The organism is Rivularia sp. UHCC 0363, assembly GCF_034931125.1.
Taxonomy (GTDB): domain Bacteria; phylum Cyanobacteriota; class Cyanobacteriia; order Cyanobacteriales; family Nostocaceae; genus Rivularia.
In genome coordinates, this window is record NZ_JAYGHM010000039.1 from 1 (window position 1) to 57,442 (window position 57,442).

Here is a 57,442-nt window from a genome sequence, read left to right on the forward strand (position 1 = left end):
AAGTTTAATTATGCAGTTACATTCAAACATTTAGGGAGAAGTTTCTTCCTAAAAATTAAGAATCCTTAAAGATAAAAACTTATAGACAAGATATAATGACGATTGTTGATATAAAGTTCAAAAAAGTTAAGCTAAATAAACATTGTGGATAATTGGAATATTTTAGTAGAAAATACAGACGATGGTTTTACGGTAGCGACTGTCTTAGAAGTTCCTGATTGTCAAATTACTGATAAAACAAAACAAGGTGCTGTTGAAAAAGTTATTTCTAAGTTGCAAAAACGCCTAGCTAATGCCGAAATTGTTAAGATTCCAATATCAACGCAACCACTTGTCTCAGAAAGCTCTTTAATGAAATTTGCTGGAATATTTCAGGATGACCCAGATTTTCTTGAAATTATGCAACAAATGAGAGCAGAGCGCGAATTAGATAGCGACCAATGAGTTTCTGGATTCTTGATACCGATCACGCCTCACTATTTCTAGCTGGAAATAAGTCAATCATAGCTCAAGTTGCAAAGCATTCTAATGATGTAGCCATTACCGTAATTACTGTTCAAGAACTATTTAATGGTTGGGCTGGAAAATTAAATGACCCTGCACAACAGGGCAATCTTGTTCATCTTTATACTACATTATGGAAAACCACAGAATTTTTTAAGGTAATAACTGTCTTGAACTTTGAAGAAGATGCTGAAAATACTTATCAAGCCTTACGGCAAAATAAGGCTTTAGCAAAAAAGAGAATTGAAAAAGATTTACGAATAGCATCTATTGCTCTGGCTCAAAATGCAACAATCGTTACACGTAATTACAAAGATTTTTCCCAAATTCCAAACCTAAATATTGAAAATGGGCAAGATTAATACTTTTGTACAAGTCTCTACGAGAATTAGTATCATCAAAATGCTTTTTTACATTTTTGTCTTATGAAATAAATAAGTAAGTGTTATTGCCCTTATACAAAAAACCAGACAGATATGTCCGGGATGAAGGATTCTTATCCTTCGATTGGTAGATTTAATTAATGCACCTTTTCGCGACCAAAAAAGTAGATAGCACCAAATTTATAACAACACAAACTTTATCTATGCTTTAAATTGCACATTGTTAAATTCATACTAACTTAAAAATATAAAAGCTTCAAAATGTTATGATATTTAATTAAATTATTCTTAAAAAGTAAAATAATTGTTCTCAACATTGAGATATTTTCTCTACACAAATCGATCTATTTTTTAGATATATACACGTAAGTTTCATATAGGAAACGTGCATTAAATAGCCTGTTATTAGCTAGCTTTAATGCTTAGATTCTCAAAACAATACTCTTATGAATAAATATTGGTATTGATATCATCCATGCCTTTATTGCTGGTACACAGATATCAGTATTCTTTGTTTGATTGCACTAAGAAATGCTGAGTTATTTTTATAACTCGTTACACTGAACTTTGAAAAAACAGATAAATTTCATCTTAGATGCAGCAATTATGATGTTAATAGGATTGTTGTTGCTGATTATATTCGGAAACATCAATTGCGTTTGCGTTGGGTAAAATTTTTCTTATCGACACGATTCTTTTTTCTGGCAATGCAACAACCACATTGGGTAAAGTTTTGAGAAACTCTGACGGTAATGGTGCATTTTCATTATCGAGAGTGAGATAAAGCGTTCTATGGTTATGAGGTGCATTTTTTACCATAATCTTGAGTGCATCTATTGGAGAAGAATTTAAAACTGCTGTTTCTATCAATCCACGATTTGAACCACCCACGCTTAAATGAAACCAACCACTTGAGCGTCTACTACCCGTACATAAGCTAAATTCATGTTCGCTGTTTTTCAAGGAATACAAATAAGCTCCCGTTGTTCTCCCATCAAGATTACGAGCGATAAATACTGCATTACCGTTCGTCGAAGCATACAATAAACCCCGCTGTTGCAGGGATTTTAAAAGCTTTTGTGGAATAGAGTGCTTTTGGTTTAAGTAATCTTCGACAACTAAAAGATGGTTGTGTGAAGGTATGGGTGGCACAAATATAGATTCTTGTGTTTGTCGTGCAATAGTTAAAGCGCTTTTGGAAACTGCGTGTGTCATACTAGTTTCACCAAATCTGTCCCGCAACCAAACTACAGCATCATCAAAATTACACTTGTTAACGCTCATCACTAAAGACAGCGGATTACCTAAATGCTCATATTGATTCAGCCCTAGTTCGTAAGCAACTTCGGATAATTTTAAGTCTAGTCGTTCGTGGTTTGCTCTGAGCAGCCTTACTTCATTTTCTAAAGAGTATCGTAATTGTTCGCTCACAGATGCGGTTTGCTTTAACTCGGTGAGTTGTTGAAGAATGCGATCGCGCTCTCTCAATTGATAATTAATCACCTCCAATTGCGGATTTAATAACTCAATCACCCTTTGTCTGTATGCAACACTTCCTTCTCGTGGTTGGGGTTGGGGAATATAACGCTCTAAGTCGAGTAATTGAGAATCTTGATTTACTGCTGCATAGTACTTTTTGATTTTAGTGTGAGTCGCAACACTCCCTTTTACACCTCGCACTATTCCCAAATGTTCAACAGCATTTGCAAAACTATCTTGTAACTGATACATTTTCACCCTCGTACCAAATAATGCTTTGCAATTCAGTTTTCCCCGCTCATCCAACGGTACAAGATAAGCGTGGATATGCGGTGTTATTTCATCGAGATGTAATGATGCTTTGACTATGCGATCACCCCAAGAATTATCTAACCACTCAACAACTGCCTCTACGAAATCATCCAAGCGCTGTTTGTCATAATTTCCACCTTCGTGTGCTGCATAGGGACGGAAGTATTCTGCGCTTGCACTCAGCAACATCTCGACTGTTAGAACGGCATCAGAGCGATATTTTTGAGAACCGATTTTGTTTCTTACCTTCAAAACTAAATCAAGATTGTCACAATTTTCTACGACTTCTAAATTCTTGATCTGCGGGTTTGCCGACGGTGTATTTACCTCTCTTGCAGTGTGTGCTTCACTCCGAGCCAAAGCACCCCAGGATTTTATTTTCTGAATTCTACAAATTGTAAAAGCCATCTTTTTTTATCCGAGAAAATAATAAGAATTAATTTTAATTACTGTTATCGCATTTATTAGGAAGAGTACAGAATTGACTTCTAAAAATATCTAAAAATAGCCAAAATATATACCTAATTAATTACGTAAACAAGAAATAATATGAGTATTTTTTGAATCATATATGTTGTGTATAAAGACTGATAAGTTCGATTCTTCCCACTATTTATGGTTAATATACAAAACACTAAATATTATCAAAACTAGTAATTATACAGAAGCATTATTTCAAGATGATGTTCTTAAGATAAAAGCATAGAGACAAATACAGCACCATAACAATATTAATTGATATAAGTTCAACTATCGCTGCTTTTATACTGATATTTTTCGGCACTTCTTGCCTAAGTATCTTATCTGTCTTTAGTTATATTGCAGTAATTAGGATTAGTTTGCTAACAAGGTAAGTAAGATTTTATTTTATGAGAAGGGAGAGGAAATTAAATAGTGAATGTATTAGCCTTACTAATCAGATGTACCTTGCCAGAAAAACCATTATTCGGAAATCAAGAACTATGACCAATTTAATTTTTGACGTGATTAGGCTGAATTATTTGCCAGCCATTATTCAAAACAAAGGTGTAGTGTGTTTCACCTTTATAACTGAGAAGAAGCTGAAATATTTTATGCCCTATTTTTAACGCTGCATTTAATATTTTCTAAAATCACTGTTGAATTTAGTCATTTAATACTGTGTTTTATTCCTCAATTTCTCTCTCCGTAGCAGTTAGACAGTTTTCATTAATCAAAATAATCATAAGGTGGTTGCTAGAACTTCCGGACAGAATGCTTCACAACTAGCTCCTGCTGTGGTGGCTGCTGGTAGCGATATTTCTACTACTCCTCTAACAAAGTTGTTGAAAAGTACCAGTAACATTAATAAACGCCATGAATTGATCCAAGTACAGAAGGCTATAAAGGTTGCTAGGAGGGAATATGCGGCAGTACTCACAAGTTGGTTAGACCAAGTAGTTTCACGTTCGCTGGTTTCAGAAATCTTATTTTGCGGTGGAACTGCGGATTACATGAGGAGAGAGTTAAATTCACATTATTCAGGGACAGTTTGTTTATGGGGAGTTGGTGCAGACATTCCATCACAAGTTGATAGCTTTGGATTGGGAAGTCGGTTGGCTGATGTTTACAGCGTATTTTTGTATTTCTTAAAACAAATAGATGTGTAATAAACAAATCGATTTTCGTTGGCGTTATCAGCCATGTCAATCAATGGATGGATGTCCAATTAATGAATTATATTCAATCCAATCGGATTACGGGTAAAACACAAATGATGCTTGTAGCAGTGCGTTCATTTTGGCTGACTCATGCTCTTGCTAATTATTCAGATGATGAAAAAGAAGTACAGCGCATAGCTCAAATTTGTGTAAAATCTCTCAGAAAACAGGCACAAGAAATTGTTGAATTAGCAGGATTGGAAGATGCTTCTCTAACATTTTTAACACAGAATTCTATACAGTCTCGTTCAAATAATCATTCTTGCGATCGCCTCGATAATCAAAGCGAAAATAATGTTTACGATGATACGGGTTTAAGTAATTTTATGTAAGTTATCTAACATAGGTTTTGTATGAGTTTTCAACCAGTTAAAAGGAAAAGAGGCAGACCCAAAAAAACGGTTTTGACCCTTCGAGAAGATATACAAACAGAAAAATTAACTATGGATAAGAATAAATTACCAACGAATGAAAAAGTAGAAGATTGGGATAAAGAAATTGATGGCTCGGAAATAAATGAAGAAATTACAGAACCTCCAATCAATGAAATATTAAAGGGAGAAACTACTCAGGGCAATCATAATAGCGAGGAACAACAACAAACATCAACTAATGGTTTTGTTCGAGTAGAGAAAGAAAATAGTTTCAAACAACCAACAATTATTCACATTATTGACGGAGAAAAAGGGGGGTGCGGTAAATCATTTTTTTGTAGAACCTTTATTGAATACTGCAATTCCATCGCTTACGATGTGGCAATTGTTGACGCTGATACAAGTAATAAAGATATAGCTAAAATTTATCCGTCGGTTGAAGTTGCTTTTTTTAGTGATGATGAAAAGCTGGCATCGGAAGCTGATAAAATATTTGATTTGGCTTTTGAAAAATCCGTACTTGTCAATCTACCCGCTCAAGTTTATTCCAATGTTACTGACTGGATAGAACGTAATGATTTAGTTAATTTAGGTAAAGATAATTCAATTAAGTTTATTAAATGGTTTGTTTGTATGGGAGGTGTTGACTCGGTAAATTTCTTTCTTAAATCCTTAGATGATTTAGGAGATGACATTATTCATGTATTTGTAAGAAATCAAGGATTATGCGATGACTGGCAGTATATAAACCAGATGCCAGAATTTCAATCGGCTGTCAGTGACTACAACTTTGTCATCATGGATTTCCCCAAATTTCCATTTTGGGAAAGAAACATGATTGACCGTTTAGGGATAACTTTCGATATGGCGATCGCACATCCCGAATTAAAGGTTGTTCCCAAGCAACGAGTAAAGAATTTTCTAAAATTGGCTTATGCTTCTTTAGCTGCAACGGAGTTAATTCAATGAGTGCAGTTGATGCTTCCAAAAGTATAGAAGAAAAACCCAAAACCCCGGATGATTTACTTGCTGAAGCTCTCAAGGGTAAGAGCGAATCGTTTAAAACACGAGTATTGCATTTTGCTCATAGCTGTGGATTATCTCAAGATGACCCATTGTTTCTAATAATGATTGCTACGGGGCAACTAGAAGTAATGTTGGAAGATGCACCCGAAACATTACAAGTACTTTTTAAAACTTGGAATCGGGATTTAGCTTCTAATTTAGAGAAGGTGGAGCAAGTTGCAGTTGAAAGACAAAAGGTAGCAATTAACCGTGCTGCACAAGCTTTGATTCATGAATCTTTGGTACGTGAAGGTCGGAATATTATCAATTCTATTTATCCTGCTGTTATTGTATTTTTTCTGATATTTGCAGCAGGTTTTATCGGTGGAGTCTCTATTCCACCTTGGATTGTAGGTGTGTTGGGAAAGGGATACACCTTGGTGAAGTCGAATAATTTAACTTGGGAGGAATTAGATGCAATGAAATGGGCAATGTCGAATGAAGGTCGATTTGCGAGGAATTTAATTGATTGGAATCGCGGTTATTTGGAGAATGGTGAATGTATCAAGGATACTCAGAAATTGGGTGTAGTTTTATCGCAATACAACCGCAAAGCCAAGTCAGGATTTTGCACTATTTGGGTAGTTCCGGCAGATAAACGTAAGTTTGGTTCTTAGCGCTTAAATCATTACATAAAGACCAAGATGAAAAATCTTCCACAAGCACAAGCGTCTACACATAATCTAAATTAAGATTAAATCTCTATGTAATCATCATCAGATAACTTACTTTCTCTCGCTATTTTTTCCATTTTATTTACCTCTCTTTTCCATTCTTCTTCGTTCGGGTCGTAGAAATAATCAACATCTACGTAACCTTCACTAATAAGTTCTTCTGGAGTCATCCCACAAGAAAGCTGACTGATATTTGTTTGTGGAATATGTGTCCCTTTTTTATCTTTCATAAAATTTACCGGCTCAAGTGTAATTATATTGTTGTTTAACCTTTTTGAAAGAAGTAATTATTAACTCAAGATAATGATTTGGATATGGCTTTAAAGCTCAATCAATTTGATACAAAAACTAAACAAAATACAGGTATCGAACAAAAGCTAACGAATTCGCTTGCACAATATTTATTTCCTAACACTAATTTTAGCATCGGCATTGCTTATCCTAATGCCACAATACCAGAAGACCTGGAAGAAAATTTAGATGGAATGAGTTTACAATTTTCGTCTGGTACAAGGATGTTCTTCGCCGATAACAAGAATGTTCGCTCTTCATTGTATCCTAACCCTTCTGATGGTGCAGCTTATCCTTTACCTTTCACACCTTGTCAAAGCTTTCATGAATTAAAGGAGGTGAGAGTTTTAATTGTTGATGATGTAACTGGAGAAAACGGTGGTGTTATAGCTAAAAATGATGCTCGAAAGTTAGTTGGTGATTGTAAAGGTTTAATAGACAGGGATTTCGCAATTTCTAACAATATACAACCGCGTGCTTTTCAGTTTCGACTTGGTATCAAACCTCAAAAAGAGTGTCCAGTTATGCGAATCGCAAAGGGTACGCTCGCACCTACAAAACTCAGTAGGCTGGGGGAATCTTCTTTTAGCATGAGTGGTAAGCTAACAGACGGTACTCTCCGTTCTAAGATTGGTTACGATATGGTACTAGCGACATCTTCTTTCAAAGGAAGGAAAGGAGAAGATGCGATTAAACCTGGAGAATATATACTTTCCCTGCACAGCGATATATTGATACCTGCTCTCGACGTAAAGAACTTGCTGGAAAAAATTTGGATTCGGATACAGATTCTAAACAAGATATAGATGAAAAACTCTTTCTGTTTGATTTAGTTTCTGACTCGGAAATTCAAGAAGCTCAAGAATGTTCAAACTGTATCAAAGAACAAAAATATTTATTACTTTACTCTCTATTAAAAGCCGATACAGAAAATTTTTATCAACTTCTCGAACATCCGAAAATTATTTCTGACCTGAAAGACTTTGCTCGAAAACAATGGGTAGAGATAGCGACTGGACGTTCTATCAAGTTTACATCCGGTTTAGCTCAACCTAGTTTAGATTTACAGCCAAATGAAATTTGTATTCCTTACTTGAAAGAAGGAGAAGAAATAATAGTTACTCGCTCTCCTTTAATCAATTCCAATGGTGTAATTACTTTAAAAAATAAGCATCTTTCACAAACGCTATCAGGATGCGTCTACATAAACCCAAAAACAGCTATGGATAATATGCAATGCGATTTTGATGGTGATTTACTAGCTTTTGCACCTAGCAAAGAATTTCCGATATTAGCAGAAGAAGTAAAACAAAAGAATTTACCCCAGAATAGATACCCCGATATTGTCAAAAAAACAAAAGTACCTTATCAAGGAACCTTTGCAGAAATTGCTGTTTCTGCTATGGATAATAAAATTGGGGTTATCGCCTCGGAAATTCAGAAAAATATTGCGTTGCAATGTGAAGTTGGTGCAATGCCTCAATCAGAAAAATCTAACTATATAAAAGGTAAAAAACTCGGCACTATTGATGCTTCTTCTCCTCATTTACTCGCTGGATGCGAAGCGGTTGCTACTATCATATCCCCTACCAGCACCAGTGTTGTTGTTAGCAGTTTAAAAAAACCCGATCATAAATTGCAAATTGATAACGTAAATAAATATGCTTTTAAATCTCATCAATGGCAGGGTGAAACAGCCAATATTACTTTAGTTGTAGAAAAAAATACACCAACTGTTTTTGCGAAGATAGATAATCAAGTGCTAGGAAATGTTAACAAAAAATCAGTAATCTTTTTACAAGAAAAACTTACTGCTGTTGGTAAATCGATTCAAGGATTTAGCTTTTCAGGTACTTTAAAAAATGCGAGAGCTAGCTATGCGGATATTGTAATTGACCCGAACAGCGTCAAGTTTCCACAAATAGAAATTACTTTACAACAGCATGGTGAAACTTCTGTTGAAAGCAATAAAAATGTTTGCACCGTTTTATTTTTTGAAGCATCTGTTGATAGTGCGCTTGAACAGAAGACTCAACAAATGATGTGCAATATGCTCAAACGCGCAGTTGAACGTGCGGTGGAATCAGGTTACGACACGGTACAGTTTGTTGATGTTTCGGCAAACCCAGATAAATCTTCAGCTTCGGTAAGAGCTATTAATCAGCTAGCAGCAGAGTATGAAAATATAAACGTTGATTTTATTGGTAGCGCTTCGGTAGAAGATGCAATGCAGATGATGAAGCAGCCATCAGATATTGTGATTGGGGTCAAGAGCGCTCAAACTGTTGGCATTATTGATTTTTTGGCTAACCAAGGTTCGGTGATCGCAGCATATATTCCGCAAACTCAAGAGTTTGATAGACGGAATTTACCACTCCCGAAGAAGACTATAGAAGTCGCGAGAAACAATGCACTCGAAGAACGTTGATTTCCACTAATAACAAGATTAAAAAAAATGACGATGCTTTTTGATATCGAGCAATACCGTCAACCTAATAGACACAGTTATGAATATGACTGGGATTCTACGGTACACGATCCATCTTGGGATGAACTAGATGATTTTCCCGAAATTTCACAAAACACTGAGCTACTTGAAAATAGTAATGAAAAAGTTTCCACAGTTGTGGAAGTTTTAGACAAAGATGGAGAAGAAATACCACTTAAAATTGATCAAGCTTTTAATGATAATAGTTTTAGGCAGCCTTGGCACGAGCGCAAAGTTCTCTGGATAGAGGATTATGTCCGGCAACCTTTACAAATTTACATGAATCCCTTTTACTCTTGTCCCCCTAGCACTGAGAAACCCTGCGGAGAGAAGCGGGGACATATATCACCTTCGATTTCCCTTAGCACCCGATTACAAAGCGAGAACCAAACAAAGTTAAATAATAGTTTGTTATTCTCAACTACTTTAAATATTCAAGTAAGTAATGATGACAATGTGCTAGGGGTAAATACATCACCTTCAACTTCCCCTAGCACCCGATTACAAAATGATAGCCAAACCCAGCAAGACGGTTCATTTTTATCAACTACTCCAAACATCCAAGTAAGTAATGATGACCAGATGCTAGGGGTAAATATATCACCTTCAACTTCCCCTAGCACCCGATTTTACTGTGAGAGTCAAACTAAGTTGGATGATAGTTTATTATTCTCAATTACTCCAAACTTCCAAGTAAGTAATGATGACGAGGAGAAGCGGGGACATATATTACTTTCAATTTCCCCTAGCACCCGATTACAAAATGATAGCCAAACTCAGCAAGACGGTTCATTTTTATCAACTACTCCAAACATCCAAGTAAGTAATGATGACCAGATGCTAGGGATAAATATATTACCTTCAGCTTCCCCTAGCACCCACCGTAAACCTGGAGAAGGTAGCGGTAATCTTTCTTGGGGTTACGCGAATGCTAATAGCACCAAGAAGAAGCCAATCAAACAGCTTTATTTCGAGTGGGAATATGGAGGGAAGAGAGGAAAAACTTATGTGCGATCGCACTTACGAGAGAAAGTTATTTCAATGAATGAAGCGAAGGTTCCAGTTATAGAAATATTGAAATTATTAACTTATAACCCGAAGGTGGCGCGTATTTTAGGTGTTAATTAAGTGGTATGATATTAGGTTTCAAAAAAGAGGATTACACTTTAAGCAATAAGAGCTTCAATTGAGTATATCGTTCCTGAGATTTTCTAGAACGAACGCACATTCCTATAGCTTTCTTACTCCCAATAATAATCGCCAACTTTTTCGCACGAGTTAAGCCAGTATAAAGCAAATTCCGGTTCAACATTACGAATTTTCTTGCCCACAATGTCCACAACGATTGCATCTCAAGGCTTTCACTGTTGTGAATATACAAACAACAAACAAGTTTAACAAAGTGCCCCAACCTGCTGTAACTTAAAATTGATAATATTAAGTCTGTGATTGCGATTCCATTTCCATCATTTTTTTGGCTTGAAGCCAAGACATCAGACTGTAAGGCAGTCCTGATGAAGTGGGGCGATTTACCTTGACTAGTAACTCTCCTTTCATATTTTTAGGTAACTCAGTTGGTGATTCATTCAGGATAAAGAGAGCATCAATCGCTTGAATGTACCATTCCTCAAATCCTTTTGGAAAAACCAACTCTTCATTTTGTGTTTCTTGCGTGTGTGTTTCTGATTTCTTCCAGCGATTCTTTATGCCTTCTGCTAACCATCCAGCAGGATTTTTTATCACTTGAGTAGACAACGCATATTTTAATGCTTCAATAGCTTCCAATGTAATTTCTTCGGGGTTCTGACGAATTAATTTTCTCAAAGTGCTATTTATCGATATACCAAGATTCGCAAGCTCCATCTTTACCGAATTTGGTACAGGAATATGTGGACGCTTTTGCTTGGTATGACTTGAAGTAACTTTTTTAATAGCACCTAAATTTAAAGTAGCTAATTTATTTTTTAGTTGACTATTTTCTTCTGATAACTTTTCTATTTGTGTACTAAGTTTTTGATTGTGTTCTCTAAACCTTTTAACTGTATTTTCGTATTCTTCTAATTCAAATACTCTTCCAGCAAGGGACTGGTTTGCTTGTCTTAACTGAGTTATTTGTTGTTCCAATTCTTTGATTCGCTTTTTTAAATGACCTATAATACGATTTTTAGAATTATCAGAAGCTACAGGTATTTTCCGACCGCTACGCTTTTGTTCTTCTCTGAGTTTTGCAATTTTATTCTTTAACTCAGGATATTTATAAAGATAGCTAGTAGATACCTCAGCTTCACGGGCAACAGCATTAAAGCTAATGACTTTGCCTTGTTGTTGTAATTTACGAATAGCCTTTTGGGTGGCATTCAAAGCATCTTGTTTTTTCTGTTCTGATGCAGCAGATAACCTGGCTATTCTCTCTTCTCTAATATGCTTGGTCATTACTCGGATTTCTCCAACGTAGCAATAATAAGTTCTAGATTTTGTTTAATTGGCTCATTTTTTTTAATTGGTAATTGCCAATTGTATTTATAGGCTTTAGCTAAGACTTCATTTATTCTTTCTAATTGGTCTTTATGCACAGAAATAAAAGCTTTGTTTGTACAAAAATGAGGACACAGATAACATCCTACATCGCCAGCAATATCACAATTTCCTTCTATTTTCGGTCTACCACAATAGCCGTTAGGTAAAGCTATTGCACAAATTTTTCTAGTAAACCACTCTAAATTTTCTGGATTACCTTCAAGTTCTAATGAAACAATTTGACCAGTAATATCAATTGTTCTATTTTGCTGAAACTTAGCTAACTCTTCAATTATTGTTTTATCATGAATATGAGCATAAACCATAGTCATTTCAGGAGATTTATGACCAAGCAACTTTTGTACTATATGTTGAGGTACACCATTATTGATAGCCTCTGTAGCAAAAGTATGTCTAAATTGATGACTGGAAAATTTCCATATTTTTCCATTATCGTCTTTAATCTTAGACCTTACAGCCAATTTATTAAGGTAATAAAGATAGCTGCCTAGTTTAACTGGTTCGTTCTTTTGAGGTACATAATTATCTTCTCTTGAGCCTAAATCTCTTGAAGCAAATAAATACTCATTGTCCGAAAAATATTGTTTTATGAAAGATTGTTGCTCTTTTATTTCTTTTGCAAGTGCGGTAGAAATAGGAGATTTAAACCCATCTGGAATTTTTACTCGGTCTCGATAAATCCACCATTTATGATTATAATCGAGTTCTAAACAATCTAAAGGAATAGTAGCCAAAGTACTATATCTAAACCCGGTTTCAAGAAATAAAGAAACCATTATTTCTATAGTTCTTGGTAATAAGTGTTTATATTGTTTTAGTTGGTCAAGAACTGTTTTTGGTATATAGCGAGGTTTTGTTTCAATTTTTGAATGGTCTTCAGAGCCAATTAAATACTGGTCTATATTAAACCAATTGTTTCTAGAACCTATTTCAAAAAATGACTTTAATTTTGAAACATAATCATTGATTGCATTAGGTTTCAGTTCAGAATTCAGATAAATAACATAATCAACTATTAGCTCTCTATTTATATCTAACATACCATTCACTTCTGGATAGAATTCATTTAGATATCGAGAAAATTTTCTTAAAGCTTTTAAACAACCTGAAATTGTATTGTACTTACTATTTACTGCTTTGAATCTAATAAATTTTTTTGCCAATGCTTTTAACCAAGGCTGACTAATAGGGCTAAAATTTAGTTTTCTTGTACCTAAAGTCTTTGGCGCTTTTAGACCAAGAGTAAGTGCATCCCACACGTCTTCAGATAAAGATAATCTTGGTGATTTATCTGCCTTCGCATCAGGGTCAAATTTCCTGCCGCAATCTTTGCAAATATATCCTTGTTTGCTACATGACTTAAGAAACCCACCTTTGACACAATTTTCACTATGACAAAATCTACATTTAATGCCAGCTATTTTTTTAATTTTACGGAGTTTTGGGTCAATAAAAATCCTTTGACAGTTTTTCTTTTTACATTGATATTGTTGTTCTTTATCAGCGTAAATTCCACGCTTTCTGACCTCTGTAGTTCCACATTCAGGACAACAAAGAATGTTGGGATTGAAATATTTATCTCTGCTTGTTTTTGGACTAATTCGTCTACATCGTTCTCTTGATTTTGGATCTATAAAATCAGTCTTGCATTTTTTACAGCGGTAATTTTGTTTTTTTTTGACTCTAGATTTTCCTGCTTTGATGAAATCTTTATCACCGCAATAAGGACAACACAAAATATTAGAGTCAAAACAACTTAAATCTTTATGACTATTTATTTCTCGGTTGTCTGTGTCAGAGTTAGAAATAACTACTTCTTTAGAATAGTCGGTTAAATCTAATTCTATAGATTGTTTATCTTGTCTCAACATTCTTTTTATTTTCAATATATTTGTCAAAAGCTTCTCTTATATCTTCATCTATAAGATGAACATAAGTATCAATTGTGGTTTGAATATGTTTATGTCCTAATCTTTCTTTGACATAAGACATATCCCATTTAGACCTGATTAATTCTGTGGCATGAGTATGTCTGAACAAATGAGGAGTTATTTTCTGTATTCGAGTTCTTTTTTCTAAACTACGACATAAACTATAAACTCCGTTATAGGTCATTGGTGAACCTATTTTAACTTCACTCGAATAAAGATTTACAAAGACGTAATCACAGTCAATTTCTGGATAGTCATAAACATAATAGTCGTAGTAAAGTTTAAGAATACTCACTGGTACATCTACAGTTCTTTGAGCGTAATTTTTAACGCTGGCATCTTCATGATTATTTGCACGGGCTACAATGCTAATTCGGTTTAACTTCCCATTACTTAAAATATCTTCGTGTCTTAACCCTAACGCTTCTCCAACTCTAATGCCACTTTCATAAAGTAGAGATATAAAAAATCTATCTCTTCGGTTGTTGCAAGCATTGATTATTTTTTGAACTTGTTGAGGGTTAAAACAACCAGGAAAAGGTTTACTTTCTTTAACTCGTAAAAGGTTTCCATAGAAATCTTTTGATTGATTAATGTGATGAAGTAGCCCCTTGAATTTACGAGCAGATGCCGGTCTTTCAATAGTCGTATCAACACAAGAGTATATATTATTTAAGCGTTGATGATACTTAATAAACTGACATACTACAGTTATTATGTTGTTGATAGTTGATTCTGCACGTTTAGATGTTTTAGATTCTATGGATATAACTAACGGGTCGTATTCTGGACGACGCAACCAATGAATAAATCCTGATAATTGTTCTAAAGTGATTGATTTCCACTCTATTGAATATCTGTCTAGATACTCCCAATAAAGTTTCAGGTTGTAGGCATAAGTTTTGAGACTTTTAGATGAACGATTTAAGCCAGCAAGATGGCTGATGTAACTAAGAATTGGCTTAATTGGTTTGTAGTTTCTATCTAGGACAAACCAAACTATCTTACCTGTACTTGGTAATTGACCTTTCTGTACTTTCATGGATATTTATTGTTATCACTATTATATAGCTATATGTCCACATCAAGTTGAAAACATTTATTAAGCTACCTGTCGTGGCTGTTGTTGTTAAAAGTTGTTGTTGTAAAGAAAATACGAAATGTTGCGAATATAGTGGCAACAATACAACCGGATATTCCGAACCTTGCGACTTATGTATGCTGACGCTCCAAGCCAAAGCCAGTTCATTTAAGTCAGCGTAATCGTAAGTAACGTCCCGTGCGGTGTAGTTTACAATTACTTCCTGTTCTTCGGTGTCAATATTTGTAATAAACCCCATATCAAAATAATTCGTAGTTCGTAATTCGTAATTCGTAATTATTTTTGTTTAAGTTTTTTAGTGGAAGAAACTAATATTTTGCCAATTCCATTAGCTTCTTGAAGTAAAGAATCAAACTTAGATTTCTCTACTAACTCAGATTCAATTATAATTTCCAACCAGTATTGAGTTTCTCTTGCTTCTTTCAACGCAATTTCTAATTTACTAAGAAAATCTTTATCAGACTGTGCCGATTGTGCCTCTCGAACATTGGCTCCAATAGATGTTCCAGAACGAAGTAATTGGCTTGATATTATTCGATTAACTCCTGGTTTTTCATCTAGGAAGCAACAAGCTTTTATGATTCTAACTGCAAACTTTTTCGTTCTGTCAGTTATGCTAATATTATTAATCATTTTTATAATGTCACTTAATTATTAATAATTATCTCATATTCAGTTTTTAAATGTAATCTTAATTAATTACGAATTACGAATTACGAATTACGAATTATTTAGACCAACTCCTTTAATTAAGCCACTACCTAAATACTTCTCGATTCCTGTAATTGTGGCTGGCTTGGTTTCTTTGTAGTTAGTAACTTGAAATTGCAAACCATATTGCGGATGTTCGCGCCAAAAACCGTTAAGTTGAAGCGTTTGTCCCGGTTGAATACCTGCGAAACTGCCCGTAATCGTAGTTAATTCCGATACCCTTGGACGTTGCAATCGCGCCACAGTGTAACCCGACTCTTCGGAGTGATAAGTCAAGCGTTCAACCACTCCCATGATTGATTCTTGCGATTGAGTGGCGTTTATTTGTTGTGGGTTAACTTGGTATGCGCTGGACATTGTTTTTTCGATTTAGGCGCAAATATTATACTAAATACTAGCTGTTGTGTGAAAAAATAAAATCACCAATTAATAGTAATTTTGTATTAACAAGTTAATTAAGGTGCGTCGGGAGTCATAATTCTAAAAGTTCTCCATCCTTGGCTTTGAGCAACACGCGCTTCCGATTCACTTTGCACGGAAGCCATTAAATATTGTTTCCAAATTGGCTTACAATTTTTCCAATTGTGGGTGTACCCTGTATGACTTCCTGATTCTAAAATAATTGGTTCCCAGACATCAAATGGTACTGCTGTTGGGTCGCCATAGGAACCAATTCTGATAGGATAACGATATCTTTTGAGAACTTCAATTTCGTTTTTGCTGAATTTAGAGTAGGTACCTGTTACATATTTTCGGTAGATATTATTTATTGGTGCGAGATTTACGTAGCAGCTTCCTATTTTACTCAATTTTAAACTACAAGAGCCACAAATACCTTCATCTAAACCTTGCTTTGCAGCAAAAGTAGGAACGAATTCTTGTTGCAAAATCCAGCTTTGTATCAACCTTCCGGTTTTACGATTCGTACTAGGAGAAACAAAGCCTGTCAAGATAAGAACTATAGGAGAACCGTCAATCAAAGATGCTCCTTCCCAAACAATGTAACTGTTATTCAACATATCAATAACGAAAAATGATTTTGATTTTTACGAAGCTAAAAGTGTTTTAAGTGATGATAAGTTTGAAATAATTTCTGACAGCAAAAAGGAGGAATAAAATCTTCTTTATCCCCCCTTTCATATTGCTGATAATACTAGTATTAATTCTCGGCTTCTACTTGAGGATTAACGCGCTTCTTTTACACGCTCGGCATATTCTCGTCTGCGCTGCCAAGATAATTGATTTAGTACTACCAAATCTTCAAGTGTTTTACCGAACTTACGATTAGCAAATTCAAGTAGTTGCTCTAGAGAGAATCGCTGTTCTTCAACTTTTCCAAAATCCGAGGCGAAGCGTTCCTTAAATAGATCCCAATTAAAATCTTGAAAACTACGTTTGGCAAGGATTCCACACAAAGAACGAATAGAATAGTAGACTTTTGAGTACAAGCGTTCTGAGTAATTGCTAACTGCATATTCACCAAGAACAGAATCATCAATTGCTTGAAAGTTGGGTGTAGAGGATTTACGTGCAGCCATAAGACAAATATTCCTAATTACTTCATTGTTCTCTGAGCGTAAGCTCTCTTTGTTTCTGGTGTTTCAGTATTTTAGGCAGTTGTGATTTGTAATTTGACTTTGCCAAGATGGCAAGGTAATGGTACAAAAAGTTAGTGGCAAAGTTATGGTGTAGAACTTATTAACGTCCTATTTATTTTCAACAATTGGATAGTGACCTTTCTGGTTAAAGTCGAAGCAGGCTAAAATCACCGTTACTGCTTGTTTCAATTTTTATTGATGATAAATGCCGCAATATTTAAATTACGGCAATTTCAAAGTCCAAAATCCAATCTCGGCACAGTTAAAGTAAAATAGGCTTTTTTGAACACGGACATATACCTTGTTGTTTGGAGGTTTGCACCGGCTTATGGGGCAGAGTCAAAGTAAAAATTCGGCAAAGTCAGATTACAAATCATAGCAGTCGAATTACCACCAAGAGGAATCATGATAATCTGTCATTAAATCTTTGATTTCGCAGCTTTGTTGATAATCATTTTCTAATTGCTGCAAGTCTGTATCTAACACCAAATTTTTCAATTCCTGCATCATCTCTCGGACATGATTTTCGTCGCTGACACCTGAGTAGTAAATTTTGATAAATTTGTCAGCAGACTTCATGAATTGTTCTAAGTTTGTGACGAATACTTGTTCTGAGCCAATTGCCTGAATCATGATTTTTTTCTAATTTTTAAAACTGTGTGATGCGCGTTAGTATTCGTTTGTCAGCATGAGGACTTTTTCAACCAAATAAAGTTTGATATGGCTCAATGGAAAATCTGTATATTCGATTTCTTGCCGCAATACTTCTTGATTGGTGTCCCATTCGCATATCAAAATGCCGGAACTGTCTTTGATTTGTAAATGCCAGATTTGAAATTCTCTTAGCTTTGGATTGGACAGTAAATTCTTCGTTTGATGTGAGGCAATAGCATCCAATAACCAGTAACAATTGGCTTCGTGAGCTAAGTATTTTATACCATCTGTGTATTTCAAGCCCAGCCAGTGTTTGTAGAGAGTAGCTGAACCATAAAATTGGTTTAGCTCGTTGACTATTTGTTGTGGAGTCTTCATATTTTTCAAATCATTGATTTTATCGACTTCACAACTCCATCGGCGTGAGCCGTAAAACGAAAACTGTTGATATATAAATACCAGTAGTCGAATAATTTTTTTAGCTTAGATTGTTTTGTTATCGAACGGAAAAAATTTATTATCGTACAGTTACAGGAAATTACGATATTCCCCTTCTTTTTTGTTTAATATTCTTTCAAATCATTCTTTTTCTCTTGAGCTAGCTTCTTTTCTTGCTCCAGACACCATACTGCAATTAATTCGCGAGCCACAGCACTCATATCCGTTTCAGCCTGCACGCACAAGGACTTGAAACGGATTTTTAATTCTTTGCCAATTATTAACTTAACTGTATCTTCGCTTTTTGCCATGCTGTCCATTTTGCCATGATATTAGGGGAATTGAATCAATATTCCCATATAGTCTTATTCCCCTATTCCCATAATTACCACTAAAATATATAATTTTTGCATTATTAAAAAGTAAACACGCATTAACTAGTGCTAGAGAATTGAGGATAATTGTCTTGCTGACATCCTCACCTTCTCCTGATAGTTGTTGCCGTAAATCGTAAGCTATTACTTATGATTTATGGCAGTATATAGGCGATTGGAGGTGATGAATTTGAACCAAAAGTAACGATATTAATGTTTGAGCCTTTAGAACCAACGGAGTTTTGTGAAAAATGGATTCCTATAAAACGAAACAAAAAGCCAGGAGAATACGGTTACAGAAAACAGTGTCGTCAACTTTTGGCTGAACTTACTGGCTATGGAGAAACGACTTGCAATAACTGGTTATCAACTCCCAAAGAAGTTCCGCAGTTAGTTAGACCTTACCTGCGCTTAGTAGATATTCTTTGGCAAGTTCAACAAATACTTCCTTTAGAGGTAAATAATTTTAAAGAATAAGTTTTTAGCGTAACTTATGAGTTATTATTTTATATGAGTTCACTCAGAACAAAAAGCCAAAACCCCCCGCTTCGACTACCAATCAGCACGGAGGGTATGGTTTCCCAATAAAATCAAAGGGATACTTTTATTATGCATACCATAGCCTTAAACGACAATACCCAAAACGTCTACCTCCCATTTGTATTCACTGCAAACTTTGATTATTCTCAATTCGAGAATCCCGAACTGCAAAGCCAAGCTAAAACTACACTCAACCAATTCATCGGCTTCGTCCGCCAAACCTTCGACGGCTTACTAGAAAACGGACGAGCATTAAATTCGATTTATCAAGACTGTATTGCCAATTCTCCTTCATGTAAGAAAGTATTTGACAATTGGCTAGCATCCGATGATTTCGGAGCATCCCGATATATAGCGTATAGCGCAATGAAAATTTACAATTGGTTTTCAAAACTACCTCTTCGGCTACAACGTCTAGTACGCGCTAACGTCCAAAAATGGAGTGTATCAGCGCTGCGACAACTAACCAAAGTTAGCCATGATTTGGTAAAGGAACTTGTGCGATCGCCAAAGAGAACAGCTGCACAAGTGAAAGAGGAGCGGGAGAAAGAGCGACAGGGAGTGGGGAAATCGAACAATATTCCCCCACTTTCTCACCCTTCCATTCCTCCACTCCTCAACCCCGGAATGCGAATCGTAATCAAAAGTGATGACAGGGGTTGGACTGGTTATGCGGGCATAATTATGTCCGAGTGGAATAATGATTTTTGGGTATTGCTCGACCATACCGTTTCTCAGGGTATGGATGTTAAGCAATTATTTAAACCCCACCAAATTCAACCAGAATCCCTTCGTAGTGATATAAAACCAGCTTCTCCAAAAGAAATGTTTACACCAGCCCAAGTGGAACAGAAAATCACCGAAGCTTTAGCACAACGAAAAAAAGAAAAAGCTGAGGAAGAACTGGGACGCTTTGTAGAAATCCGAGACGAAGCGTTAAAAGCAGCTAAAGAAGAAATAATTGCTGCCCAGAAACACGCTCAAAAGATGGAACAAGGCAAACACGAATTAATTGAGCAATTAATAGCCAAAGAGAACGAATTGCAGTCCGTGCGCGGTTTGGTTTCGGAAAATCAACAACTCGAACAACGAGTAAAAGACTTAGAAAAAGCTCTGGAAGATTCCAATAGAGATAGCTGGGGTTATACTTTTAACAAGCAAGCTGAGAAGGTGGTTAACAAGAATTTAGAGAAAACTATTGAGCCATTGATGTCGGAAGTTGAGCGCTTAAATAACGTGCTTTCTCAAAGAGAGCAGGAATTAACTCAGCTTCAAGCAACGAGCAGGAAACAACAGGAAGAATTGCAGCAGAAGTCAAAATCTAATTCAGTGATTGCTGAGTTTGGCAAAATTGGGGAGCATTTTGGCTGGAATGGGTGGAGTAGTAAAGGATATCGAACACAAAGTGGAACTTTGTACACGGGAATTCATGCTCTAACTGCTTTTATCTCGGATTTGAAAATATCTCATCCAAGCTATCAAGAGCAAGAAATTCCTTTTTAGATTGAAATTTACGTTTGTTACAAATATTTCGCCTTTAATCAATAATTAATGGCATTTCAGTTGGCATGACTAAATAAAACAACCATTCATAAATAAGTAATATGCAATGTCGTCAAGAACCGCAAACGAACACCAAGAAAATTCCTCGTTGGTTCGCAAAATTTATATTGCTACGAACGCAAAATAAACCCGATAGCCAACAGACATTATTTGCACTTATAGAACCCATGACACCGCAGGAATGGTGCTTATTTTGGATACCAATTATTCATCCAGGAGTTGAGATTCCTTACAATGGAGAACGGAATCCTCATGGTTACATTATCAGCATTAACTGGTTATAATCCAAAAACGGTTGAAGGTTGGTTCTATGGCAAGTCTTATCATTATTCGGTAGGTATATTGTTGCGTTGCTTTCATTTAATGTTTAAATTTGAAAGTAAATAATGATTAAAATATAAATAAATCGGGTTTGATTTATATTTGAAATTCTAACCAGGTATATGCATCATAGCTTTTTGCAATTTATCTAATTGTAATTAAATTTATACGTATTTGATTAAGTTGCTAAAGTCAAAACCACCGTAAAAACAAATTATAATTAGGGCTTGCTGAAAAAGTCTAGGAATCTAAAATAGAACCCACACAGATCGAAAAATAGTAGGTTCTGCGGCTTGAATTTTAAACTTAAGCAATAATTTCTAAAAAAACTGCAAGGATTTTGAGCCAGTATATGACATAAGCTTGCACAATAAAGGGATAAAAAGGTTTGAAAGCCTTATCTGACAGGACTTATAATTTTATTCAGCAAGCCCTAATTACGTAGGGCAGCGTGACTAATTACTAACTTTTCCCTTCCTACCAATTGGTACGCACATCGGAGTCCTGGAAACTGGATCTGAAACAATCTTACATTCTAACCCAAACACATCTAAAACCATCTTTTCATTCATTACATCTTCCGGTTTACCCTGGGTGTAAATATCTCCTTGATTCACCGCTACCAAGTAATCAGCATAACGACAAGCTTGGTTTAAATCGTGTAACACCATTACCAAGGTTCTTCCTTGATTTTGATTCAATTCCCACAGCAAATCCAAAACCTCGATTTGATGCGCTAAATCTAAAAAAGTTGTGGGTTCATCTAATAGCAAAATGTCAGTATTCTGAGCTAAAACCATTGCAATCCAAGCGCGTTGTCGCTGTCCCCCAGATAAAGTATCTAATTCACGTTCCGCTAATTCCTTCATTCTGGTAATTTCTAATGCTAGCTCAACAAAACGTTCATCTTCCTTCGTCCACTGCTGCAACCAATTTTGATAAGGATAACGTCCGCAAGCGACTAAATCTTTTACCGTCAAACCTTCTGGTGCAACTGGTGATTGAGAAAGAATTCCTAACTTTTTCGCAACAGCTTTTGTCGATAGTTTAAATACATCAGTATAATCTAAGTAAATAGTTCCGCTTAATGGTTTTAATAATCTTGCTAAACCCCGCAATAATGTAGATTTACCACAGCCATTTGCACCAACCAAAGCAGTAATTTGGGCTTGAGGTATGCTTAAATCTATATTTTTAATTATTTTGGTGTTACCGTAACCTAATGTTAGGTTTTTGGTTGAAAGTTGGTAATGGATTTTAGTTTCTAATTTCATTTATAGTTTAGATATTGAATTGAGGTTTGAAACGCAAAGGTACGCGGAGGAACGCGGAGTTTTTTTACTCCCATTTTTCATTCTCGTCAAATCAAGTTACTTATATTTAGTATCATCACAGCTTTAGTCATCATTGGCTGTGGAATAAGTAATTCTGAAAATATTAGTCCAAATCCTGAAAAATCAACTTTCCAAATCCGAGTTGTTAAACACGCTATGGGTGAAACTAAAGTACCTCTCAATCCCAAACGAGTAGTTGTTTTAGGTGGTTTAGATAATGTTCTGGCACTAGGGATAAAACCAATTGCAGCAACCACTCTGCTCTATGACAATTATCCGAATTATCTGCAATCAAAGACTAAAACATTACAGAAGATTGGTGTTAATGGTAGTCCAAATCTAGAAAAAATTTTATATCTTAAACCCGATTTAATTTTAGGGCTTAATTGGGATGCTGACATATATCAGCAGTTATCTCAAATTGCACCAACAGTTTTGGCTGATGGAGATAAGATTTGGAAAGAATGGTTGACTAAATTTGCTGAAGCACTAGGTGAAACGGAAAAAGCAGAAAAATTACTGCTTTCTTACGACCAAAGGATAAATACTCTACGTCAAAAAATGGGTAATAACCTTTCTAAAACTCAAGTATCTTTGGTGAATTTTTGGAATAACTATACTCGTATTTACATGAATGCTTCTTTTGCAGGCTCAATTGTTAAGGAAATAGGCTTACCTCGTCCCACCTATCAAGATAAAGATAAAGTTAATGAGAATATTTCCTTAGAACTAATTCCGCAATTAGAGGGTGATGTAATTTTCTTGATTCTAGGAGGACACGATCCATCAAAACTGAAACAATTTACCAATCACCCATTGTGGTCAAAATTAGAAGCTGTACGGGAAGAGCGGGTTTACAAAGTTTCCAGCGATACCTGGATTAGCTCTTGGGGAATGATTGGAGCTAATAGCGTTTTGGATGACTTGTTTAAATACTTGATAGATAAAAATGTGAGATTTGAGTAATAGAACATAGCGTCATCCCTACTTAGCAAAAATAAATACAACTCAAGATAGCTTTTATAATTTAATCTGCTCTTGCTTTCAGCTTCTTGAGAATTATTATAGATAAATTTAAAGTGGGGAGATTTAAGTGGCTATATATGGGGCAAAACAGATCAAGAAATTATGGTTCCAGTGGTCAATGAGCGAGAAAAACAGACCTATTATGGAGCGATTGACTATCTCGAAGGAGAATTAATACTTAAAAGTTATGATGCTGGGAATTCAAAAAATACGATTGATTATTTACGTTATTTACTAGAACGATCTCCCAATCAGCGATTACTAATTTTTTGGGATGGAGCTAGTTACCATCGTTCTCAAGAAGTTAAAAATTTCGTATTCTGAAGTGAATTAAGGACTTTCGACTGACCAGTGGAAGATACATTGCGTTCGTTTTGCTCCCAATTGCCCAGTACAAAATCCAATTGAGGATGTTTGGTTGCAAGCCAAAACCTGGGTTCGACGTTTCTGCGCTTTGATCCCTTCATTCCGCCATTAGCCATTACTGTTTGAATAGTTTATCCGACACACTACCTTTGATTTTCCTACTCTTCAGATGTACGGAGCTTTTTCAAAACTCAAATATTAGTCCTATATAAAAAGTTGCGTTCCGAATATGCAGCTAATTCTGAAGGTAAACTGCGGGTATGGCGATGCAGTCATTTTGGCGGACACCAATTCGCACCGACCTTAGTTGACTTACCTCAAGGACATTATTGGGGACATTTGCAACCAGAAGTTTTGGATAATTTGATACATCGTAATAGTTCTATTGCACAACTTTATAAACATTATCGAGGTTGGTCTGGTCTGGGTAAATTTGAGCAAATACTAGAACGAGATATTTGGATGACTTTGGGTTGGAACTAGGGTGTTGACTTTGTGGTTTTTTTGGGCTAAAAGTTCATACAGTTTTTGTGTTGGCTTTTGACGGTCGGCAGAGCCGACTGTCATGGGTTCCCAGCCTCCGGCTGGGAACCAGTTAATGCATGAGCCAAAAACGGGTAAATTCTATCAAAGTCAACACCCTAGGTTGGAACTGGTTCAAATTCAAAAAGTCTGGGCAATTATTAGCAATAGATAAAGATGGTGAAGAATGGGCTGACATACGTATAAATTTTATGGATGCAGATAATGTTACAAGCGGACATTATAAAGCAAGGGTAAAATTAAGCCATTGTGTGACTACAGTTATAAATTCTGGGAAGAACCAGCCGACACAGCAAGTTAAGCAGTATCGGGTGATTCAATCGAACCGCATCAAAGCCTTGTAATTACTACCTCACAAGGACTTGAAACCGATTATTGTAGATACGGGTTTAACGAAAAATTAGGGTTTGAGATATATATTTAAAAATACACAAATTTTATTATTAAAGTTGGTTCGATCCTAAATGCAGTACCATACAATGATAATGATATTCATTATCTAGGGAAAAAGGATGACTGCCCAAACATTGGATACAATCCCAGTAACAGTTTTAACTGGCTACTTAGGAGCAGGAAAAACAACTTTGCTTAATCAAATTCTTACCCACGAACACGGAAAGAAAATTGCCGTAATAGTCAATGAATTTGGGGAAGTTGGTATTGATAATCAATTAGTGATTGATGCCGATGAAGAAATATTTGAAATGAACAATGGTTGCATCTGTTGTACGGTACGCGGCGATTTGATTCGCATTTTTGCTAATTTAATGAAACGTCGTGATAAATTTGACCATCTAGTCATTGAAACTACTGGATTAGCCGACCCCGCACCTGTAATTCAAAGCTTTTTTGTTGATGAAGATATGCGGGAGAAATTGAATTTAGATGCTGTAGTTACCGTAGTTGATGCCAAACATATTTGGCAACATTGGGATGCCGAGGAAGCCCAAGAACAGATTGCTTTTGCAGATGTAATTTTACTTAACAAGACCGATTTAGTCGCTCCAGAACAACTTGATGAATTGGAAACCCGCATCCGGGGAATGAATGCGATCGCAAAAATTTACCGCACCCGCAATTCTGAACTAGAAATAGATGCGCTCTTAGGAGTACAAGCTTTTGATTTAGATCGAGCTTTGGAAATTGACCCGGAATTTTTGAGTGAAGACGCTCACGAACATGATGAAACAGTTTACTCTATCGCTTTGGTCGAACAAGGAGAATTAGACGGAAATAAATTAAATCAATGGTTAAGTAATTTGTTACAAACCAAAGGTCAAGATATTTTCCGGATGAAAGGTATTTTAAATATTTTTGGAGAAGATGCCAGATTTGTTTTCCAAGGAGTACATATGTTATTCGATGGTAAAGCAGACCGTTTGTGGAAAGAAGATGAAAAACGCAAGAATGAACTGGTATTTATTGGTCGTAATTTAGATGAAACTCAGCTAAGAAAAGATTTTTTAGCCTGTATGATGTAGTTCTAGTTAACATTTAACGGTAGTAAAAGATTTTTTTGGCGTTGCTAATTAAAAGTATGAATAAAGGTGTTATCTATCAGCCATAGAACGTAAATTCAAAACAAAAATTCAGCAGCGTCTAATTTTTTGTATCTTGGAAATGTAAAGGTAAAAGATGAAAACTATTAAGTCTACTAACTTTGATTTAGATTGGAATTGTATACTTTCTGATTATATAACTGCTGTAAATTGGTCTCCTGATGGTAGTACTTTGGCGATTAGTTCTGCTGCTGGGGAATTAAAGCTTTTTGTTGAAAATGAGTCGATCGCTTTACAAGAAGCAACAAATGCTTCTATTGATGGACTGAGTTTTTCTGGGGATGGGCAATTTATTGCTGTTGGCGGACAGGATGGTAAAGTAAAAATATGGGATACTTCTAATAATCAACTTATCACTACTTTAGAAAATGCTCCGGCTTGGATAGATCAATTAGCGTGGAGTCCCTGTCAAAATCTCTTGGCTTTTAGTTTAGGTCGTTACGTACAGATTTGGAACGCAGACATTCAAGAAATTGTCATCACCTTAAATTTTGAAACATCTTCGGTACTAAGTATTGACTGGAGTCATGATGGTAAATTTCTTGCCGTTGCTGGTTATCAAGGTGTGAAAATTTGGCGTTCTCATGAATGGGATGAAGATCCGTATTTCTTTAGCGTACCATCTGCTAGTGTCGCTGTTGTTTGGTCTGGGGATGGTAAATACCTTGCTTCGGGTAACATAGATAAAACCATCTGTGTATTAGAAACAAATTTTATTGTGAATGCCAAACAAGCCGAACCTTGGTTAATGCATGGTTTTCCTGGTAAAATCCGCCATTTAGCATGGTCAAAAGTTAGTACATCCAAACACGAGCCGTTACTCGCATCTGCTAGTGCAGAAGGTATAGTCGTTTGGGAAAAACAAGATGATGCATCTTTGGGTTGGGGTGCGACTATATTAAGCAACCACTTCAATACTGTTGAAGCAATACAATTTGCACCCGATAGCTTGATGCTTGCTTCTGCTGCTGCTGACGGTTGGCTTTGTTTGTGGAAGAAAGCAAAAAAAATCGCGCAAACTTTCCAAGGTGCTTCTAAGGGTTTTTCATCTATTGCATGGCACCCCCAAGGTAATAAAATTGCTGCTGGGGGTCAAAATGGAGAAGTAATAATTTGGTCTAAAGGTAGTCGTGGGGTGGGTTTTGCTTGAAATTTTATATTCACTTAATGATGTTTACAAGAGTCCAAACTCCCAACAGTTAAGTATTTCTCAGCTATGTGAATAAATTTGGGAAACTATTACTTTATGTAAAGTTGCAGAAAATACCTGCAAGATAATGATTATCATTATTTGCGGCAACTACATTCGCATACTCAACATAGGAGAAAAAATGTCGCTAGATTTTAATGAGAATATTGTTGAAGAAACTGTTAGTAATGTCAGCACAGCAACTTTTTCTACCGCTACCAAAGATTTATCTTCAACTAATATATGTTTGATTGAAGGTGAACAAGCAATAGCAGTAAATCAACTTCCTCAATCTTGGCAAGATATTTATGCAGCCAATTCTAATACGAAACTTTCCGACCCGCAAGCATATGTGAAGATGGCACAACTATTTCTTCACAAAATGTCGAATGGCGATGTAGATTTATTTAATGAATCGAAATCAGAACATCTCAAACCTGCTTTTTGTGAAATTTTTGGTAGTCTTGCTTGGGAAGCACTTGAGTTTTATGGTGAGGATTTTAAAGTTGAGAAATATCCTGACTTTGACTTGATTAAAAAGGAGATTTTATCAGAAGAAGATTGCGACGAACGCAAAAAGATATTAGAAATAGGTAAGGCCCTGTTTGAAGAGTTCGGATACGACTTACCCGCTTCTTTTTATCACGTACATCTAGCACCTATTTACAGAGAAGAAGTTTCAGAAATTCGCCCTTTGAGATTTTCCGAACCAGATAAAAACAATGCTCGTGCGTGGGATGCTTCTTTACACGGTCAAAAAGTATTTCCTATTCAATTAACCGTGCAAAGTATATCTTCTAAACACGGATTTTTCCAAGAACATGGTTGTGGATGTAACCACGCTATGACGAGAGTTGGTGCTACAGATACCGCTTTTGATTATCAGATCCGTCCCGAAATGCGAACAACATGGATTAGAGATTTTATTTGGACAATCTGGTATGAGTATGCATTTTTTAAATTTACTCCTGTAACTCGTTTCTTGATTGGTTAGTTGTTAGTAAAGCAATCATAATAAGCAACACAGTTATTAAAACATCCTGGAGGAAGCAGATTCTTCAGGATTTATTTTTTGCTAATTTAAGTAGATCACTGTATCCATAATTTCAATTAATCATGTTAATAAGTTTATTTCAAACAAATAAAGAATTTATCTTCCAAAAGAAAGATTTATGACAAAAATGATTCTCATTCTCAAGTAATATGTTATATTGAAAGCGTTTTAAATAAAGAGAATTTTAATCATGTTTAATTCTTCAAAATCGGCTTATCCCAGTCATTCTAAAATGTTAAAAAGCCTTTTTTCAGAAGCATATAAAACCGCAAAGCAAGGCTTATGCGGCGATAGAGTTTTAGCAGATAATAAAACTGTAGAAGACAGGCTAAAAATATGTTCAACTTGCGAAAAGTTTGATGAGAAAGAGAAACGTTGTACTATTTGTGGATGCTTTATGATGGTCAAAGCTAATCTTGAAGCTTCTAATTGTCCGGATGGTAAATGGTAAAAAAATGGCTATTTTATTTTATTAGGCTGACTTAGCTTGATTCTCAGTAATGTTTGATTTAATAATGGCTTTAAGCATTTTCTGACTAGCCATTCTTGCACCTGATAAATTTCGGGCTGTTGGTCCGATTTGCAAAGCCCCTAAACCACCCATAATAAATAACGAACAACCACACCAACGCAGGTTATCATCTAAAACAGGTAAACCATTTACTACAGGAATCGGATATGCCCTGATAATTTCCTTTAATAAGGGTTCGGAGTTGACATCGAAATAGGTTCCAGTAGATAACCAAATGCGATCGCATTCATATTTTCCATCGGTAAATTTCACCACCCAATGATTATCTCTCCATTGGGCTGTAACTACCTGAGTATTTTCAAGGATTTTTAACTTACCACTACGTACTTGTTGCCGTAGTTTTATTCCCATTGCAGGTGTCATCGAGCCACCGTTTCTAGCTTGCTGAATCATTGCAAAGCGCTTCACAAAATCTGGCTCGGCAAAAAATCCTCTGAGATATTTTGGTCCTAACCAACCCGCATCAGCATCAAATCCTTTTTCTTGCATCTGTCGTCGGATGGATATTTGCACTTCTGCCCCGCGAGATATTGCACCTACCGCTAAATGTCCGCTTGTTAGCCCTCCACCGATAATCAGTACTCTTTCACCAGCTAAATCTAGATTGCGTAAATCTATTGCATGGGAATGACTCAGCCTGTCTTGGGGATATTTTGAATTAATCTGATTTACCCAATCGGGTATTTGTAGTTGACTGCTACCAGTTGCTAATACTACCCGACGAGCTATGATTGATTTTCCCGAATCGAACCATAAACGGAACCTGGGAAATAAAGGATTATGCAATGGCTGAATCCGAACTACCCTTTCATCTACAACTGTATTCTCTAGTTCCCAACGATGAATTATATCCTGACCAAAACTGTTAAATAGCCCAGTTCCTGGTAAATCGTAGGGGGGAAAAAACTCATTTCCACGAGACTCTGCGAACTTACGTAACGCAAAAGGATTCGGGTCTGAATGGTGAACCGCAGGGGAACGTAAATGCGGTATTTCTAATGCTGCAAATTGATGCTCCCATTGACTCATCCATTTCCCACTAGGGTCAAATACTGTAATTCTAGGACGGATCTTTTGCCGTTTCTGTAGCAGATGAGTGACTAAAGCAAGAGCGTGAGGTCCAGCACCAATAATTGCCAAGTCAATTCTTCTCAAAAGGTGTGGTAGAAAAATTTCCATAAATCTTATATATAATGATAATCGTTATCATTTTAGCATTAGATTTCAAAAAGATGTCCAACTTTTTTAGAACTATTTTTCTTTCTTTTAGGACGAGTTAATATTCCCTGAGTTGGGCTGAATAATAAGAAGAATAAAAATAATCCGCAAATAACTAATACAATCGATGCTCCTGAAGGTACATTTTGGTAATAGCTAATATATAAACCGCCGACGCTACCAATAATACCGATCGCAGAACCTAAAAGCATCATTTGGTGAAGTTCTTTAACTAACAAATAAGCCGTAACTCCAGAACCAATTAATAAAGAAATTACTAACACTACTCCCACAGCTTGCATACTGGCAATAATTGTTAATGTAATTGCTGCCGTCAAGCCAAATTTAATCATATTTGTCGGCAATCCACTGGCTTGTGCGCCTAATGGATCAAAAGTATAAAATAGCAATTCTTTATAACAAATTTTAACTAAAACTAAAGTGACAACTGTAATTATTAAAGTCCGCCAAACATCATCTGTTGTAACTCCTAAAATATCCCCAAATAAAAAATGATGTAAATCAACTTTACTTTTCAACACGCTAATTAGCATGATACCCAATGCTAAGAAACCCGAAAAAACCAAAGCCATCGCAGCATCAACTTTGACGCGAGACTGAGATTCGATCCAAGCTATAACAAAAGTGCTGAAAGTTCCGGAAATAAACGCACCTAAGAAAATATCAACTCCAAGAAATATTGCGATCGCAAGTCCGGGTAATACAGCATGAGCAATCACATCACCGAGTATTCCCTGACGCTGTACTATCAGATAAGAGCCAACAACAGAGCATAGAATACCTAAACAAATCGCAATAAATAAAGCATCTCGAATAAACCCAAAACTCAGCGGTTCTAATAGCAAATTCAACATTATTAATAACTGATAATTGTTCACTGCTTAAGCTGATTTCTGTTCCCGATTTAGAAATAAAATATTATTTCCATAGGCTCGCTGTAAATTTTCACTTGTCACAACTTCTTTAACAGAACCGTCGGCAATAATCTGTTTATTTAATAAAAGTAAATGGTCACATTTTGTCAAGGTATCACCTAAATCGTGGGTAATCAAAATCAAGATTTTACCATCCCGTTTTAATTCATTAAAAATATCAAAAATTATATCTTCAGTATATTTATCAACACCAATAAACGGCTCGTCAAAAAAGAATAAATCTGCTTGCTGTGCTAAAGCTCTAGCTAAAAATACTCGCTGCTGCTGTCCCCCGGATAATTCACCAATTTGACGGGAACGCAATTCCCACATCCCCACTCTCTCCAACGCAGATTTCACTATTTCTTTTGACCTACGATTTGGTTGACGAAACCAGCCCGTATATGCAGTACGTGCCATCATCACCACCGAAAGCACCGTAATCGGATATTCCCAGTCTACTTGAGTTCTTTGGGGTACATAAGCAATCGAATTCAACTGCTTTTTGACTGGACTGTTACGAAACTTAATTATTCCACCTGTAGAAGGAATCAAACCCAGTATTGCTTTGACTAAAGTACTCTTCCCCGCACCATTTGGACCGATTACACCAATCATCTGTCCGGGGAAAATGCGAAAACTGACATCTTCAATAGCTACTACTCCCCGATAATCTACATCCAAATGCTCTACTTCTAACACCATTTTCTCCTGTATGATAGTGATTATTATTTATGTTAAAAATCTACTTCCCTTAGTACCGTAGCTGCTGTATGATAACGATTATCATTCTACTGTATTATTGTTATAAGTGATGTTTAGAAAAATACCCCTCAATAGGATCTGTTTGCAGCAGCGCTTCGCGATCGCAACATTAACTTTGGCTATTGGTTTAATTAGCTGCGGTGAAACCCCATCCGTTAATTCCAACACTAAGACCAGAGAAAATACTGCTGTAAACACTAGCAGTACTACAACGGGAGAACGTCCCCTGGTTGTAGCGACTACAAGTGTACTTTGTGACTTGATTAAGCAAGTTGCAGCCGAAACTGTTGACTTGAAATGTTTGGTAGATGCTGGAGCAGATCCTCATACCTATCAACCCAAATCAGAAGACCGCAAAGCGATCGAGCAAGCTAATTTGGTTTTATACGGTGGTTACAATTTTGAACCCAGTATTATTAAGTTAATTAAAGCCAGCAGCAATACAGCCCCAAAAGTTGCGGTACATGAAGTTGCTGTTCCCAAACCGATTATTGGGGAAGAACACGACCACGAGCATGAGGGAGAGAAACACTCTGAGAAAGAAAAAGCACCAGACCCCCATGTATGGCATAATGCCCAAAATGGTGTGCAGATGGTGGAAGCGATTCGGAGTAATTTAGAGAAAGTTGCTCCAAATAACGCTCAGTTATATGCAGTTAATGCCGAAAAAGTGACCGGGGAAATCAAACAAATAGATAGCTGGATTAAGCAAAATATAGCGACAATCCCTGCTAATCAGCGTAAATTAGTCACCACTCATGACGCTTTAGGTTACTACACTCAGGCTTATAACATTAATTATGAGGGTGCTATAGAAGGTTTGAGTACCGAAGCAGAGCCAACAGCAGCGAGAATTGCCGAACTATCAAAAGAAATTAAGCAAGAGAAGGTACCGACAATTTTTGCTGAAAGCACTCATAGTCCCAAATTGATCGAACAAGTTGCCAAAGAAGCAAATGTGAAAGTTTCTGAGGAAAAAATATACGCTGATGGCTTAGGGGAACAAGGAACGGATGTCGATACCTATCAGAAAATGTTGATTGCGAATACTAAAGCCATTGTGGATGGTTTGGGAGGTAAATATACGGCTTTTCAGAAATAATAATTGATCGTATCTGTTTTATTCGTCATCAATAGTTAATCGACATCAGGGTTAAAAATAGATGGCGTAAATATCGTAACGTCGTGTACATTTGTTCGTATCTCTGTATTTGTTAAAATCTAAGTGTGAGGAGAAAATAACCATAATGAAAAGCTTGTGGAAGTTTTTACTAGTTATTCCCGTCGTATTTACAACATCTTTATTAATTAACGATAGCGTAATTGCCCAAACTCAAACCCAAGAAGAAACATTAGAACAAGCATTAGAACAAGTTACTTCTGTTTCTCAATTTTCTGACGTGCAGCCAACAGATTGGGCATTTCAAGCACTACAGTCTTTAGTGGAACGTTACGGCTGTATTGCTGGATATCCAAATAGCACCTACAGAGGAAACCGAGCTTTAACAAGATACGAATTTGCAGCAGGTTTGAGTGCTTGTTTGGATCGATTTAACGATTTGCTTTTAACCTCTACTGCCGATATAGTAACTAAAGAAGACCTTGCAACCCTACAAAGGCTACAAGAAGAATTTTCTGCTGAATTAGCAACATTGCGTGGTAGGGTAGATGCGGTAGAAGCAAGAACGGCTCAAATAGAAGCAAATCAATTTTCTACAACTTCTAAACTTGAAGGTGAAGTAGTTGTGGGAATTACAGATGTATTTGAAGGGGATACAAACGACGAGAATACCGCATTAGGTGTAAGAGCAAGAATTAACTTTGTAACCAGCTTCACAGGAAAAGATACTCTTTACACCAGACTGCAAAGCAATAATATAGTTGCTCCCGATATTGGTACAAGTGAAGGAAGTTTAGCCTTTGCTGGTGAGAGCGGAGATAACAACATTGAATTAGATGCACTGTGGTACAGTTTTCCCCTAACTAAAAGCACTAACGTCATCGCGATCGCAAATGCAGGTGCAGCTGATGACGTTGTAGATACAGTCAATTTGTTTGATGGTGATGGTACAGAGGGAGCTTTATCTAGCTTTGGTACTCGTAACCCCATCTATGGAGCAATGGATGGTGCGGGTTTGGGAGTTACTCAAGAGTTCGGTAAAAATTTGTCTTTGAGTTTGGCTTATTTAGCTGGTTCTGGAAGCGACCCCAGTACCGATAATGGTTTATTTAACGGCTCCTACGGTGCATTAGCACAACTAACATTTGCACCAAGCGATCGCTTTAAGGTTGGTTTAACTTATATCAATTCTTACAACCAGTTCAATGGTGCTGGTAGTAATGCTTCTAACTTTAATACAGTTTCACCATTAGATAACCTATCTACTTTGGCAGATACTCCTTTTAGTGCCGATTCCTATGGTATCCAAGCGTCATTAGGGATAAGTAAAAACCTGGTGTTAGGTGGTTGGGCTGGTTACACTAATGCTCGTAATTTAACGACATCAGCTGCTTTTCCAGACCGTGGAGAAGCAGAGATATGGAACTGGGCTGTAACTTTAGGATTACCCGATCTGGGTAAAAAAGGTAACTTAGCTGGGATTATCTTCGGTATGGAACCCAGACTTACTAGTTCTAGTATTGATGGTTTAGAGAAAGACCAAGATACTTCTTATCATATTGAAGCATTTTATCAGTACAAGATTAATGACAATATTGCCGTTACTCCTGGTGTAATCTGGTTAACTGCACCAGACCATAATGAGAATAATAATGATGTAGTGATTGGTACTTTTAGAACTACCTTTACTTTCTAGAAATTGAAACTCTAGAGTTCAACAATATTTACTCAACAATCTACCACATAAGTTATGTGGTAGATTGCTAGTACAGTGGGCGCGTAAGTAAGATACCCATCTGAAAATGACGTGAGTTCAATGTTCACTCCTTCAATTGCTGTTTAATTAAAAGCTCGACCGCTCCACCGCTCCACCGCTATAAGAAAGGCAATGAACGTTTGGGGATTTAATCCCCAACTTTCTGGGCTTACACCGCTTTAAAGTCGGTGGGGTATTAAACCCTGCGCCCAGCCCCACCGCTAAAAGCTAAAAGCTAGATCATAAATAAGCTTATTACATGGATTTTTCGTGAGGTGAGAAGTCGGGTTTTTAGGATAAATCTCTGTATTAACAGACAAATAAGAGTAAAAACCCGACTTCTGTGATAGTTGTCGAATTGACGTTAATCTGAGTCTAAAAAATGGGTACGCTATTTAAGCCGTATGGTACTAATTTATTAATACCGGATATCGCAAAGAAAATTAGACAAATACAAAACTGTCTGCATTCAAACTACCTGCTTGGATACCCTCTAAGACTGCTAAGTTACTGCTGTTGAAACTAACTAACAAATCTTGATCTTGCTGTGTAAATGTTAAGTTACTAAAATCTCCACCACTCCCAGCAATTCCCATAACATCTTCACCAATGTTAAAGTCGGTAATGGTGTTTGTTTCTTGAGGTATTTCACCCGTAGCAATCCAAAATTGATCTGCTCCGTTACCACCTGTTAATACATTTCCACCACCCGATCTAGCAAAAAACCTGTCGTTCCCATCTTCTCCAAACACCATATCTCCTTGACCAAGAATAAATGTATCGTTACCGCTACCACCATAGAGACGATTATTTCCCAGACTTGCGTTAGCATCAATCAGATCGTCTCCTGTTCCTGCAAAAACTAATTGACTACTTTGGTCGATGCTTATTGAATCATTGCCAAATGTACCAAATATAGGTTCGCTGGGAAGCATTGCAGCTAATCCTTCGTATTCTGTCGAAACCAAAGCATTTGTACCGGGAATATCGCTGGCAATTTGCACCAACTGCAAATTCTCCCCATTTTCGATCCGAGCCATGACATCTCCATCTTTGTTGGCAATCTGGAATTCCTTATAGACAACTCCTTCATATACATCGTCGTATATTCCTAACTGATAGTCATCAAGATTCCCAGCGACAATTAATTGGTCTGTTTTGGGATCGAAATCACCAATCAAGACATAATCCTCATCCCCTTTACCAACATAAAAGTCTTGTCCTTCATTCCCTAACAAAAAGCGATCGCTACCAAAAGAACCGTGATAATGGTCTCTATCACCAGTTCCAGTTGTTGCTGTTTTTATTGCTCCTGTCGCTGGATCGTAATCAGTAATTGGAAAACTGACTATTGTTGCATTTCCCAGAGGATAGAAAAAGTGATCGTTTCCGACTACTCCGTTGAAAAATGTTTGTCTTCCTTCATCAATCCCGGCTTTGATAAAGTGGTCCCAACCTGATTGATATTCTCCTGAATCAATCAATGCTTCCACATCGGGATTTGCTGCAAGATATGCTGGTTGATTGAAGTAGGGTTGAGTGTTTCTAGCGTAGTAAGAATTCTCTGGGGCAAATAACAGCAAGCCATTATCTGTAAATAAACCATCAGGAATCAGCTTTGTTGTACCTTCAACAATACCGATCAGGTCGCCGTTTTTAGAAATACGAACGCTATTATCTACTGTCTCTAATGTATAATCTTGAGGCTTACCCGCTAGATATACCGCATCTTCACTAGTCGGGTCAAAATATTTAATGACTGCATAATCTTTATCCCCATTACCTAAATAGAAGTCTGAAGGATTTTCTACTGCATTGTCACCCAAGTAAAATACATTACGTCCGGGTGAACCTAATAAAGTATCGATCTGATTAATTCCCAAGGATGAGGTTTCGGCATTAATTAATCGATTCCCCACCTCGGCTGTCTCAACATTAACACCTATTACTGAGGATTTTTGTCCAGAAGCTTAGACTGTATCATTTCCATCGGTACCGTTAAATACAACACCATTGCGTTCAACAAATTGCCCGACTTGGATAAATTCATCATATCCAGAAGCGTACTTTCCTTCTTTTACCGCAGTGGCAACATCTGGATTATTAGCAAGGTATAGTTCTTCGTCGAAAAATTGATTGGTTGTCATTGTGTGAATACCTGTAGGGTAGATGTTCTAAAGACTCAAGCCTAAGTGCAAATACTCTTATTTTTCCTCAGACTTGTGTATATTAGCATCAAAACGAGAATGACAATCATTATTTAAAACCTAAATTTTGGGTAATAATGTCATCATAAATATTCTCTACCTAAATCAAATCTTAATTCTATTGAGAATTATTACTATCAATATCCAATTCTTTTTTAGAGTGCTTCAAGCGCTTATAAGCCAACTTAATTTCTTGGTATGCTTGAAAAGGAGTCATCTTTCCACCAGTTTGCAAATTGGCAATATAGCCTATGGTTTGAGAGAACTCCTGTAAATTTGCATTAAATATTAAGTAAGTCGGCGTTAAAAAATCAAGGTATGTCATTGCGAGTGGAACGAAGTGAAACGAAGCAATCGCAAGGGTTTGATTGTTCTTTACATTCTGTTACACAGTTAGGTTTATTCGAGCCAACCTACTTAAACTCTTGCGATCAAACTCTCCACGATAATAACTACGAGGGTAGAGAAAATCATCTTTATAGATAAAGTTATATGTTTACAGATAATTCTAAAAAATCTAAATATTTACACAAAAAGTTGCAAAAATATAGGTTGAAAACGATTATCATTATTTATATGCGATAATCATTTTCATTCATCATGTCCTCACAAAATCCTATCTCCAACACCAGCTTGATTCAACGTCCCCGTCGTCTACGTGGTAATCCAGTATTGCGTAATATGGTACGGGAAACTCAATTAACTGTAGACGATTTGATATACCCGATGTTCGTCATGGAAGGAGAAAACCAAAAAATAGAAATCTCTTCCATGCCGGGATGTTATCGTTATACTTTGGATTTATTGCTCGAAGAAATACAGCAAATTAAGGAATTAGGCATAAATGCTGTAGCGCTTTTTCCTCTGGTTCCAGAAGCCAAAAAGGATGATACTGGTACGGAAAGTTTCAATCCTGATGGTTTGGTGCAAAGAACTGTCAAAGCTATTAAACAAGCCGTACCAGATATAGTTGTGATTACAGATGTAGCTCTCGACCCTTTCAGTATTCACGGTCACGACGGTATTGTTGATGAGTACGGAGTAATTTTAAATGACCCCACCGTAGAAGTGTTGGTGAAAATGGCAGTTTCCCAAGCAGAAGCGGGTACAGATATAGTCGCACCTTCCGATATGATGGATGGTAGAATCGGCGCTATTCGTCAAGCTTTAGATGCCGCAGGATACTTTAATGTAGCAATTTTGGCATACTCTGCTAAGTACGCCTCTAGTTATTATGGACCATTCCGCGATGCTTTGGATTCAGCACCGAAATTTGGTGATAAAAAGACTTATCAAATGGATGCAGGTAACGCTAGAGAGGCTTTAAAAGAAGTAGCACTAGATATTGCCGAAGGTGCAGATATAGTAATGATAAAACCGGCTTTGGCATATATGGATATCATTTGTCAGGTAAAATCGATAACTAACTTACCCGTAGCAGCATATAACGTTAGTGGGGAATATGCCATGATTAAAGCCGCTGCACAGCAAGGGTGGATTGATGAGAAGAAAGTAATTTTAGAAACATTGACTAGCATGAAGCGGGCTGGTGCCGATTTGATTTTGACTTATTTTGCAAAGGAAGTTGCTTTGATGTTGCTTTAATTATTACAGGTGTTTTGGGGATTCCAAGACACAAATTTAATTGTCAATATTGTTAACGGGACTTAACTATAATTCACTTCCACCATATGAAAAATCAAGAACCTGTTGTCGTTTTTGACAAAGAGCGTGCTTCGTCTTACGATCAAATATTTGCAGCTTTACAGAGGAAAATTCATAGTGCAAAGCTTGGGTGGGAGATTGTTGCAGTATTTAAAATAATACGCTGGGGAGGTTTTGTAACAACGTGTAAAAGATTGTATCTGTTTTCATTCATTAAAAATTTTGAATGACTGGTAGAGCATATGCATTATATAGTAATGCTTCTACAGATTGTTTCAACTTCTCAAAAAACTTTTTACCAACTCCTTTTTTTGCGCTATTATGATAATGATTCTCATTCTAATTATATATGGTCAGTTCATTATCCCAATCTCAGGAAGGCTTAAAAAAAGATATTCAACAACTTGAGCGAATTCGTCATACTTGCGCTCATATTATGGCTATGGCTGTACAAAAGCTATTTCCGGGGACAAAGGTAGCAATTGGACCAGTTACCGATACAGGTTTTTACTATGACTTTGATTGTCCTGTAAGTATTACGACCGATGATTTGGGTAAAGTTGAAGCCGAAATGCGCCGAATAATTAAGGCAAATTTCCCTATTATTCGCGAACAGGTGAAAAGAGAAGAGATTAAACAAGAGATTGCAGCTTTAGATGAACCTTATAAATTAGAAATCTTAGCAAAAATTCCTTCCGAACAGACGATTACTCGTTATTTTATTGGTAGTCCTGATGGTGGTAAGCCTGAATCATCATTGTTTATTGTAGATAATATTAAAACTAATCGAGCTGATAGTTATTGGTGGGATTTATGTGCAGGACCCCACGTAGATTTTACCGGAGAAATTAATCAAAAAGCATTTGCATTATTAAGTGTCGCGGGTGCATATTGGCAAGGTGATGAAACCAAGCCGATGTTACAACGTATTTATGGTACAGCGTGGAAAACTCCAGAAGACTTACAGACTTTTTTAAAACAAAGAGAAGAAGCATTACGACGCGACCATCGAAAATTAGGTCAGCAATTAGATTTATTTAGTATTCAAGAAGATGCTGGTGGAGGTTTAGTATTTTGGCATCCCAAGGGTGCAATAATTCGCTATATAATTGAAGAATATTGGCGTAAATCTCACTTAGAATCTGGTTATCAATTATTGTATACACCTCATATTGCTAATTTAGAGTTATGGAAAACATCGGGTCATTACGACTTTTACAGTGAGAATATGTTTGACTCGATGGAAGTGGAAAAACAGGCTTATCAAATTAAGCCAATGAATTGTCCTTTCCACGTTCTGACTTATAAAAATAAATTACATTCTTATCGAGAATTACCCTTAAGATGGGCAGAACTAGGAACAGTTTATCGTTACGAACGTTCGGGTGCGCTACATGGTTTAATGCGTGTACGTGGGTTTACCCAAGATGATGCTCATATCTTTTGTTTACCCAATCAAATCGCTGATGAAATTTTGGGAGTATTAAATCTTACCGAGAATATTTTATCTGATTTTGGTTTTAATAATTACGAAGTAAATGTTTCCACTCGTCCTAGCAAATCAGTAGGGACAGATGAAGTATGGGAGTTAGCAACTGCGGCTTTAAAAGAAGCTTTGGATACAAAAGGTTGGAATTATATTATTGATGAAGGTGGTGGTGCTTTTTATGGACCTAAAATCGATATTAAAATTCAAGATGCAATTGGTCGTTTGTGGCAATGTTCCACCATTCAGGTAGATTTTAATTTACCCGAAAGATTCGATATGCAGTATGTTGCTGCTGACGATACCAAACAGCGACCAATAATGATTCATCGGGCGATTTTCGGTTCAATAGAACGTTTTTTTGGAATTTTAATCGAAAACTATGCGGGTGATTTTCCTTTATGGTTAGCGCCGATTCAATGTAGATTATTACCAGTCAGTGATGAAGTCCGAGAATATGCTGAATCAGTAGCTATGGAATTGCATAAAGAAGGATTAAGAGTAGAAGTTGATAGTAGTGGGGAAAGATTAGGTAAACAAATTCGTAATTCTGAATTAGAAAAAATTCCTGTAGTAGCTGTAGTTGGGAAACGAGAGATGGAAAACCAAACTTTAAGTGTGCGTACTCGACAAGCTGGAGATTTAGGAACACTATCAGTAAATGAAACAATGACTTGCTTGCAGTCAGCTATTGCTTTAAACACAACTATTTAGCTATTAACTATATGAGTTTTACCTTTGGAAAACAATCTCAAAAAGCTAGTTATCAAGAAATTCAGCAAGTAAAGCAATGGATTTATCAAGCTTTGCAACTTGATGAAGAAATTTCCATTTCGTTAAGTCAGTTACAGTGTACCGAAGCTGGATGTCCACCAATTGAAACGGTAATTAACGTAATGACAAACCCCGTACAGCAATATAAAGTTCATAAATCTATTACCGAAATTGAGTATACGGATATAAATAAGCTCAATTAAGATAAATAACCTTGATTTGAGAGTTTTGCCTCATACCGATACCTTTGTTTCTATTACAGTTTATTGACATGGCTTCTCACACATTATTTGTCTGTAAATCCTGTTATTTTTCATCTACGCAAATCGATTATATGGGCGAACGAGGTGGTAAATATTTATTCAAAAAATTGCTAGAATTACATGAGAAATGGTTTTTGCAATCTGAATTTTTGATTGCAGAAGTAGAATGCTTGAGTGCTTGCAAAAGACCTTGTGCAATCGCTTTCGCGGCATCAAATAAAGTTAGTTTAATGTTTGGCGATTTGCCACCATTAGAAAGTGCAGCAGCTATATTAAATCTGTGCGAAAAGTATCATGCTAGTACTAATGGGATAGTCGCACGAAATGAACGACCGCAAGTTTTGCAAAAAGGAATTTTAGCGAGAATTCCGGCACCAATAGGAAATTAATTTTCCTCAAAAATATATGATATCGCTTTCTAGCTAGCAAATACAAATCAACCTTTAACAGTAAATCAAAGGAGAAATTATGACTCAACTAACTGCATCAAAATCCGATTTGATTCCTAATATCCCCAAAAGGGGAATGCCTGTTACTATCATTACCGGATTTTTAGGTAGTGGTAAAACTACATTGCTGAATCAAGTTCTTCATAACAAAGAAGATTTGAAAGTAGCCGTGCTTGTAAATGAATTTGGTGATATTAATATCGATAGTCAGTTACTCATTTCTACGGAAGATGACATGATGGAACTGAGTAACGGCTGTATTTGTTGTACTATTAATGATGGATTAGTTGATGCCGTTTATCGAATTTTAGAAAGAGATGACCGCGTTGACTATATGGTCATAGAAACTACAGGTGTAGCCGACCCTTTACCGATTATCTTAACTTTTTTGGGAACAGAACTTAGAGATTTAACTAATGTCGATTCAATCATCACTGTTGTTGACGCAGAAGCTTTTAACAGCGAACATTTCCAAAGCGAAGCTGCCTTAAAACAGATAACTTATGGTGATATTATTCTCCTCAATAAAACTGATTTAGTTGGGGAAGAAAAATTATTAGAGTTAGAACATTTTATTCAAGACAATAAAGTCAGTGCGAAAATTCTGCGTACCTCTTATGGTAAAGTTGCTCTACCATTAATTTTGGATGTAGATTTAACTCCTAAAGATGAATATTCTTCATTAGTTGAGGAAGATAGTCACGAACATCACCATGACCACGAACATCACCACGACCACGAACATCATCACCATGAACACCATCACCATCACTCAGACCATCTAGAAAATGATGGATTTGTCTCCATCTCTTTCCAGAGCGATCGCCCTTTTGATGTCCACAAGTTTGAAGTCTTCCTAAATGAAACAATGCCAGAGAACGTGTTCAGAGCCAAGGGTATTCTTTGGTTTAGCGATAGTGAATTAAGGCATATTTTCCAGCTTAGCGGTCCTCGTTATCAACTCGATGCTGATGTGTGGACTACCAAAAAATACCAAAATCAGCTAATTTTCATCGGTCGTGACTTGAAGCATGAGGAAATTCATTCTCAGCTTAACGGTTGTTTACTGTAATTTGATTAATGCACCCTAAAGGTATTTTGTGTATATTTGTTAGGGTGTTAACTAATTAGCAAAAAACTTAAATAATGACTTTATCTTTCCGTTCTGAATTAGATTCTGCCAAGCAAATTGTTTCATTATCTACCCAAAATAAACCAACTGTCACGGATGAAGAAATGATGCAAGCCGTGAGAACTTTACTAATTGGATTAGGAGAAGATCCAGATAGAGAAGGACTCAAAGATACTCCTAAAAGAGTTATGAAAGCTTTACAGTTTTTGACCAAAGGATACCATGAATCATTGGATGAACTATTAAATTGTGCAGTATTTACAGAAGATGCTAACGAAATGGTACTAGTGAGAGATATTGATATCTTTAGTTCCTGCGAACACCATATTTTACCAATCCTTGGTCGCGCTCATGTGGCTTATATTCCTAATGGTAAAGTTATCGGATTATCAAAAATTGCCCGTATTTGTGAAATGTATGCAAGACGCTTACAAGTACAAGAAAGATTGACTTTACAAATTGCAGATGCCCTCCAAGGTTTACTTAAACCCCAAGGTGTAGCGGTAGTTGTAGAAGCTAGTCATATGTGTATGGTAATGCGCGGGGTGCAAAAACCTGGCTCTTGGACTGTTACTAGCGCAATGCGAGGAGTATTTTCTGAAGATGCCAGAACTCGCGAAGAATTTATGAATTTGATTCGACACAATGGCAATTTTCACTAATTTTCACTAATTTTTAATTCTTATCAAGGTAATGGCAAAACTTACATCATTACCTGTAATTCTCGTCTTAGGATTTACAGGTAGTGGAAAAACAAGTTTCATTCAACATCTAAGCAGTCAAGCACAAATTGCTGTAGAGCATATACAAAGTGGTTCTCAAAAACTTGGTAGTGGGTGTATTTGCTGTAGCGGACTTAAAGACTTAAAACAGTTAATTAAAAACTTACTTATTGCTAGAGAAACTGGAGAAAGTACGTGCGAACAATTATTTATTGAAGCCAACCATAAAACCGACCCAATTCCAGTAATTAGAACAATTCGTCAACAATTTTTCTCAGAAAATATTTTTTTGAAAGAAGTTATCACAGTGATTAATGCAGTAAATTACCCACCTACAAATACACAAAATTACTTAGTTACTAATCAAATCTTTTTTGCCGACAAAATAATAGTTAATCATTGCGATCGCGCAACTGATGAGCAAATAAATAAATGCCATAAGCATATTCGTGGAGTAAAATGGCAGCCAATATTTAATGCTATTCAAGGAATTATTGACCCTAATGAATTTCGCGTGCCTTTAACAGTAGAGGCATCTACGGGTGTTTCTACTGTAATTTCTTTTTCATCCTAAATTTCAATCCAAAATCATATGGCTCTAACAATATATAATACCCTGACTCGCTGTAAAGAAACCTTTCAACCTTTAGAACCAGCAAAGGTCAAAATGTACTGCTGTGGTGTCACGGTGTATGATTATTGTCACTTGGGTCATGCAAGGTCTTATATTGTTTGGGATATAGTGCGACGTTATTTAGAATTTAGCAGTTATCAAGTGCGTTACGTGCAGAATTTTACTGACATTGATGATAAAATTATCAATCGCGCTAATGCTCAGAATATATCAATGGAAAAGGTTTCCCAAAAATATATTCAAGCCTATTTTGAAGATATTCGTCGCTTAAATGTGATCGATGCATCTGATTATCCTTGTGTAACTGAAAATATAGCTGCAATTCATCAGTTTATTGCCGAATTAGAACGAAAAAACTATGCTTATGCGGTAGATGGAAATGTTTATTATAAAATAGAAAACTTCCTTGAATACGGTAAACTTTCCGGTAAGCATTTAGAAGATATGCAAGCTGGGGCAAGTGGTAGAGTCAATTTAGAAGACTTATCTGGGAATAAGAAACACAAACCGTCTGATTTTGCCTTATGGAAAGCAGCAAAATCGGGGGAACCTGCTTGGGATTCACCTTGGGGAATGGGAAGACCGGGATGGCATATTGAATGTTCGGCAATGATTCACGCTCTTTTGGGAGAAACCATTGATATTCATGGTGGTGGTGGTGATTTGGTATTTCCCCATCATGAAAATGAAATTGCTCAGTCAGAGGTAGTTACAGGAAAACCACTTGCTAATTACTGGATGCACAACGGTATGGTAACGGTGAATGGTGAAAAAATGTCCAAGTCTCTGGGTAATTTTACGACGATTCGAGAACTACTTGAGCGACCTATTGACCCAATGGTTATAAGGTTATTTGTATTGCAAGCGCATTATCGCAAGCCTTTAGACTTTACAGAAGATGCTATTTTTTCCGCTGAAAATGCTTGGGAAACTCTCAAAACTGGTTTGCTATTTGGCTACCAATATGGAGAAAAATTGGCATGGAAAGAAACAAATCTAAATCCACAATCTGAATTACAAAATTCTCAGATCGGCAGCTTTCAGATGGCAATGGATGATGATTTTAATACACCTGGAGGTTTAGCTGTGTTATTTGAACTTGCCAAAGAACTGCGTCGAGAAGCTAACTTACTAACTCATCAAGGTGAAACTGCAAGTTCCTCAAATCGGATCGTGCAAATATGGCAGACTTTAGTAAAATTAGCCCAGGTTTTTGGATTAGAAATTTTATCTACAGCAGAAACTAAAAACGAGTACCCTATCTTAGGTGACGCAGAAATTACAACTTTAATTCAGCAGCGACAAGATGCACGTCAAAATCGTAACTTCGCTTTATCCGATTCAATTCGCGATCGCTTACAATCTGTGGGAATACATTTAATTGATCAACCGAATGGGGAAACTCGCTGGTATCGAGAGTAATAGTGTTATCAGTCCGATAAAAATTACTTCCTTCTCATTCCCAAATTACCTAAAAACGATTATCATTCACATATTAGTTGCCCTTAAGGTTTACAAATTTCCATGAATCTATGACTGTACCTTTAATTAACGTTGTAGCTGGTCCTGCGGGTTCGGGAAAGACTGCTTGGATTCATCAGCAAATTCAAGATACAACTGTCGAAGATGAAAATATCATTTATTTCAGTCCCGGTACTAGTAGTGTTTTTATAGATAAAAACCGAATTGCAGCCGATTTTCCTCAAATCCAAGTTTTCAGTAACACTCAAGAAGTTGATTTACTCAAGCGAATATCCGAAGCTAAAGCGGTTTATATAGAGTTGGGCTTTTATTTACACTTGAGCAGTTTATCGGCAATATTAAATAATTTACCTTGCCATGCTGTAGCTGTTTTACCTCTCGATCTCCAAGATTCTGAATATCATGCTTGGGCTGATGAAATAATTTCAGGAGTTGGAACTCACACTGATTCATCTAAACATCTGTGGAGAGTTGCAACTGATACTCAAGTTATTGATGAAGATAGTTTGGCAGAGTTTTGGTACGAACTAATTCATGGTGCTTATGGTCATGTTACCCGCGCTAAGGCAATTTTTGATGTTAATGATGGTAGAAGTATTTACTGTGATTTTGTTGCAGATGTACCCCAAGCAGATTTTTTGGAATTAAATTTACCCCGTCATTTGGAAGGTAGACCACAACGTTTTAGCGGTATTGAAGTGGTAGGAGAAAATTTGCATGAAGATGCGCTCAAGCAAACTTTATCTGATTGTTTTTTATCTGATTCATTAATTAAGCAATACCAGCAACAAGTTAAACAGATGTTATTAGAAGGTATGGAAGTATGAAAATAGCAGTTATGTCATGCATTCACGGCAATATTGAAGCTTTGGACGCAGTTTTATTAGATATAGACCGATACAAAGCTGAAAAAATCTTTTGTTTGGGGGATTTAGTTGGATATGGTCCTTATCCTAATGAGGTAGTTGAAAAAATTCGTTCTCTAAACATTCCTACCTGCGGTGGTTGTTGGGATGAAGATATCGTCGAAGGTTTAAACGCTTGCGATTGTAGTTATCCTTCCTTAATAGCAGAAAAACGCGGTATTGTTGCTCATGAGTGGACTAATAAACAGATAAAACCAGAAAATCGCGATTTTTTAGCTCAATTACCTCATATTATTCAAGAAAATAACTTAGCTTTCGTTCACGGTAGTCCCCACAGCAACCACGAATATTTATTACCAGAACTCGATGCATTTATAGCCTGGGAACGAGTAATTTCATCAGGTGCAGACGTGCTTTTTTGCGGTCATACTCATGCTCCTTATTACCGTAATTTGGATTCCGGTCAATTAAAAGTTCGAGTTGAAAGCAAAAATTTATCAGCAGAAAAAAGCTTTACTGCTCCACTAAAAAAGATTATTAATGTCGGTTCGGTGGGAGAACCAAGGCATGGGCGACCCAATGCGACATATGTAATTTATGATACTGATATCCAGAAAGTGATATTGCGAGAAGTTACTTATGATTATCAAAAAACCTGTACCGCAATTATTGAGAAAGGCTTACCACCTATTTTTGCATGGCGTTTAGCGCGAGGTATAGAGTTTGCAGAACGTGCAGATGATCCAACTCATGTTTGTACTCGGTAACTGAGAAACATAATTCTTCACTCCTTAATCCAAAATTATGATCAAGTGGGCAATTTTAAGCGGTATTGAAGGTAACTTGGCAGCTTATGACGCAGTGATGGCGGATATTAAACGTCAAAGTCGTTATGTAGAGGCTATATATATTCTAGGGGACGCGATCGGACCAACTCCGGAATCTGAAAAGCTGGTAGAACGTTTGCTTAAACCAGAGTTTGGATTATCACCATTAATTTGTAAGGGATGGTGGGAGGAGCAATGTTTGATATTGCATGGTTTGGCTGGGACTTCGGAACCTACCGATTTATTGCAAAAATATGGTGGTGAGATAGTAGAATTACTGTGGAAGAATGTTTCGCGTCAAACTGTAGAGTGGATACGAAATCTTGATTTTGGTTTCTTTGAATTAGATTCGAATGGCACTAAGAAAAGCTACAAGCTATAGAAAATAAGCGCTATAGCTTTTAAAGCAATTTAACAATGGAAGGAATCGAAAGAAGGTTGTCACGAATAAGTTGGCAAAGCACGGCTCTGTATGACGCTTTGAGGGTGTTGTCAGAAAAAGCGGCGCAACTGGGGAACCGCTACGCTGATTTGGCGGTACCAGGTAGGGGCATAGAGATTTTGCGTTGGTAGTGTCAAATAGTCGTGCCCCACCTGGCACTCCGCTATCGCCGTCAAATCTTCCCCAGTTGCTGGATCACTCGTGGGGGCAAGAAAAATTCGTTGTAAGTAGAAAAAGCTTACTCGCTCATGAAATACTTTAGTTGAAACAAGTAAGCAAATCTAACTATTACTACTGTGACACTGCGAGTAAAAATCCTCAAGGATAAATTTAATCAAAGTTTAGGATTACCTTTTAAAGAACTGTTACCATCTTCCATAATTGAACAAGCTATTGAGGAGTTAAAAATAAAATATAAGAAACGATTATTTGACCCATTTATAACACTATGGGCGTTTTTATCTCAAGTTTTAGATACTGATAAAAGTTGCCATAATACCGTGAGTAAAATAATTGCTTATTTGACAGGAGAAGGGGTAGAAATTCCTTCAACTGATACGAGTGCTTACTGTCAAGCACGGTCAAGATTATCAGAAAAGCTACTAGAAAAACTTTTTAGTCAGGCTGCAAAAAAATTAGAAGAGAAAGTAACAACAGAATCTTTATGGTGTGGTCGAAATGTCAAAGTAATAGACGGCTCAACTGTTTCCATGCCTGACACTGCACAGAACCAAAAAGAATATCCTCAGCCTAAAACTCAAAAGCCTGAATGTGGATTTCCAATTGCTAAAATTGGTGTGTTATTTAGTTTAGCGACAGGTGCTGCTGTTGCTTTAGTCATTGATGTTCTCAATACCCATGATATCAAACTTGCTCGCCAACTTTATCAGTTTCTTCAACCTTTAGATATCCTTTTAGGAGATAGAGCTTTTTGTGCTTACGCCGATTTATTTGCTATCAAAAAACTTGATTGTGATTCTGTCTTTCGTAAGCATCAAAGTCGTAAAATATCTATGAATAAAGGTAAAATTATAGGAGATTGTGACAAATTAGTTACTTGGTATAAACCTAAAAAATGTCCCAAAGGATTAAGCAAAGATGAATTTGATGCTCTTCCCCAAACCATAACTGTGCGCGAAATTTATTACTACATTTTTATCCCTGGTTTTCGTACAGAAAGAGTCAGTTTAATCACTACTTTATTAGATAAAAGAACTTATTCAACTTTAGAAATTATTGGACTTTACAGTAAACGTTGGGATGTAGAACTAGATTTAAGACATCTTAAAACCACTTTAGGAATGGATGTTTTGCGATGCAAAACCCCTTCTATGGTACGCAAAGAAATTTATGTTCATTTACTTGCTTACAATTTACTTCGTAGTTTGATGTGGTCTTCAGGTACTATTTACGGTACTCCTCCGTTGCGCTTGTCATTGCAAGGTACTCGCCATCATTTCAATAACTTTATTCCCCAATTGTTAGTTGGCTCTACCCAAAAACGTCTTCAAATTTATTCTACTCTACTTAAAATTATTGCTCACAAAGCTGTTCCTGAACGCCCAGGGCGTTGTGAACCACGAGTCCGTAAACGTCGTCCAAAAGCTTATCCCTTAATGACCAAACCACGACATGAATTACGCACTAAATTGCAAACAGCTTAAACCACAAGTGTTTCGGCTTTTCTTAGTGCCATTCGAATTAGATTCTTTGTTAATTCACGGGACTACGGTATCCGTAGATGAAGCGTTAACTCCAGAAACTTCTCCAGTCATAATTTTAGACCGGGTAGCTCGGATGCAAGCGAATAATTTATTTTGCGGTCGTTCCGGTCTAACTTTTCAATATCATTTAGAAGCCGGTTCGATTAATACGGGAATAACTACTCTTGATAATCAAACACCAAATCAAACCATCAATATTACTCCACGTATGGTAGTAGGTGTGGGAAATGTAGGCAGAAAACCAGGGGAAGCAAGTTACACTCTCTATAATCCTAATACCAATCAAGTAGAATTTAAAACTGTCAGCTATGGGATAAGCAAGGGTTTTGGGGTGAAAAAAATAACTGCTGCTTCTAACTAATCACCTTTTCCCAAATAACAATGACAATCAGGCTTTTCAATTAAGGACTCCATCAAGGTATTGAGTGCGACTGCGGCTAATATACCGCCGCCGATAGTGCCAATGTTTGTTTTACTCCTTCTTGGGATATCGCTGCATCATCTCCTCACAACGTACAGCCTCCCCGTCTGGCGTATAAACTACCCCGGACGACATCGCGATCGCAATCCTTTCCTTCCTCGCCCATTCAAACCAAGTTTTCAGATCGTCCGTAACAGAATTTTTCGGCTTCTCCCCATTTTTACAAGTAGCTATGAACAAACCCGTGGGATTATCGCACCACCCTTCATGAATCGCTTCTTTGACACGGGCAATTGCACTATTTACATTATCCCAATATTTCTTGATTACCCCCAAACAAGGGTCTGGATTAATTCGCAATCGCTTCAACTCAGCACAAACCTCTTTTATCTCTCGCTTCACAGACTTTTCTGAAGTTGTAATGACTTTGACTTGCGGCTGAGGAAGTTGGTCAACACCAGAGTCTGTGTTTTGATTCGAGTCACTTTCTTCCAATTTCTCATCGTAGCGAGGTATTTGGGTTTCTTCTTCTGGTTCATCAACTTTATCTTCCTCAACAGCAGTGTTATTGTTTTCAGAAAACTTTAAGTAAGTTTTAGATGTTGGCGGATTATTCGCACATTCACCTGAAATATCTGGCACATCTACATCAATTATTTCGCATCGATTAAACTCTATGGTTTCTGAAATATTTTGCAGATTTAATCTATATTCCGATGCGGTGTCTTTAGGGAAACGATGAGATGGTTTATCTTCTACAAGTCCATCAAATATCAACTCCTTCATGTGTTTGCTGATTGTTTCTCGACAGTAGCCCAAAATATCAGCCAGCTTCTCAAAAGTGATTCTGATCCAAGAGTTGCCGTAATAGTGCTTTCCATCAAACCACGACAGTATTGCAGCTTTGCATTTCTGACGACGGTTGAATGTGGCGAGAAACTCTTTGAGGATGTTGATTGGGGGATTAATTTCTCCCAATGTTGCGGAAGTAAAACTAGTCATTTTCAACTCCTTCTTCCCTTAATAGCTTTAACGCCTCAAGCCGCAAAGCTTCGAGCCTTTGTTTTTCTTGGGATGATACCTCGACCACAGCAGTTTTTAATTCATCTCTCTGCTTCTGTTTGAATTGCTCTGTGAGTTCTTGTAAAGGCACCTCAGTACGGTAATCAGGTCTAAATCCACGGCGACGATGCAGAAAACGGAAGTGACGTTTATCTTGCAGGGGCAGTTTGTTCCATACGGACGCATCCCACCCTGGTGGAATGTAGTTTACTTTTGAAGCTGGGAGTAAATTTTGTATTTGGGATTGGAGTAATCGTATAACTTGATCTTGTTTCTCAATTATCTGATTGTGCAGATCAAGTTTTTCAAGGATCGACGCAACTAGCTCATGGTTTTGTGATGCTAGCTCTGCCTCACGAGTAAGGAATGCAAAATAGCTTTGGGCTGCTGCTATTTCTGGCTTACGTGGGTCGCCATTCATCGCCGTAATGTAGCAGGCATATCTAGATAGCTTATAATCTTTGAGCGTTTCTCGAAATGCCTGAGAGTCCCCAATTTGCGCCATTTGGACGACGTTGGTAAAATGGTAGGATATATTTACTCCGGAATTATGAGCGCTAAAAATTGCTCTTTCTACAGTATCCTTAATTCTTTTCCAAGTTCGATATCCCATAGACGCTAGTAAATCTGTCGCCAACCAGTATTCGGTTCCTAATTCATCAATTTTTTTTAATTGGTCAAATGGGCTGGTATTGCCATCATTTACGGTAATCGAATTCATAATTCCTCCCTTACAAACGCATTAGAAAGTAGGGCGACGCTGCTAGTACAAGTCACCCCGTCAGGAAAGCTGGTTACTTTCATGATTAATGCCCGATTACCCCCACAGTTATTTGATGTGCGGAAGCAATAAATAGATTATCTATACATAGTATATGCAATATAATAACTGGTCAAGGCTGTGCATAAAATTGTATATACAGACCTGTTATGCAAAATCCCCCGATTCATCATCAGGGGATTCAGAATTAACTTTTAAAGTTTTACGAACGCGATTGCGCCATTGCCTGAGAAACAGAAGTTCGCCTCTCAGGCTGCTAATTCCCCCAGGACTTGCTCAACTTTTACTAATCTTTTCTCCAGTTCTTCAATCTTCTGAGATTCGTTCTTGTAAGGGGTTGCTAAATATTGCTTCATATATTCAATTAATAATTCTGTAGCAGAAGCATTATGTTCTCTTGCTTTCTTGATGAAAGCTTCCTTTAACCCATCATCAATTCGGATGTTCAATTGACCCATAGCATTTCCTATACTTTATCAGTCTATACATAGACTAGCTTTGTTTTTATGTCTATGCAATGCCTATACTTACTTATTAGAGGATAAGCAAGGCTTTTACTTCATTCTGTATATACAAAATCTAAAAATGTATTGACAATAAGCTAGCATATGTATATGCTTTATATATACAAATACTCATGCAATCGCGATCTCGCCTGGTAAGCAAAAGCGATTGCACGAGCAACCTTTTTACAGGAACTAGTATTATGCCGTTTATTGCCTACACGCAGCAAGTATTTAACCGCGATAAGTACGAAAAACTAATTGCTACAGACTTGAAAACGAGTCATGAAAGCAGTATTAGGACAGTTGAGATATCGTTTTACGACCATGAAATTTATGCTAGCGACAAATTAATAGCTAGCATTACCCATGACCATAGTGATTTTGTAACGCAACGCTGGGTAGTAGTAATAAATGATTTAGAAATTCATCGAGCAAATACTTGGATGAAGTGCTACGACTACATCATCTGGCATTACAAAAAAGGAACATTACCGAAACAACAGCAAGAAGTAGAGCCAGTTAATACTGATAACGAGCAGATGGCGCAGATTGCTACTGAATGTAAAAAGTTTGGATTTGAACAACGCAATGATCTGGGTATTTACTACAAAGACGTGAAGCTAGGTGAAGTTGGTTGCACTAACGATAAATGGTGGGTAGTAAGAGCATCATCTCAACATCAGCTGCAAGTGCCGTGTAATTCCATATCTGACGCAGTATGGTCTTTGTGGACGGTAGAAGTTTCTCCACTAGAAACCACGCAAATTACATCTACCCCCGATACAAACAACGGAAATTGCGAAGAATTATTAGATAAACCCTTCGATGAATTGATTAGCGAAGAATGGGAACGATTGAGAAAGTACGAACCGCTTCATAAAAGTAAGGCTTTGTTCTCTGTACTAAAACAATAAAGAACAGGGAATCACATAAACGGTGAAACAATCGCCTCTGTGGGTTCTGTAGAAAAAGTTTCCATTTTATTAAATCAACAATTAAGCTTTTGAAGGGTAATAACAATGTTCAAGAAAGCAACAAAATCGAACTTGAAGATAAGGCTCGCTTTAAGCGGAGCATCCGGTTCGGGTAAAACATACTCAGCATTATCAATAGCTTCTAATCTTGGTAATCGCATTGCTCTAATTGATACCGAAAGAGGTAGCGCAAGTAAGTACGCTGATTTATTCAATTTTGACACCTGCGAACTCACCAACCACCATCCAGCCAAATATATTGAAGCAATTCGGCAAGCTGAGGATATGGGATATGACATCATAATTATCGACTCGTTAACTCATGCGTGGTTTAGCGAACTGGAGATGGCAGGTGGTAGATTCGACGGATGGGCAAAAGTCCGCCCCTTAGAGCGTAAATTAATTGATGCCATGATTGGGTCAAGATGTCACATTATAGCGACGATGCGAAGCAAAACCGAGTGGCTGATAGAAGAAAATCAAAAGAACGGTAAATCTTCTTATAGTCCTAAAAAAGTAGGCACATCACCAATACAAGCAAGCGGCGTAGAATATGAATTTGATGTCGCCGGAGAGCTAGACTATACCCACATTTTGACCATTAGTAAAAGTCGCTGTCCTGCTGTTACCGATAAAACTTTTCTTAATCCTGGCAAGGAGCTAGCACTTGAATTCAAATCTTGGTTAGCGACAGTTGAAGAATCACAACCACAGACAACAGTAGAAACAGTTCCAGACACTCAAGACTTGCGAGTAAAACAAATTCGTACCCTACTTGATTATCCAGTTGAATTAATCAAGGAGTGGCTCCAATCCAATGGTGTTGAGCGTCCAAGTCAGCTTGATAACAATAAGGTTGATGAATTGGTCAAAACTATGTGTCTTGCTTGGGCTTCACCTCTGTCTGCTCATCCTAAGTACACTGCTGATTCTTATGATAAGAATGTGGTCAGAGCGGTTATTGAAGGTTATTCGGAAGTTGTCGCGGTACAGAATTGGATGAATGCTGTCTGTGAATCCAACCGTAAACAGAAGGAATTGAAAGCTGTGTAAAGTTTCTCTATCCGTGGGAGTTTCCGTGAGCGAAACTCCCTATCCTGTGTGAGATTTAACAACCTGCCTCTCCTTGTTTTATGAAACAAAATCAAACTCTTAATATTCCTCGTTGGTTAGCAAAATTTATCTTAAATGAAACAAAAAGCCAACCAAATAACCAACAGATATTTTTGGCAATATTAGAACCAATGTCACCTGAAGAATGGTGTAGAATTTGGATTCCCGTAATTCACCCAGATGTAGAAGCACCATACCCTGGAGAACGCAGTCCAACGGGTTATATGAAAGCTTCTATCATGACTTTGTGTAAGTTAACGGGTTACAGCGAGAGTACGGTGGAAGGATGGTTTTATGGTAAATCTTATCATCATACGCTGGGAATATTACTACGCTGTTTACACATATTATTCCAGTTTCAAAGAACCATAAAAATTTCAGATAAGACTTGATAACTTCAATCAAAAAAATCTAATTGGGGTTATTTTTTTAGCATCTAAATTACCCGAAATTTACAGGGATATTCCTTCTAATAAAGTAGCTTACGTTTTAATAGTAAACATCATAAATGTAGCGCAACTGCAATTCAACTCAATGTGAATGTAAGTTGCACGTCACTAACAGTTGAAAAACAATAGGGATAAACGTGCGTGAAAAATATTCAGCGACTTTATACCCAAAGTACATTAGCAACCCGGTGTAAAGTTAGCCTTCAAACAGTTAAGAACTGGTGTATGTGGGCGGGACTTACACCGCCCAAGAAAGCAACCTACTTCAGTTGCGATGAGTTGGAAGCTTTAGCTGACTTTTATATCGCTTACAAATTTCTGCGGGTACAACAAAATGCTTACATCGATTGTGTTCTAGGTATGGGGGGCTTAAAAAAATATATTGCTTCAGTACGGCGTATGAGTTTGCGTCAGTTTGTTACGGAGTTCTTAACCAAAGATGAAAAAGCTCACTTTTTAACGCAAATTTTAGTGGATAAATTAGAAGAGGAAATTGAAGATGATGAATTTAACTTTGGTGGCACAGCAGCTTGAAATTCCACTAGAGCAACTCAAATCAATCTGCCAGGTATTGAAAATTGAAATTATCAAAAACGCAGTTACACCAAACGATAAAGAAAAAATTCAAGAGTTTATCAGAGCGTGTAAAAATCAAGAAATAACCATAGAGCAAGGACTATTAGAGCTACAACAGCTACAGCGAGAAGCCCAAACTCAACAAAAAGCTTTAGGTGAAAAGTTTAACTTAGATGAATTTTTCAAGCAACGTATCGGTACTTCCCCTGAAGAATTAAATTCAGGGAGCTATCATTACGACTTATATCAGTTACTGTTGAAATCCCAGTCGATATCTCAGGTTGGCTACACACTATTTAGAGAAGCGTTTCTACGCCAAACTCAGGATCTAATTATGAATGGTACGGAAGCAGAGTCTATAAATAAAAATCAAACAGTTGCCGGTTTTGATAAAGCTTTCGATACTATCGAAACTCAGTTCGAGCAAAATTTTTTGGGGACATCGGTAAATTGGGGGGAGGAGGAACATCCGATGTTAGCAGCATCTCAAAAAGCAGCCCTACCTTCAACACAGGAAACGAGTACATCAACATCCCCGTCGTCGAAGAAGTAATTGAAGCTGCACCTAAATTAGCAACCGCAACTGTACAAGCAATCGCGCCGACAATCAATAAAGCCGTAGTTAATGACCGACAAATTATTACCGATTTTATGACTGAAGGGGGATTTCTTGCAACGACTGCGGCAATAACTACAACTTGTACCGTTGCAACAATTACTGTATGTGTTACCTCTCCACCAAAACCAGTTTTCTTCAAAATTATGCTTGGTGGAATTGGCGGGACTATTTTAGGAGGACTTATTGCAGTACTTATCTTAAGGCATTATAGAAAGGAGGTTTTGAGCAACCATGCAAATTCAAGATCAACAACCGAATTACCAAAACAATCAACTTAGTAAAGATGATTTTGATGACGTTTGGGTGCCAAATCCTCACGGACAACTACCTCAAAGTGCTGCAACATCCGGACTAATCAATATTATTAAGTCAGGAAGTTTAGATTCTTTACTAACTAATCCCTGGTTGATGTCGATTTTTGTGGCAACAGTAATATTGGTTGTGATTGCTGCGATCGCAACAACTCTTTCAGGTCAACGTTCGTCAGAAATCAACCCATCCCAAGAAGCTTACTCCGAACTTTTGCAAAAATCCCAGAATTTAGATGCAGCCGACAGCAACTTCAGGGAATATTTGACTCGTAATGATTACAGTTCCGGCTTAGTAAGCAATCCTGGTTTATTACAAGCTGTGGTGTTGGAAGCGAGCGCGAGATATAGTAATCGCATGATTGCCAGCCAAAACAATTCCCAAAATCCGGCTTACAACCAACACGAGGAAGTAATTAATCACGGTTCTGAAATTGAAGCACTAAAACGGATTAATCTTGGAGCATCAGGAAAAGAAGCAGAACTTAAATACGTTGACCCTAGCACGGGTTCTTGGGTAACTATTCCGATTGACTCAGCGGAATTAGCTGCCAGTGGTTTGGTTAAGCTCAATATTATCTCTAATAGCAGGAGGGAAACAACACAGCGGTTCAATTTGGTTACAATTGCCCAAAATACGCGACTATCTGTAGAAGAAGTAAAAGCCGCTATGTTAGAAGCTTTGCGTGTAAAGGGATTAAGTCCGGTTGCATCCGAACTTGAGAAGACTGATTGGTTTGGGAATAAAGCAAGTTCGGAGGATGCACAGATATCTGATTATCAGCAAGATAAACCAGAAACAACCCCCACTACTCGATCAATTGAGCAAGAGCCATTAGAAGATAAACCCTCACCAAAACTGAAAGGGGGTAAAAATGCCCAGTAAATTAATATTTGCACCTATACCTCTGCTATTAGGAAGTTGGATGTTCACTAGCAGCTTTAGCAGTAGCACCATCCAACAATCAGCAACACCATACTCCACCCAGCAGCAAGTTGTAGAAGTGGAAATGCCTGAACCAGCAAAATCTTTTCTACGATTTGGTGGTGCTGTCATTGCGTCCGCCGGGACATCAAGTTTAGTGTTTTGGGAGTTAGCTGATAAAAAGCAGAGTACCAAACAGAGACTTTTATTAGCTGCTGGTCAAAACTGTGTCCCGAATACAGTTCAATTAGTTAACAATTCTCAAGCAATGCCGCCATTACAAAACAATCAAGAACCACCGGCAAGTACCCAAATATCCAACCAAATCCAACAGCAGAGTGTTTCTGCAAAAGCTAAAAAATCCCCACTACAGGAAGTTCCAAATTTCTACCAAACAAGTGATATTGGTGCTTCAATATCTAATGATTATAATGCTGCAAATGGATTGAACCCGCATAGTAGCTCAGAAGAGAAATATGCCGAAGTTAAATCTTTAATTTACGAAAATACGGTGGGGATTGTTGGTAAGGAAAAAGGCAGCGGTAAAACCTCAAAACTTGGTTATTTGATTGCCGAACATATCAAACTTGGTCATTTGGTTTGGATGGTTAATCCTTTT

General features: G+C 37.0%; 62 protein-coding genes and 5 pseudogenes (1 of these 67 cut by a window edge). 43 read left to right on the top strand and 24 right to left on the bottom strand.

Annotated elements, in window-relative coordinates:
* Positions 1–144: 144 nt before the first annotated feature.
* Positions 145–444 carry a hypothetical protein gene (locus VB797_RS20930; protein WP_323239673.1) on the top strand — a complete coding sequence of 100 codons (300 nt, stop codon included), beginning with the start codon at positions 145–147 and terminating at the stop codon, positions 442–444.
* Positions 441–866, top strand: a complete 426-nt coding sequence (locus VB797_RS20935; protein WP_323239674.1) for a type II toxin-antitoxin system VapC family toxin — start codon at positions 441–443, stop codon at positions 864–866. Before VB797_RS20930 ends, VB797_RS20935 begins: the two co-directional genes overlap by 4 nt.
* 633 nt (positions 867–1,499) lie before the next feature.
* On the opposite strand, the gene mobV is transcribed toward VB797_RS20935, so the two are convergent.
* Positions 1,500–3,086: a MobV family relaxase gene (gene mobV, locus VB797_RS20940; RefSeq protein ID WP_323239675.1), complete on the bottom strand. Its 1,587-nt coding sequence runs from the start codon at positions 3,084–3,086 to the stop codon at positions 1,500–1,502.
* Positions 3,087–3,886: 800 nt separating this feature from the next.
* Between mobV and VB797_RS20945 the strand changes: the two genes are divergently transcribed.
* From VB797_RS20945 to VB797_RS20960, 4 genes are all read left to right on the top strand, one after another.
* Positions 3,887–4,306: a hypothetical protein gene (locus tag VB797_RS20945; protein WP_323239676.1), complete on the top strand. Its 420-nt coding sequence runs from the start codon at positions 3,887–3,889 to the stop codon at positions 4,304–4,306.
* A gap of 62 nt (positions 4,307–4,368) precedes the next feature.
* A complete protein-coding gene (locus tag VB797_RS20950; RefSeq protein ID WP_323239677.1) occupies positions 4,369–4,689 on the top strand; it encodes a hypothetical protein in 321 nt (106 codons plus the stop codon).
* Between the two features lie 111 nt (positions 4,690–4,800).
* On the top strand, positions 4,801–5,700 hold the full coding sequence (locus VB797_RS20955) for a cobalamin biosynthesis protein CobQ (protein WP_323239678.1): 900 nt from the start codon (positions 4,801–4,803) through the stop codon (positions 5,698–5,700).
* A complete protein-coding gene (locus VB797_RS20960; RefSeq protein WP_323239679.1) occupies positions 5,697–6,413 on the top strand; it encodes a DUF6753 family protein in 717 nt (238 codons plus the stop codon). Before VB797_RS20955 ends, VB797_RS20960 begins: the two co-directional genes overlap by 4 nt.
* Positions 6,414–6,490: 77 nt before the next feature.
* Here the strand turns inward: VB797_RS20960 and VB797_RS20965 are convergent, their stop codons facing one another.
* Positions 6,491–6,700 carry a hypothetical protein gene (locus VB797_RS20965; protein ID WP_323239680.1) on the bottom strand — a complete coding sequence of 70 codons (210 nt, stop codon included), beginning with the start codon at positions 6,698–6,700 and terminating at the stop codon, positions 6,491–6,493.
* Between the two features lie 84 nt (positions 6,701–6,784).
* Between VB797_RS20965 and VB797_RS20970 the strand changes: the two genes are divergently transcribed.
* Genes VB797_RS20970 through VB797_RS20980 form a run of 3 tightly spaced genes read left to right on the top strand, consistent with a single transcriptional unit; the run spans position 6,785 to position 10,377 of the window.
* Complete coding sequence (locus VB797_RS20970) at positions 6,785–7,567, top strand: hypothetical protein (RefSeq protein ID WP_323239681.1); 783 nt, start codon at positions 6,785–6,787, stop codon at positions 7,565–7,567.
* The gene (locus tag VB797_RS20975) at positions 7,534–9,189 is read left to right on the top strand and encodes a hypothetical protein (protein WP_323239682.1); all 1,656 of its coding nucleotides are present in this window, start codon (positions 7,534–7,536) and stop codon (positions 9,187–9,189) included. The genes VB797_RS20970 and VB797_RS20975 overlap by 34 nt, the downstream gene beginning before the upstream one ends.
* Positions 9,190–9,216: 27 nt before the next feature.
* Complete coding sequence (locus VB797_RS20980) at positions 9,217–10,377, top strand: hypothetical protein (RefSeq protein WP_323239683.1); 1,161 nt, start codon at positions 9,217–9,219, stop codon at positions 10,375–10,377.
* 31 nt (positions 10,378–10,408) lie between these two features.
* Here the strand turns inward: VB797_RS20980 and VB797_RS20985 are convergent, their stop codons facing one another.
* The 12 genes and pseudogenes from VB797_RS20985 to VB797_RS21040 all read right to left on the bottom strand — a co-directional run bounded on the left by VB797_RS20985 (position 10,409) and on the right by VB797_RS21040 (position 18,532).
* Complete coding sequence (locus tag VB797_RS20985) at positions 10,409–10,600, bottom strand: ATP-binding domain-containing protein (RefSeq protein ID WP_323239684.1); 192 nt, start codon at positions 10,598–10,600, stop codon at positions 10,409–10,411.
* Between the two features lie 86 nt (positions 10,601–10,686).
* Positions 10,687–11,682, bottom strand: a complete 996-nt coding sequence (locus VB797_RS20990; RefSeq protein WP_323239685.1) for a DUF6262 family protein — start codon at positions 11,680–11,682, stop codon at positions 10,687–10,689.
* A complete protein-coding gene (locus tag VB797_RS20995) occupies positions 11,682–13,658 on the bottom strand; it encodes a tyrosine-type recombinase/integrase (protein WP_323239686.1) in 1,977 nt (658 codons plus the stop codon). Before VB797_RS20995 ends, VB797_RS20990 begins: the two co-directional genes overlap by 1 nt.
* Positions 13,642–14,760: a tyrosine-type recombinase/integrase gene (locus VB797_RS21000; RefSeq protein ID WP_323239687.1), complete on the bottom strand. Its 1,119-nt coding sequence runs from the start codon at positions 14,758–14,760 to the stop codon at positions 13,642–13,644. Before VB797_RS21000 ends, VB797_RS20995 begins: the two co-directional genes overlap by 17 nt.
* Entirely contained in the window at positions 14,723–15,058 is a 336-nt protein-coding gene (locus VB797_RS21005) for an ATP-binding domain-containing protein (RefSeq protein WP_323239688.1), read from the bottom strand. The genes VB797_RS21000 and VB797_RS21005 overlap by 38 nt, the downstream gene beginning before the upstream one ends.
* Before the next feature lie 38 nt (positions 15,059–15,096).
* Positions 15,097–15,453 (bottom strand): four helix bundle protein, encoded by a 357-nt coding sequence (locus VB797_RS21010; RefSeq protein ID WP_323239689.1) that lies wholly within the window; start codon positions 15,451–15,453, stop codon positions 15,097–15,099.
* A 102-nt stretch (positions 15,454–15,555) separates the two neighbouring features.
* Positions 15,556–15,888 (bottom strand): annotated as a pseudogene (locus tag VB797_RS21015) (ATP-dependent RecD-like DNA helicase); the annotation flags it as partial.
* 98 nt (positions 15,889–15,986) lie between these two features.
* The gene (locus tag VB797_RS21020; RefSeq protein WP_323239690.1) at positions 15,987–16,550 is read right to left on the bottom strand and encodes a hypothetical protein; all 564 of its coding nucleotides are present in this window, start codon (positions 16,548–16,550) and stop codon (positions 15,987–15,989) included.
* A gap of 165 nt (positions 16,551–16,715) precedes the next feature.
* Positions 16,716–17,069 carry a hypothetical protein gene (locus tag VB797_RS21025; protein WP_323239691.1) on the bottom strand — a complete coding sequence of 118 codons (354 nt, stop codon included), beginning with the start codon at positions 17,067–17,069 and terminating at the stop codon, positions 16,716–16,718.
* Positions 17,070–17,516: 447 nt separating this feature from the next.
* On the bottom strand, positions 17,517–17,762 hold the full coding sequence (locus VB797_RS21030) for a Pb-reticulocyte-binding protein (protein ID WP_323239692.1): 246 nt from the start codon (positions 17,760–17,762) through the stop codon (positions 17,517–17,519).
* Positions 17,763–17,798: 36 nt separating this feature from the next.
* Entirely contained in the window at positions 17,799–18,161 is a 363-nt protein-coding gene (locus tag VB797_RS21035) for a DUF6876 family protein (RefSeq protein WP_323239693.1), read from the bottom strand.
* A 185-nt stretch (positions 18,162–18,346) separates the two neighbouring features.
* The gene (locus tag VB797_RS21040) at positions 18,347–18,532 is read right to left on the bottom strand and encodes a hypothetical protein (RefSeq protein WP_323239694.1); all 186 of its coding nucleotides are present in this window, start codon (positions 18,530–18,532) and stop codon (positions 18,347–18,349) included.
* 276 nt (positions 18,533–18,808) lie between these two features.
* Between VB797_RS21040 and VB797_RS21045 the strand changes: the two genes are divergently transcribed.
* The 3 genes from VB797_RS21045 to VB797_RS21055 all read left to right on the top strand — a co-directional run bounded on the left by VB797_RS21045 (position 18,809) and on the right by VB797_RS21055 (position 20,982).
* Positions 18,809–19,072, top strand: a complete 264-nt coding sequence (locus tag VB797_RS21045) for a hypothetical protein (RefSeq protein WP_323239695.1) — start codon at positions 18,809–18,811, stop codon at positions 19,070–19,072.
* Positions 19,073–19,204: 132 nt separating this feature from the next.
* Positions 19,205–20,638 (top strand): hypothetical protein, encoded by a 1,434-nt coding sequence (locus VB797_RS21050; protein WP_323239696.1) that lies wholly within the window; start codon positions 19,205–19,207, stop codon positions 20,636–20,638.
* Positions 20,639–20,739: 101 nt separating this feature from the next.
* Positions 20,740–20,982: a hypothetical protein gene (locus tag VB797_RS21055; protein WP_323239697.1), complete on the top strand. Its 243-nt coding sequence runs from the start codon at positions 20,740–20,742 to the stop codon at positions 20,980–20,982.
* Between the two features lie 492 nt (positions 20,983–21,474).
* Here VB797_RS21055 and VB797_RS21060 read toward each other — a convergent pair whose 3' ends face one another.
* On the bottom strand, positions 21,475–22,293 hold the full coding sequence (locus tag VB797_RS21060) for an ABC transporter ATP-binding protein (RefSeq protein WP_323239698.1): 819 nt from the start codon (positions 22,291–22,293) through the stop codon (positions 21,475–21,477).
* 216 nt (positions 22,294–22,509) lie between these two features.
* Between VB797_RS21060 and VB797_RS21065 the strand changes: the two genes are divergently transcribed.
* The 8 genes and pseudogenes from VB797_RS21065 to VB797_RS21100 all read left to right on the top strand — a co-directional run bounded on the left by VB797_RS21065 (position 22,510) and on the right by VB797_RS21100 (position 28,541).
* Positions 22,510–23,319 (top strand): iron-siderophore ABC transporter substrate-binding protein, encoded by an 810-nt coding sequence (locus VB797_RS21065; RefSeq protein WP_323239699.1) that lies wholly within the window; start codon positions 22,510–22,512, stop codon positions 23,317–23,319.
* 105 nt (positions 23,320–23,424) lie between these two features.
* Positions 23,425–23,947 (top strand): annotated as a pseudogene (locus VB797_RS21070) (transposase); the annotation flags it as partial.
* A 2-nt stretch (positions 23,948–23,949) separates the two neighbouring features.
* Positions 23,950–24,222, top strand: a pseudogene (locus VB797_RS21075) (sucrase ferredoxin); the annotation flags it as partial.
* Positions 24,223–24,347: 125 nt separating this feature from the next.
* On the top strand, positions 24,348–24,632 hold the full coding sequence (locus tag VB797_RS21080) for a hypothetical protein (RefSeq protein ID WP_323239700.1): 285 nt from the start codon (positions 24,348–24,350) through the stop codon (positions 24,630–24,632).
* A gap of 168 nt (positions 24,633–24,800) precedes the next feature.
* Positions 24,801–25,769: a GTP-binding protein gene (locus VB797_RS21085; RefSeq protein WP_323239701.1), complete on the top strand. Its 969-nt coding sequence runs from the start codon at positions 24,801–24,803 to the stop codon at positions 25,767–25,769.
* Between the two features lie 154 nt (positions 25,770–25,923).
* The gene (locus VB797_RS21090) at positions 25,924–26,997 is read left to right on the top strand and encodes a WD40 repeat domain-containing protein (protein ID WP_323239702.1); all 1,074 of its coding nucleotides are present in this window, start codon (positions 25,924–25,926) and stop codon (positions 26,995–26,997) included.
* A gap of 181 nt (positions 26,998–27,178) precedes the next feature.
* Complete coding sequence (locus VB797_RS21095; RefSeq protein ID WP_323239703.1) at positions 27,179–28,030, top strand: hypothetical protein; 852 nt, start codon at positions 27,179–27,181, stop codon at positions 28,028–28,030.
* Positions 28,031–28,280: 250 nt separating this feature from the next.
* A complete protein-coding gene (locus tag VB797_RS21100; RefSeq protein WP_323239704.1) occupies positions 28,281–28,541 on the top strand; it encodes a DUF6171 family protein in 261 nt (86 codons plus the stop codon).
* A 21-nt stretch (positions 28,542–28,562) separates the two neighbouring features.
* Here VB797_RS21100 and VB797_RS21105 read toward each other — a convergent pair whose 3' ends face one another.
* The 3 genes from VB797_RS21105 to VB797_RS21115 are packed head-to-tail and all read right to left on the bottom strand — an operon-like array spanning position 28,563 to position 31,480.
* On the bottom strand, positions 28,563–29,801 hold the full coding sequence (locus VB797_RS21105) for an FAD/NAD(P)-binding protein (RefSeq protein WP_323239705.1): 1,239 nt from the start codon (positions 29,799–29,801) through the stop codon (positions 28,563–28,565).
* 38 nt (positions 29,802–29,839) lie between these two features.
* Positions 29,840–30,715: a metal ABC transporter permease gene (locus VB797_RS21110; protein ID WP_323239706.1), complete on the bottom strand. Its 876-nt coding sequence runs from the start codon at positions 30,713–30,715 to the stop codon at positions 29,840–29,842.
* A gap of 27 nt (positions 30,716–30,742) precedes the next feature.
* Positions 30,743–31,480, bottom strand: a complete 738-nt coding sequence (locus VB797_RS21115; protein WP_323239707.1) for a metal ABC transporter ATP-binding protein — start codon at positions 31,478–31,480, stop codon at positions 30,743–30,745.
* A gap of 142 nt (positions 31,481–31,622) precedes the next feature.
* Between VB797_RS21115 and VB797_RS21120 the strand changes: the two genes are divergently transcribed.
* Both VB797_RS21120 and VB797_RS21125 read left to right on the top strand, forming a co-directional pair.
* Positions 31,623–32,642, top strand: coding sequence for a metal ABC transporter solute-binding protein, Zn/Mn family (locus VB797_RS21120; RefSeq protein ID WP_323239708.1), 1,020 nt, complete (start codon positions 31,623–31,625; stop codon positions 32,640–32,642).
* A 145-nt stretch (positions 32,643–32,787) separates the two neighbouring features.
* Positions 32,788–34,356: an iron uptake porin gene (locus tag VB797_RS21125; protein WP_323239709.1), complete on the top strand. Its 1,569-nt coding sequence runs from the start codon at positions 32,788–32,790 to the stop codon at positions 34,354–34,356.
* Positions 34,357–34,859: 503 nt separating this feature from the next.
* On the opposite strand, the gene VB797_RS21130 is transcribed toward VB797_RS21125, so the two are convergent.
* The 3 genes from VB797_RS21130 to VB797_RS21140 form a co-directional block, all read right to left on the bottom strand.
* Positions 34,860–36,335 carry a hypothetical protein gene (locus tag VB797_RS21130; RefSeq protein ID WP_323239710.1) on the bottom strand — a complete coding sequence of 492 codons (1,476 nt, stop codon included), beginning with the start codon at positions 36,333–36,335 and terminating at the stop codon, positions 34,860–34,862.
* Between the two features lie 51 nt (positions 36,336–36,386).
* On the bottom strand, positions 36,387–36,563 hold the full coding sequence (locus VB797_RS21135) for a hypothetical protein (RefSeq protein WP_323239711.1): 177 nt from the start codon (positions 36,561–36,563) through the stop codon (positions 36,387–36,389).
* Between the two features lie 178 nt (positions 36,564–36,741).
* The gene (locus tag VB797_RS21140; protein ID WP_323239712.1) at positions 36,742–36,948 is read right to left on the bottom strand and encodes a hypothetical protein; all 207 of its coding nucleotides are present in this window, start codon (positions 36,946–36,948) and stop codon (positions 36,742–36,744) included.
* 275 nt (positions 36,949–37,223) lie between these two features.
* Between VB797_RS21140 and hemB the strand changes: the two genes are divergently transcribed.
* From hemB to VB797_RS21205, 13 genes and pseudogenes are all read left to right on the top strand, one after another.
* Entirely contained in the window at positions 37,224–38,228 is a 1,005-nt protein-coding gene (hemB, locus tag VB797_RS21145; RefSeq protein ID WP_323239713.1) for a porphobilinogen synthase, read from the top strand.
* Between the two features lie 409 nt (positions 38,229–38,637).
* Positions 38,638–40,488 carry a threonine--tRNA ligase gene (gene thrS / locus VB797_RS21150; RefSeq protein WP_323239714.1) on the top strand — a complete coding sequence of 617 codons (1,851 nt, stop codon included), beginning with the start codon at positions 38,638–38,640 and terminating at the stop codon, positions 40,486–40,488.
* An 11-nt stretch (positions 40,489–40,499) separates the two neighbouring features.
* Positions 40,500–40,751: a hypothetical protein gene (locus tag VB797_RS21155; protein ID WP_323239715.1), complete on the top strand. Its 252-nt coding sequence runs from the start codon at positions 40,500–40,502 to the stop codon at positions 40,749–40,751.
* A 68-nt stretch (positions 40,752–40,819) separates the two neighbouring features.
* Positions 40,820–41,200, top strand: coding sequence for a DUF1636 domain-containing protein (locus tag VB797_RS21160; RefSeq protein ID WP_323239716.1), 381 nt, complete (start codon positions 40,820–40,822; stop codon positions 41,198–41,200).
* A gap of 79 nt (positions 41,201–41,279) precedes the next feature.
* Positions 41,280–42,332, top strand: coding sequence for a GTP-binding protein (locus VB797_RS21165; protein ID WP_323239717.1), 1,053 nt, complete (start codon positions 41,280–41,282; stop codon positions 42,330–42,332).
* A 74-nt stretch (positions 42,333–42,406) separates the two neighbouring features.
* Complete coding sequence (gene folE, locus VB797_RS21170; RefSeq protein WP_323239718.1) at positions 42,407–43,054, top strand: GTP cyclohydrolase I FolE; 648 nt, start codon at positions 42,407–42,409, stop codon at positions 43,052–43,054.
* A gap of 31 nt (positions 43,055–43,085) precedes the next feature.
* Positions 43,086–43,688: a GTP-binding protein gene (locus VB797_RS21175; protein ID WP_323239719.1), complete on the top strand. Its 603-nt coding sequence runs from the start codon at positions 43,086–43,088 to the stop codon at positions 43,686–43,688.
* Between the two features lie 18 nt (positions 43,689–43,706).
* Positions 43,707–45,170: a cysteine--tRNA ligase gene (gene cysS, locus VB797_RS21180; RefSeq protein ID WP_323239720.1), complete on the top strand. Its 1,464-nt coding sequence runs from the start codon at positions 43,707–43,709 to the stop codon at positions 45,168–45,170.
* Positions 45,171–45,280: 110 nt separating this feature from the next.
* Positions 45,281–46,057 (top strand): GTP-binding protein, encoded by a 777-nt coding sequence (locus tag VB797_RS21185; RefSeq protein ID WP_323239721.1) that lies wholly within the window; start codon positions 45,281–45,283, stop codon positions 46,055–46,057.
* Positions 46,054–46,863: a metallophosphoesterase family protein gene (locus VB797_RS21190; protein ID WP_323239722.1), complete on the top strand. Its 810-nt coding sequence runs from the start codon at positions 46,054–46,056 to the stop codon at positions 46,861–46,863. The genes VB797_RS21185 and VB797_RS21190 overlap by 4 nt, the downstream gene beginning before the upstream one ends.
* A gap of 37 nt (positions 46,864–46,900) precedes the next feature.
* A pseudogene (locus VB797_RS21195) lies at positions 46,901–47,272 on the top strand (metallophosphatase); the annotation flags it as partial.
* Between the two features lie 389 nt (positions 47,273–47,661).
* Positions 47,662–49,029, top strand: coding sequence for an IS4 family transposase (locus tag VB797_RS21200; RefSeq protein WP_323239723.1), 1,368 nt, complete (start codon positions 47,662–47,664; stop codon positions 49,027–49,029).
* A 31-nt stretch (positions 49,030–49,060) separates the two neighbouring features.
* Positions 49,061–49,450: pseudogene (locus tag VB797_RS21205) on the top strand (metallophosphatase); the annotation flags it as partial.
* 111 nt (positions 49,451–49,561) lie between these two features.
* Here VB797_RS21205 and VB797_RS21210 read toward each other — a convergent pair.
* The 3 genes from VB797_RS21210 to VB797_RS21220 all read right to left on the bottom strand — a co-directional run bounded on the left by VB797_RS21210 (position 49,562) and on the right by VB797_RS21220 (position 51,811).
* On the bottom strand, positions 49,562–50,512 hold the full coding sequence (locus VB797_RS21210) for an ArsR family transcriptional regulator (protein WP_323239724.1): 951 nt from the start codon (positions 50,510–50,512) through the stop codon (positions 49,562–49,564).
* Complete coding sequence (locus VB797_RS21215) at positions 50,505–51,293, bottom strand: DNA-damage-inducible protein (RefSeq protein ID WP_323239725.1); 789 nt, start codon at positions 51,291–51,293, stop codon at positions 50,505–50,507. Before VB797_RS21215 ends, VB797_RS21210 begins: the two co-directional genes overlap by 8 nt.
* 308 nt (positions 51,294–51,601) lie before the next feature.
* A complete protein-coding gene (locus VB797_RS21220; RefSeq protein WP_323239726.1) occupies positions 51,602–51,811 on the bottom strand; it encodes a hypothetical protein in 210 nt (69 codons plus the stop codon).
* A 248-nt stretch (positions 51,812–52,059) separates the two neighbouring features.
* On the opposite strand from VB797_RS21220, the gene VB797_RS21225 reads away from it, so the two are divergent.
* The 8 genes from VB797_RS21225 to VB797_RS21260 form a co-directional block, all read left to right on the top strand.
* Positions 52,060–52,773, top strand: coding sequence for a hypothetical protein (locus VB797_RS21225; RefSeq protein ID WP_323239727.1), 714 nt, complete (start codon positions 52,060–52,062; stop codon positions 52,771–52,773).
* Between the two features lie 105 nt (positions 52,774–52,878).
* The gene (locus VB797_RS21230) at positions 52,879–53,886 is read left to right on the top strand and encodes an ATP-binding protein (protein ID WP_323239728.1); all 1,008 of its coding nucleotides are present in this window, start codon (positions 52,879–52,881) and stop codon (positions 53,884–53,886) included.
* 80 nt (positions 53,887–53,966) lie between these two features.
* Positions 53,967–54,338, top strand: coding sequence for a hypothetical protein (locus VB797_RS21235; RefSeq protein WP_323239729.1), 372 nt, complete (start codon positions 53,967–53,969; stop codon positions 54,336–54,338).
* A gap of 198 nt (positions 54,339–54,536) precedes the next feature.
* A complete protein-coding gene (locus tag VB797_RS21240) occupies positions 54,537–54,929 on the top strand; it encodes a hypothetical protein (RefSeq protein ID WP_323239730.1) in 393 nt (130 codons plus the stop codon).
* On the top strand, positions 54,895–55,524 hold the full coding sequence (locus VB797_RS21245) for a hypothetical protein (RefSeq protein WP_323239731.1): 630 nt from the start codon (positions 54,895–54,897) through the stop codon (positions 55,522–55,524). Before VB797_RS21240 ends, VB797_RS21245 begins: the two co-directional genes overlap by 35 nt.
* A gap of 98 nt (positions 55,525–55,622) precedes the next feature.
* A complete protein-coding gene (locus VB797_RS21250) occupies positions 55,623–55,868 on the top strand; it encodes a hypothetical protein (RefSeq protein WP_323239732.1) in 246 nt (81 codons plus the stop codon).
* Positions 55,822–56,784, top strand: coding sequence for a hypothetical protein (locus tag VB797_RS21255; protein ID WP_323239733.1), 963 nt, complete (start codon positions 55,822–55,824; stop codon positions 56,782–56,784). The genes VB797_RS21250 and VB797_RS21255 overlap by 47 nt, the downstream gene beginning before the upstream one ends.
* On the top strand, positions 56,774–57,442 hold the 5' portion of the coding sequence (locus VB797_RS21260) for a hypothetical protein (protein ID WP_323239734.1). Its footprint extends 714 nt past the window's final position; the window shows 669 of its 1,383 coding nt (coding positions 1–669); it begins with the start codon at positions 56,774–56,776; the stop codon falls past the right edge of the window. Before VB797_RS21255 ends, VB797_RS21260 begins: the two co-directional genes overlap by 11 nt.

Bases quoted from the DNA above. Each gene is read 5' to 3' on its own strand.
- folE (WP_323239718.1), top strand. From the start codon at position 42,407: ATGACTTTATCTTTCCGTTCTGAATTAGATTCTGCCAAGCAAATTGTT.
- VB797_RS20970 (WP_323239681.1), top strand. From the start codon at position 6,785: ATGGCTTTAAAGCTCAATCAATTTGATACAAAAACTAAACAAAATACA.
- mobV (WP_323239675.1), bottom strand. From the start codon at position 3,086: ATGGCTTTTACAATTTGTAGAATTCAGAAAATAAAATCCTGGGGTGCT.
- VB797_RS21080 (WP_323239700.1), top strand. From the start codon at position 24,348: ATGAGCCAAAAACGGGTAAATTCTATCAAAGTCAACACCCTAGGTTGG.
- VB797_RS21105 (WP_323239705.1), bottom strand. From the start codon at position 29,801: ATGGAAATTTTTCTACCACACCTTTTGAGAAGAATTGACTTGGCAATT.
- VB797_RS21035 (WP_323239693.1), bottom strand. From the start codon at position 18,161: ATGAAGACTCCACAACAAATAGTCAACGAGCTAAACCAATTTTATGGT.
- VB797_RS21235 (WP_323239729.1), top strand. From the start codon at position 53,967: ATGAAACAAAATCAAACTCTTAATATTCCTCGTTGGTTAGCAAAATTT.
- VB797_RS21045 (WP_323239695.1), top strand. From the start codon at position 18,809: ATGTTTGAGCCTTTAGAACCAACGGAGTTTTGTGAAAAATGGATTCCT.
- VB797_RS20960 (WP_323239679.1), top strand. From the start codon at position 5,697: ATGAGTGCAGTTGATGCTTCCAAAAGTATAGAAGAAAAACCCAAAACC.
- VB797_RS20965 (WP_323239680.1), bottom strand. From the start codon at position 6,700: ATGAAAGATAAAAAAGGGACACATATTCCACAAACAAATATCAGTCAG.
- VB797_RS20985 (WP_323239684.1), bottom strand. From the start codon at position 10,600: ATGCAATCGTTGTGGACATTGTGGGCAAGAAAATTCGTAATGTTGAAC.
- VB797_RS21175 (WP_323239719.1), top strand. From the start codon at position 43,086: ATGGCAAAACTTACATCATTACCTGTAATTCTCGTCTTAGGATTTACA.
- VB797_RS21165 (WP_323239717.1), top strand. From the start codon at position 41,280: ATGACTCAACTAACTGCATCAAAATCCGATTTGATTCCTAATATCCCC.
- VB797_RS21060 (WP_323239698.1), bottom strand. From the start codon at position 22,293: ATGAAATTAGAAACTAAAATCCATTACCAACTTTCAACCAAAAACCTA.
- thrS (WP_323239714.1), top strand. From the start codon at position 38,638: ATGGTCAGTTCATTATCCCAATCTCAGGAAGGCTTAAAAAAAGATATT.
- VB797_RS21095 (WP_323239703.1), top strand. From the start codon at position 27,179: ATGTCGCTAGATTTTAATGAGAATATTGTTGAAGAAACTGTTAGTAAT.
- VB797_RS21230 (WP_323239728.1), top strand. From the start codon at position 52,879: ATGTTCAAGAAAGCAACAAAATCGAACTTGAAGATAAGGCTCGCTTTA.
- VB797_RS21005 (WP_323239688.1), bottom strand. From the start codon at position 15,058: ATGGGGTTTATTACAAATATTGACACCGAAGAACAGGAAGTAATTGTA.
- cysS (WP_323239720.1), top strand. From the start codon at position 43,707: ATGGCTCTAACAATATATAATACCCTGACTCGCTGTAAAGAAACCTTT.
- VB797_RS21140 (WP_323239712.1), bottom strand. From the start codon at position 36,948: ATGACATACCTTGATTTTTTAACGCCGACTTACTTAATATTTAATGCA.
- VB797_RS21215 (WP_323239725.1), bottom strand. From the start codon at position 51,293: ATGAATTCGATTACCGTAAATGATGGCAATACCAGCCCATTTGACCAA.
- VB797_RS21255 (WP_323239733.1), top strand. From the start codon at position 55,822: ATGCAAATTCAAGATCAACAACCGAATTACCAAAACAATCAACTTAGT.
- VB797_RS21250 (WP_323239732.1), top strand. From the start codon at position 55,623: ATGACTGAAGGGGGATTTCTTGCAACGACTGCGGCAATAACTACAACT.
- VB797_RS21110 (WP_323239706.1), bottom strand. From the start codon at position 30,715: ATGTTGAATTTGCTATTAGAACCGCTGAGTTTTGGGTTTATTCGAGAT.
- VB797_RS21135 (WP_323239711.1), bottom strand. From the start codon at position 36,563: ATGACAACCAATCAATTTTTCGACGAAGAACTATACCTTGCTAATAAT.
- VB797_RS21190 (WP_323239722.1), top strand. From the start codon at position 46,054: ATGAAAATAGCAGTTATGTCATGCATTCACGGCAATATTGAAGCTTTG.
- VB797_RS20980 (WP_323239683.1), top strand. From the start codon at position 9,217: ATGACGATGCTTTTTGATATCGAGCAATACCGTCAACCTAATAGACAC.
- VB797_RS21185 (WP_323239721.1), top strand. From the start codon at position 45,281: ATGACTGTACCTTTAATTAACGTTGTAGCTGGTCCTGCGGGTTCGGGA.
- VB797_RS21220 (WP_323239726.1), bottom strand. From the start codon at position 51,811: ATGGGTCAATTGAACATCCGAATTGATGATGGGTTAAAGGAAGCTTTC.
- VB797_RS21000 (WP_323239687.1), bottom strand. From the start codon at position 14,760: ATGAAAGTACAGAAAGGTCAATTACCAAGTACAGGTAAGATAGTTTGG.
- VB797_RS21055 (WP_323239697.1), top strand. From the start codon at position 20,740: ATGCAATGTCGTCAAGAACCGCAAACGAACACCAAGAAAATTCCTCGT.
- VB797_RS21155 (WP_323239715.1), top strand. From the start codon at position 40,500: ATGAGTTTTACCTTTGGAAAACAATCTCAAAAAGCTAGTTATCAAGAA.
- VB797_RS20935 (WP_323239674.1), top strand. From the start codon at position 441: ATGAGTTTCTGGATTCTTGATACCGATCACGCCTCACTATTTCTAGCT.
- VB797_RS21040 (WP_323239694.1), bottom strand. From the start codon at position 18,532: ATGGCAAAAAGCGAAGATACAGTTAAGTTAATAATTGGCAAAGAATTA.
- VB797_RS20950 (WP_323239677.1), top strand. From the start codon at position 4,369: ATGAATTATATTCAATCCAATCGGATTACGGGTAAAACACAAATGATG.
- VB797_RS21020 (WP_323239690.1), bottom strand. From the start codon at position 16,550: ATGTTGAATAACAGTTACATTGTTTGGGAAGGAGCATCTTTGATTGAC.
- VB797_RS21025 (WP_323239691.1), bottom strand. From the start codon at position 17,069: ATGGCTGCACGTAAATCCTCTACACCCAACTTTCAAGCAATTGATGAT.
- VB797_RS21065 (WP_323239699.1), top strand. From the start codon at position 22,510: ATGGGTGAAACTAAAGTACCTCTCAATCCCAAACGAGTAGTTGTTTTA.
- VB797_RS21085 (WP_323239701.1), top strand. From the start codon at position 24,801: ATGACTGCCCAAACATTGGATACAATCCCAGTAACAGTTTTAACTGGC.
- VB797_RS21115 (WP_323239707.1), bottom strand. From the start codon at position 31,480: ATGGTGTTAGAAGTAGAGCATTTGGATGTAGATTATCGGGGAGTAGTA.
- VB797_RS20990 (WP_323239685.1), bottom strand. From the start codon at position 11,682: ATGACCAAGCATATTAGAGAAGAGAGAATAGCCAGGTTATCTGCTGCA.
- VB797_RS21030 (WP_323239692.1), bottom strand. From the start codon at position 17,762: ATGATTCAGGCAATTGGCTCAGAACAAGTATTCGTCACAAACTTAGAA.
- VB797_RS21090 (WP_323239702.1), top strand. From the start codon at position 25,924: ATGAAAACTATTAAGTCTACTAACTTTGATTTAGATTGGAATTGTATA.
- VB797_RS21210 (WP_323239724.1), bottom strand. From the start codon at position 50,512: ATGACTAGTTTTACTTCCGCAACATTGGGAGAAATTAATCCCCCAATC.
- VB797_RS21245 (WP_323239731.1), top strand. From the start codon at position 54,895: ATGATGAATTTAACTTTGGTGGCACAGCAGCTTGAAATTCCACTAGAG.
- VB797_RS20995 (WP_323239686.1), bottom strand. From the start codon at position 13,658: ATGTTGAGACAAGATAAACAATCTATAGAATTAGATTTAACCGACTAT.
- VB797_RS21225 (WP_323239727.1), top strand. From the start codon at position 52,060: ATGCCGTTTATTGCCTACACGCAGCAAGTATTTAACCGCGATAAGTAC.
- VB797_RS21010 (WP_323239689.1), bottom strand. From the start codon at position 15,453: ATGATTAATAATATTAGCATAACTGACAGAACGAAAAAGTTTGCAGTT.
- VB797_RS21100 (WP_323239704.1), top strand. From the start codon at position 28,281: ATGTTTAATTCTTCAAAATCGGCTTATCCCAGTCATTCTAAAATGTTA.
- VB797_RS20955 (WP_323239678.1), top strand. From the start codon at position 4,801: ATGGATAAGAATAAATTACCAACGAATGAAAAAGTAGAAGATTGGGAT.
- VB797_RS21050 (WP_323239696.1), top strand. From the start codon at position 19,205: ATGCATACCATAGCCTTAAACGACAATACCCAAAACGTCTACCTCCCA.
- VB797_RS21125 (WP_323239709.1), top strand. From the start codon at position 32,788: ATGAAAAGCTTGTGGAAGTTTTTACTAGTTATTCCCGTCGTATTTACA.
- hemB (WP_323239713.1), top strand. From the start codon at position 37,224: ATGTCCTCACAAAATCCTATCTCCAACACCAGCTTGATTCAACGTCCC.
- VB797_RS21160 (WP_323239716.1), top strand. From the start codon at position 40,820: ATGGCTTCTCACACATTATTTGTCTGTAAATCCTGTTATTTTTCATCT.